Source organism: Arthrobacter sp. JUb115 (assembly GCF_004365035.1).
Lineage (GTDB): Bacteria > Actinomycetota > Actinomycetes > Actinomycetales > Micrococcaceae > Glutamicibacter.
The window spans coordinates 1-56249 of the sequence record NZ_SOBS01000003.1 but is presented as its reverse complement, the minus strand read 5'-3'; the positions used below and the strand labels follow the sequence as shown (position 1 = coordinate 56249).

General features: G+C 63.2%; 53 protein-coding genes (1 of these 53 running past the window's edge). 19 read left to right on the top strand and 34 right to left on the bottom strand.

Features of this window, described 5'->3' with window-relative positions; all coding sequences use genetic code 11:
• Positions 1 to 38 carry the end of a zinc ribbon domain-containing protein gene (locus tag EDF61_RS05745; protein ID WP_133833547.1) on the top strand. It extends 985 nt beyond the left edge of the window, so only the last 38 of its 1023 coding nucleotides appear in the window; the start codon falls outside the window, past its left edge; the stop codon is at positions 36 to 38.
• On the opposite strand, the gene EDF61_RS05740 is transcribed toward EDF61_RS05745, so the two are convergent.
• From EDF61_RS05740 to EDF61_RS05690, 11 genes are all read right to left on the bottom strand, one after another.
• Positions 35 to 1273 carry an MFS transporter gene (locus tag EDF61_RS05740; protein ID WP_133833546.1) on the bottom strand — a complete coding sequence of 413 codons (1239 nt, stop codon included), beginning with the start codon at positions 1271 to 1273 and terminating at the stop codon, positions 35 to 37. The genes EDF61_RS05745 and EDF61_RS05740 overlap by 4 nt on opposite strands.
• A gap of 181 nt (positions 1274 to 1454) precedes the next feature.
• Positions 1455 to 3362 (bottom strand): NHL domain-containing thioredoxin family protein, encoded by a 1908-nt coding sequence (locus EDF61_RS05735; RefSeq protein ID WP_133833545.1) that lies wholly within the window; start codon positions 3360 to 3362, stop codon positions 1455 to 1457.
• A gap of 172 nt (positions 3363 to 3534) precedes the next feature.
• A complete protein-coding gene (locus EDF61_RS05730; protein ID WP_133833544.1) occupies positions 3535 to 4299 on the bottom strand; it encodes a hypothetical protein in 765 nt (254 codons plus the stop codon).
• Positions 4292 to 6346: a bifunctional copper resistance protein CopD/cytochrome c oxidase assembly protein gene (locus EDF61_RS05725; protein WP_105657032.1), complete on the bottom strand. Its 2055-nt coding sequence runs from the start codon at positions 6344 to 6346 to the stop codon at positions 4292 to 4294. The genes EDF61_RS05730 and EDF61_RS05725 overlap by 8 nt, the downstream gene beginning before the upstream one ends.
• 65 nt (positions 6347 to 6411) lie before the next feature.
• On the bottom strand, positions 6412 to 7560 hold the full coding sequence (locus EDF61_RS05720) for a Dyp-type peroxidase (RefSeq protein ID WP_166650711.1): 1149 nt from the start codon (positions 7558 to 7560) through the stop codon (positions 6412 to 6414).
• Positions 7547 to 8080 carry a copper chaperone PCu(A)C gene (locus EDF61_RS05715; protein ID WP_133833542.1) on the bottom strand — a complete coding sequence of 178 codons (534 nt, stop codon included), beginning with the start codon at positions 8078 to 8080 and terminating at the stop codon, positions 7547 to 7549. Before EDF61_RS05715 ends, EDF61_RS05720 begins: the two co-directional genes overlap by 14 nt.
• Positions 8081 to 8156: 76 nt before the next feature.
• On the bottom strand, positions 8157 to 8747 hold the full coding sequence (locus EDF61_RS05710) for a copper resistance CopC family protein (RefSeq protein ID WP_105657035.1): 591 nt from the start codon (positions 8745 to 8747) through the stop codon (positions 8157 to 8159).
• 43 nt (positions 8748 to 8790) lie between these two features.
• Positions 8791 to 9399 carry a hypothetical protein gene (locus EDF61_RS05705; RefSeq protein WP_133833541.1) on the bottom strand — a complete coding sequence of 203 codons (609 nt, stop codon included), beginning with the start codon at positions 9397 to 9399 and terminating at the stop codon, positions 8791 to 8793.
• 158 nt (positions 9400 to 9557) lie between these two features.
• Positions 9558 to 9842, bottom strand: coding sequence for an HU family DNA-binding protein (locus tag EDF61_RS05700; protein ID WP_013349906.1), 285 nt, complete (start codon positions 9840 to 9842; stop codon positions 9558 to 9560).
• A gap of 275 nt (positions 9843 to 10117) precedes the next feature.
• Positions 10118 to 10402, bottom strand: coding sequence for an HU family DNA-binding protein (locus EDF61_RS05695; RefSeq protein WP_013349906.1), 285 nt, complete (start codon positions 10400 to 10402; stop codon positions 10118 to 10120).
• 174 nt (positions 10403 to 10576) lie between these two features.
• Positions 10577 to 11545 (bottom strand): SDR family NAD(P)-dependent oxidoreductase, encoded by a 969-nt coding sequence (locus tag EDF61_RS05690; protein ID WP_105657037.1) that lies wholly within the window; start codon positions 11543 to 11545, stop codon positions 10577 to 10579.
• A 219-nt stretch (positions 11546 to 11764) separates the two neighbouring features.
• On the opposite strand from EDF61_RS05690, the gene EDF61_RS18740 reads away from it, so the two are divergent.
• Positions 11765 to 12346, top strand: a complete 582-nt coding sequence (locus tag EDF61_RS18740) for a DnaJ family domain-containing protein (RefSeq protein WP_166650710.1) — start codon at positions 11765 to 11767, stop codon at positions 12344 to 12346.
• Between the two features lie 60 nt (positions 12347 to 12406).
• Here the strand turns inward: EDF61_RS18740 and rpsN are convergent, their stop codons facing one another.
• The 9 genes from rpsN to EDF61_RS05645 all read right to left on the bottom strand — a co-directional run bounded on the left by rpsN (position 12407) and on the right by EDF61_RS05645 (position 18563).
• Positions 12407 to 12712: a 30S ribosomal protein S14 gene (rpsN, locus tag EDF61_RS05680; protein ID WP_013349909.1), complete on the bottom strand. Its 306-nt coding sequence runs from the start codon at positions 12710 to 12712 to the stop codon at positions 12407 to 12409.
• A gap of 3 nt (positions 12713 to 12715) precedes the next feature.
• Positions 12716 to 12886: a 50S ribosomal protein L33 gene (gene rpmG / locus EDF61_RS05675; protein ID WP_013349910.1), complete on the bottom strand. Its 171-nt coding sequence runs from the start codon at positions 12884 to 12886 to the stop codon at positions 12716 to 12718.
• 2 nt (positions 12887 to 12888) lie between these two features.
• Positions 12889 to 13125, bottom strand: a complete 237-nt coding sequence (rpmB, locus tag EDF61_RS05670; RefSeq protein ID WP_013349911.1) for a 50S ribosomal protein L28 — start codon at positions 13123 to 13125, stop codon at positions 12889 to 12891.
• A 327-nt stretch (positions 13126 to 13452) separates the two neighbouring features.
• Positions 13453 to 13953, bottom strand: coding sequence for a MarR family winged helix-turn-helix transcriptional regulator (locus EDF61_RS05665; RefSeq protein WP_105657039.1), 501 nt, complete (start codon positions 13951 to 13953; stop codon positions 13453 to 13455).
• Positions 13954 to 14313: 360 nt separating this feature from the next.
• On the bottom strand, positions 14314 to 15111 hold the full coding sequence (locus EDF61_RS05660; protein WP_133833539.1) for an ABC transporter permease: 798 nt from the start codon (positions 15109 to 15111) through the stop codon (positions 14314 to 14316).
• 1 nt (position 15112) lies between these two features.
• Entirely contained in the window at positions 15113 to 16036 is a 924-nt protein-coding gene (locus EDF61_RS05655; protein ID WP_133833538.1) for an ABC transporter permease, read from the bottom strand.
• On the bottom strand, positions 16033 to 17166 hold the full coding sequence (locus EDF61_RS05650; protein WP_133833537.1) for an ABC transporter ATP-binding protein: 1134 nt from the start codon (positions 17164 to 17166) through the stop codon (positions 16033 to 16035). Before EDF61_RS05650 ends, EDF61_RS05655 begins: the two co-directional genes overlap by 4 nt.
• Complete coding sequence (locus tag EDF61_RS18735) at positions 17163 to 17324, bottom strand: hypothetical protein (RefSeq protein ID WP_166650709.1); 162 nt, start codon at positions 17322 to 17324, stop codon at positions 17163 to 17165. The genes EDF61_RS05650 and EDF61_RS18735 overlap by 4 nt, the downstream gene beginning before the upstream one ends.
• A 15-nt stretch (positions 17325 to 17339) precedes the next feature.
• Positions 17340 to 18563 carry an ABC transporter substrate-binding protein gene (locus EDF61_RS05645; protein WP_105657043.1) on the bottom strand — a complete coding sequence of 408 codons (1224 nt, stop codon included), beginning with the start codon at positions 18561 to 18563 and terminating at the stop codon, positions 17340 to 17342.
• 210 nt (positions 18564 to 18773) lie between these two features.
• On the opposite strand from EDF61_RS05645, the gene EDF61_RS05640 reads away from it, so the two are divergent.
• The 4 genes from EDF61_RS05640 to EDF61_RS05625 all read left to right on the top strand — a co-directional run bounded on the left by EDF61_RS05640 (position 18774) and on the right by EDF61_RS05625 (position 23834).
• Complete coding sequence (locus EDF61_RS05640; RefSeq protein WP_105657044.1) at positions 18774 to 19241, top strand: Lrp/AsnC family transcriptional regulator; 468 nt, start codon at positions 18774 to 18776, stop codon at positions 19239 to 19241.
• On the top strand, positions 19238 to 20617 hold the full coding sequence (locus EDF61_RS05635; protein ID WP_105657045.1) for an aspartate aminotransferase family protein: 1380 nt from the start codon (positions 19238 to 19240) through the stop codon (positions 20615 to 20617). The genes EDF61_RS05640 and EDF61_RS05635 overlap by 4 nt, the downstream gene beginning before the upstream one ends.
• A gap of 156 nt (positions 20618 to 20773) precedes the next feature.
• Complete coding sequence (locus tag EDF61_RS05630) at positions 20774 to 21832, top strand: ImmA/IrrE family metallo-endopeptidase (RefSeq protein WP_133833536.1); 1059 nt, start codon at positions 20774 to 20776, stop codon at positions 21830 to 21832.
• A 79-nt stretch (positions 21833 to 21911) separates the two neighbouring features.
• Positions 21912 to 23834, top strand: a complete 1923-nt coding sequence (locus EDF61_RS05625) for an acyl-CoA dehydrogenase family protein (protein ID WP_286172120.1) — start codon at positions 21912 to 21914, stop codon at positions 23832 to 23834.
• Here EDF61_RS05625 and EDF61_RS05620 read toward each other — a convergent pair.
• On the bottom strand, positions 23831 to 25564 hold the full coding sequence (locus EDF61_RS05620) for an HNH endonuclease signature motif containing protein (RefSeq protein ID WP_133833534.1): 1734 nt from the start codon (positions 25562 to 25564) through the stop codon (positions 23831 to 23833). The genes EDF61_RS05625 and EDF61_RS05620 overlap by 4 nt on opposite strands.
• 61 nt (positions 25565 to 25625) lie before the next feature.
• Positions 25626 to 27152: a PucR family transcriptional regulator gene (locus tag EDF61_RS05615; RefSeq protein WP_133833533.1), complete on the bottom strand. Its 1527-nt coding sequence runs from the start codon at positions 27150 to 27152 to the stop codon at positions 25626 to 25628.
• Positions 27153 to 27262: 110 nt separating this feature from the next.
• Between EDF61_RS05615 and EDF61_RS05610 the strand changes: the two genes are divergently transcribed.
• From EDF61_RS05610 to EDF61_RS05585, 6 genes are all read left to right on the top strand, one after another.
• Positions 27263 to 28765: a CoA-acylating methylmalonate-semialdehyde dehydrogenase gene (locus tag EDF61_RS05610; protein ID WP_133833532.1), complete on the top strand. Its 1503-nt coding sequence runs from the start codon at positions 27263 to 27265 to the stop codon at positions 28763 to 28765.
• A gap of 5 nt (positions 28766 to 28770) precedes the next feature.
• Positions 28771 to 30150 carry an aspartate aminotransferase family protein gene (locus EDF61_RS05605; protein ID WP_133833531.1) on the top strand — a complete coding sequence of 460 codons (1380 nt, stop codon included), beginning with the start codon at positions 28771 to 28773 and terminating at the stop codon, positions 30148 to 30150.
• A gap of 59 nt (positions 30151 to 30209) precedes the next feature.
• Positions 30210 to 31568 (top strand): FAD-binding oxidoreductase, encoded by a 1359-nt coding sequence (locus EDF61_RS05600; protein WP_133833530.1) that lies wholly within the window; start codon positions 30210 to 30212, stop codon positions 31566 to 31568.
• Positions 31569 to 31606: 38 nt separating this feature from the next.
• Positions 31607 to 32044, top strand: a complete 438-nt coding sequence (locus tag EDF61_RS05595) for a hypothetical protein (protein WP_133833529.1) — start codon at positions 31607 to 31609, stop codon at positions 32042 to 32044.
• A gap of 19 nt (positions 32045 to 32063) precedes the next feature.
• The gene (locus EDF61_RS05590) at positions 32064 to 32612 is read left to right on the top strand and encodes an HtaA domain-containing protein (RefSeq protein ID WP_105657053.1); all 549 of its coding nucleotides are present in this window, start codon (positions 32064 to 32066) and stop codon (positions 32610 to 32612) included.
• A 112-nt stretch (positions 32613 to 32724) separates the two neighbouring features.
• Positions 32725 to 33180 (top strand): hypothetical protein, encoded by a 456-nt coding sequence (locus tag EDF61_RS05585; protein ID WP_133833528.1) that lies wholly within the window; start codon positions 32725 to 32727, stop codon positions 33178 to 33180.
• A gap of 23 nt (positions 33181 to 33203) precedes the next feature.
• Here the strand turns inward: EDF61_RS05585 and EDF61_RS05580 are convergent, their stop codons facing one another.
• Positions 33204 to 34019 carry a shikimate 5-dehydrogenase gene (locus tag EDF61_RS05580; RefSeq protein WP_105662520.1) on the bottom strand — a complete coding sequence of 272 codons (816 nt, stop codon included), beginning with the start codon at positions 34017 to 34019 and terminating at the stop codon, positions 33204 to 33206.
• Positions 34020 to 34121: 102 nt separating this feature from the next.
• Between EDF61_RS05580 and arr the strand changes: the two genes are divergently transcribed.
• Positions 34122 to 34532: an NAD(+)--rifampin ADP-ribosyltransferase gene (arr, locus tag EDF61_RS05575; protein ID WP_133833527.1), complete on the top strand. Its 411-nt coding sequence runs from the start codon at positions 34122 to 34124 to the stop codon at positions 34530 to 34532.
• Positions 34533 to 34613: 81 nt separating this feature from the next.
• On the opposite strand, the gene EDF61_RS05570 is transcribed toward arr, so the two are convergent.
• The 4 genes from EDF61_RS05570 to EDF61_RS05555 all read right to left on the bottom strand — a co-directional run bounded on the left by EDF61_RS05570 (position 34614) and on the right by EDF61_RS05555 (position 39217).
• On the bottom strand, positions 34614 to 36026 hold the full coding sequence (locus EDF61_RS05570; protein ID WP_133833526.1) for an aldehyde dehydrogenase family protein: 1413 nt from the start codon (positions 36024 to 36026) through the stop codon (positions 34614 to 34616).
• A 25-nt stretch (positions 36027 to 36051) separates the two neighbouring features.
• Complete coding sequence (locus EDF61_RS05565) at positions 36052 to 37482, bottom strand: APC family permease (RefSeq protein ID WP_133833525.1); 1431 nt, start codon at positions 37480 to 37482, stop codon at positions 36052 to 36054.
• Positions 37483 to 37595: 113 nt separating this feature from the next.
• Positions 37596 to 38519 (bottom strand): AraC-like ligand-binding domain-containing protein, encoded by a 924-nt coding sequence (locus EDF61_RS05560; RefSeq protein ID WP_166650707.1) that lies wholly within the window; start codon positions 38517 to 38519, stop codon positions 37596 to 37598.
• A gap of 104 nt (positions 38520 to 38623) precedes the next feature.
• The gene (locus EDF61_RS05555) at positions 38624 to 39217 is read right to left on the bottom strand and encodes a TetR/AcrR family transcriptional regulator (RefSeq protein WP_133833523.1); all 594 of its coding nucleotides are present in this window, start codon (positions 39215 to 39217) and stop codon (positions 38624 to 38626) included.
• Between the two features lie 130 nt (positions 39218 to 39347).
• Here EDF61_RS05555 and EDF61_RS05550 point away from each other — a divergent pair, with 130 nt between their 5' ends.
• From EDF61_RS05550 to EDF61_RS05530, 5 genes are all read left to right on the top strand, one after another.
• Positions 39348 to 41270, top strand: a complete 1923-nt coding sequence (locus EDF61_RS05550; protein ID WP_133833522.1) for a primary-amine oxidase — start codon at positions 39348 to 39350, stop codon at positions 41268 to 41270.
• Positions 41254 to 41694 (top strand): hypothetical protein, encoded by a 441-nt coding sequence (locus EDF61_RS05545; protein ID WP_133833521.1) that lies wholly within the window; start codon positions 41254 to 41256, stop codon positions 41692 to 41694. Before EDF61_RS05550 ends, EDF61_RS05545 begins: the two co-directional genes overlap by 17 nt.
• A gap of 276 nt (positions 41695 to 41970) precedes the next feature.
• Complete coding sequence (locus tag EDF61_RS05540; protein WP_133833520.1) at positions 41971 to 43416, top strand: NAD(P)/FAD-dependent oxidoreductase; 1446 nt, start codon at positions 41971 to 41973, stop codon at positions 43414 to 43416.
• Positions 43416 to 43784 carry a cupin domain-containing protein gene (locus tag EDF61_RS05535; RefSeq protein WP_133833519.1) on the top strand — a complete coding sequence of 123 codons (369 nt, stop codon included), beginning with the start codon at positions 43416 to 43418 and terminating at the stop codon, positions 43782 to 43784. Before EDF61_RS05540 ends, EDF61_RS05535 begins: the two co-directional genes overlap by 1 nt.
• A 20-nt stretch (positions 43785 to 43804) precedes the next feature.
• Positions 43805 to 45295 (top strand): gamma-aminobutyraldehyde dehydrogenase, encoded by a 1491-nt coding sequence (locus tag EDF61_RS05530; RefSeq protein ID WP_133833518.1) that lies wholly within the window; start codon positions 43805 to 43807, stop codon positions 45293 to 45295.
• A 10-nt stretch (positions 45296 to 45305) separates the two neighbouring features.
• Here EDF61_RS05530 and EDF61_RS05525 read toward each other — a convergent pair whose 3' ends face one another.
• From EDF61_RS05525 to EDF61_RS05515, 3 genes are all read right to left on the bottom strand, one after another.
• On the bottom strand, positions 45306 to 46424 hold the full coding sequence (locus EDF61_RS05525) for a CDP-glycerol glycerophosphotransferase family protein (protein ID WP_133833517.1): 1119 nt from the start codon (positions 46422 to 46424) through the stop codon (positions 45306 to 45308).
• Positions 46425 to 46443: 19 nt separating this feature from the next.
• Positions 46444 to 47601: a metal ABC transporter solute-binding protein, Zn/Mn family gene (locus EDF61_RS05520; RefSeq protein WP_166650706.1), complete on the bottom strand. Its 1158-nt coding sequence runs from the start codon at positions 47599 to 47601 to the stop codon at positions 46444 to 46446.
• 68 nt (positions 47602 to 47669) lie between these two features.
• On the bottom strand, positions 47670 to 48923 hold the full coding sequence (locus tag EDF61_RS05515; protein WP_105657068.1) for a YibE/F family protein: 1254 nt from the start codon (positions 48921 to 48923) through the stop codon (positions 47670 to 47672).
• 259 nt (positions 48924 to 49182) lie between these two features.
• On the opposite strand from EDF61_RS05515, the gene EDF61_RS05510 reads away from it, so the two are divergent.
• The gene (locus tag EDF61_RS05510; protein WP_166650705.1) at positions 49183 to 50250 is read left to right on the top strand and encodes a CPBP family intramembrane glutamic endopeptidase; all 1068 of its coding nucleotides are present in this window, start codon (positions 49183 to 49185) and stop codon (positions 50248 to 50250) included.
• Positions 50251 to 50324: 74 nt separating this feature from the next.
• Here the strand turns inward: EDF61_RS05510 and EDF61_RS05505 are convergent, their stop codons facing one another.
• From EDF61_RS05505 to EDF61_RS05490, 4 genes are all read right to left on the bottom strand, one after another.
• Positions 50325 to 51455 (bottom strand): baeRF2 domain-containing protein, encoded by a 1131-nt coding sequence (locus EDF61_RS05505; protein ID WP_286134138.1) that lies wholly within the window; start codon positions 51453 to 51455, stop codon positions 50325 to 50327.
• Between the two features lie 140 nt (positions 51456 to 51595).
• Complete coding sequence (locus EDF61_RS05500; protein WP_133833515.1) at positions 51596 to 52705, bottom strand: oxidoreductase; 1110 nt, start codon at positions 52703 to 52705, stop codon at positions 51596 to 51598.
• 58 nt (positions 52706 to 52763) lie between these two features.
• Complete coding sequence (gene mgtE, locus EDF61_RS05495) at positions 52764 to 54119, bottom strand: magnesium transporter (protein ID WP_133833514.1); 1356 nt, start codon at positions 54117 to 54119, stop codon at positions 52764 to 52766.
• Between the two features lie 416 nt (positions 54120 to 54535).
• Positions 54536 to 55945, bottom strand: coding sequence for an L-serine ammonia-lyase (locus EDF61_RS05490; protein ID WP_105657073.1), 1410 nt, complete (start codon positions 55943 to 55945; stop codon positions 54536 to 54538).
• Positions 55946 to 56249 lie beyond the last annotated feature (304 nt).

The following is a 56249-nucleotide window of genomic DNA, read 5'->3' as shown; positions in this document are numbered from 1 at the left end:
TGGTTCCGGTGGCCGGCGGCGAACAGGTGGCCGGCTAGCGTCCGAGCAGTTCGCGGAACTGGCTGCGCAGCGGCACCGCGTTGGTCTTGAACTTCTGCCAGACCACCAGCGCTGCCAAGCTGGCGGCCAGCGACAACCCGGCGCCAATGGTCACGGCGATCTGGATCCCGAACAGTTCAGCGAACCAGCCGATCAGCGGCGAGCCGATGGGCGTACCGCCCATCACCACCATCAGGTACAGCGCCAGCACGCGCGCCCGGTACTCCGGGGGCACCGAGGTCTGCACCATGGTGTTGCAGCTGTTCAAGAAGGTCAGCGACCCCAGTCCCACCGGGATCAGCACCAGCGCGAATGCGATGTAGTTGGGCATCCACGCACTGGCAATCCCGGCGATGCCGAAGAACACGCCGCCGCCGATCAGGAAGCGCCAGCGCGGAGCCGAACGCCGGGCGGCGAACAGTGCCCCGCCAAAGGTGCCCACGGCCATGATCGAGCCCAGGATGCCGTACTCCCCTGCTCCTACCCCGTAGACCTCGGTGGCCATCAGCGCGTTGGTCATCTGGAAGTTCAGCCCGAAGGTGCCGATCACGCAGGCCAGGAAGAAGATCAGCACCAGATCCTTGCGGTTCTTCACGTAGGCCAAGCCCTCGCGCACCTGCCCCTTGGCGCGCGCGACCGGCTTAGAGGGGTTCAGTGCGTCCTTGCGCATGAACGCCAGCGAGAAAATCACCGCGAGGAATGAGGCGCCGTTGAGCAGGAACGCCGGTCCGGTGCCCACCAGCGCGATGACCGCACCGGCCACGCCGGGCCCGGCCAGCCGGGCCAGGTTGAAGTTGGCGCTGTTCAACGCCACCGCGTTGGCCAGGTGGGTGCCGGGAACCACCTCGGAGACGAACGCCTGGCGTGCCGGGGCGTCGAAGGAGGCGCCGATGCCCAGCATCGTGGCCAGCACGTAGACATGCCACAGCTGCGCCGTGCCGGTAACCACCAGCAGGCCCAGGACCAGGGCGCAGACTCCCATGAAGCTCTGCGTGAGGATCAGCAACCGGCGCTTGTCGAAGCGGTCGGCGATCAGTCCGGCATAGGGGCCCAGCAGCAGCACGGGCAGGAACTGCAGGCCGGTGGTGATGCCGGTGGCCACTGCATCGTGGTCGGTGAGCTCGGTGAGCACCAGCCAGTCCTGGGCCACACGCTGCATCCAGGTTCCGATATTGGAGACCAGCGCACCGATCACCCACAACCGGTAATTTGGTACTTCCAGTGCACGGAACATTTTCGACGCCATAGCTACCGCCAGATCCCTCCGGCTCCTCCCGCCCTCCAGTCTAGCCACCCGGGCAGGAAAATGCTGAGGTTTCCTCAGATTCTTGCTGTGGCGCTGCCCCGGCGTTCGCCGCCGGGCACGCAAAAGGCGCACCATCGCTGGTGCGCCTGATGCATGCTTCGGGCCGGGGCTAGTTCACGCCACGCAGGTCAAGGAGCAGTTCATCCTCGCCCTCTGCGTCCAGCACCACCGGGATGCCCCAGTCCTGCTGGTACAGGTGGCAGGCCGCGTGATCGGGAATCTCGCCGCCCGGTTCGCCATCGCAGGCCGCCGCGCGGGCGGTAATGTGCAGCACGCCCTCGGCCACCTCCGGGTTCAGTTCCAGGGTGCGGGACAGGCCCACCGAGGTGCCGGCGCCGTCGAGGATCAGTTCCTCAGGGCTGGCCGAGATCTTCAGCTGGGTCGGATCGCCCCAGCGGTCATCGAGCTTCTGCCCCTTGGGTGCGGCGAAGCGGACCAGGATCCCGTGCTTGCCGGCCTGCACCCGGGTCTTGGGGCGCTGGGTCTGGCTGGCGCCCTGGTCGACCACCAGTGCTTCGGCAGGGATCGGGATGCGCACCAGCTGGTGGGAGTTGGTCTCCACGACCAGCAGCACCGGATCGCCGTCCACGGTGGTGTCCACCAGCACGTCGGCCGGTTCTTTCAGTCCCTTGGCCAGGGTGGAGACAGTCTTGGTGGCCGGATCGAAGCGGCGCACCGCGCCATTGTAGGAGTCGGCGATGGCAATCGAGTGGTCCGGCAGCACGGCCACGCCCAGCGGGTGCTGCAGGCGCGCCTGCTGCGCATCGCCATCGCGGAAGCCGAAGTCGAACAGGCCGGTGCCCACCGCGGTGTTCACGCTCTTGGCCTTGCCTTCTTCAACCTCGATCCAGCGCAGGGCGCTGGTTTCCGAGTCGGCGATCCACACGTTTTCGCCATCCAGTGCCAGGCCCGAGGACTGGGCGAACCAGGCCTCATCCGGCGCGCCATCGGTTAGGCCTTCCAGCCCGGTGCCGGCGAAGACCGACACGGCGCCGGTGCGCGGATCGAAGGCGAAGATCTGGTGGGTTCCGGCCATCGCGACGATGACCTGCCCCGATGGGTGGTAGAGCACATCCCATGGGGACGAGAGCGAAATATTCAGCGCATCGGTGCCCAGCTCGGTGGGCTGGACTTCCTGGCGGGCGTTCTCCGAATCCAGCAGGCGCTGCACGCCGTTGCCGGCCAGGGTGCCCACGGCGCCGGTGGCCAGGTTCACCGAGCGCAGGCGGTGGTTGACGGTGTCGGCGACGATCACGTCGTAGCCGACTTCGGCGGCCAGTTCCGCCGGCAATGCGGCCAGCCCCTGCAGTTCGTTGAACTGCGCGGTGGCAGCGTCCCCGTCGGCATAGCCCTTGACCCCGGCGCCGATGGTGCGCACCACGGTGGACAGGTCGCCGGCCAGTTCGACCAGGCGGTGGTGGCCCGAATCGCCCACCAGGAAATTGCCGTTGGCCAGGGCGATCGCCTTGCCCGGGAAGCGCAGGTCGCCCTCGCGGGCTGCCGGTGCCACGTACGGACCGTTGCCGCGGTGCAGCGTGCCCTTGGCTTCGTGCTCGGCTACCAGATCCTCGACCAGCGAGCCCAGGCCCTGGGCGTGGCCCTCGCCGGACAGATGCGCGACGATGTAGCCTTCGGGATCCAATACCACCAGGGTAGGCCAGGCGCGGGCACCGTAGGCCTGCCAGGTGACCAATTCCGGGTCGTCGAGCACCGGGTGGTGGATTTCATAGCGCTCCACGGCGGCGGCCAGCGCATCCGGATCCGCTTCGTGCTCGAACTTCGGGGAGTGCACGCCGACGGTGACCAGCACGTCCTTGTACTGCTCCTCCAGCGGGCGCAGCTCGTCGAGCACGTGCAGGCAGTTGATGCAGCAGAAGGTCCAGAAGTCCAGGAGCACGATCTTGCCGCGCAATGCGTCCAGATCCAGTTGCTTGCCGCCGGTATTCAGCCAGTTGCGGCCCAGCAGTTCGCTGGCGCGCACCTTGTAATTGGCGCGGACGGATTCGGAAGTGCTCATGGTGATCCTTTCGCTGTCGCCGCGGCTGCGGCAATTCGAACCTCAATTATCTGCCACCGCGGCCCGCTGGGGCTAACGGTGTTAAGCAACATTGAGAAAAGTGTGAAACTCGCTCACGGTCTGCTGGTGTAACCGCAGGCCCACGCCTTCTATTCCCTGCCGGGGCGGCGAGCTAGGGCAGCTGCGCGAGCACGGTGTCCATGATGCCGGTGGCCACCTGGTTGAAGGCGGCATCCTGCAGCGAGGTCGCCGAGAGGAAGGAGACCATCACCGCATACTCCCCGGTGCTCTTGATCAGCACCAGCGAATCCTGCGCATACTGCCCATCACGGCTGTAGTACAGGGCCGAATCGGCATCCTGCACGCCCGGATCGGAGAATGCCAGGGTCTCGCGGTAGTCCAGCCCGTTGAGCTTCACGCTCTTGCATTCCTCCAGGATGGTGGCCACGTTCGCATTGTGCGCCGCCACCTTCGCCGCCCCGTCGCCGAGCTTGGCCACCTCCACCGACCCGGTGATCGACTGGTTCTCGTTGGTGAAGTCGGTGCGCGCCGCCTCGGTGCCCAGCTGCACCGGCGACCAGTTCAAGTCCTCGATCGGAGCCGAGCATTGGGACGGCAGGACCACCAGGTCCTTGAGCGTATCGGTGGGCGGCGTGGCCAGGGATTCGAGGTCCTCGCCCTGGATCTTGGCGCTGGAGGGGAAGCCGAGCTCGGCGGCCATCACTGCGCCGGCCGTGGTGGCCACCTGCGCGGTGGTCATTTCTTCCGGCTGGGCAGGCTCTTGCGGCTCTTGCGATGCGCTGGGCGTCGCGGTGCCCTGCACGGCAATCTTGTGCGTTTCGTCCTGCGGCATTTCGGACTGCGCGGAGCAGGCGCTTGCGGCCAGCAGCGCGCACACCGCCAGGGAGGCGGCGAGGATTTTCTTGGTGCTAGGCACGTGGGTCCCTTCGGTCGGCTTGCTTGAAGCGGGCGAACATTTCGTTGTAGGCAGCCAGCTCGGCGTCGTTGTCACGCTCGGCCTGGCGGTCGTAGCGCTTGGTGTCCTTCTTGTCCTGGCGCAGCCACGAGATGACCACGAAAATGGCCAGGACCAGGGTCGGCACTTCGCCGATCGCCCACATCGCCCCGGCACCCACCACCTGGTCTTCCAGTGCGGTGCCGCCCCAGGTGCGGCCCATGTTCCCGAAGTAGTCCGGGGCCAGCAGGGTTTCGGTGCTCATCAGCGCCACCCCGAAGAAAGCGTGGAAGGCGACGGTGGCCAGCAGCACCACCAGGCGCATCGGGTACGGGTAGCGCTTGGGGACCGGGTCGGCGTCCACCAGCGACAGCGCGAACAGGTATCCGGTGAGCAGGAAGTGCAGGTTCATCAGCTCGTGGCCCGCGTGGTAGCGCATGGCCGGTTCCAGCAACGGGGTGAAGTAGAAGACGACGATCGAGCCGGCGAAGTTCACCGCGGCGAAAATCGGGTGGGTGATGACCTTCGAGTAGCGCGAGTGCACCAGGTAGAGGATCCATTCGCGCGGGCCGCGGGTGCCGTCGACGCGCGATCCCAGCACCTTGAGCAGCAGCGTGACCGGGGTGCCCAGGACCAGGAAGATCGGCACGATCATGGTCAGCGACATGTGATCGACCATGTGGGTGGAGAACTGGATCTTGCCGTACACGGCCACCGCGCCGCTGGTCACGTAGAACAGCGCGAAAAGGCCCACGATCCAGCTGGCCAGGCGCAGCACGCTGGGCTTGTCGCCGCGGCGGGCCAGCTTGATGAAGGCCCACAGGTACACGGCCAGGCCGAACAGGCACACGGCCACCCAGATCCAGTCCATGCGCCAGGTGGTGAACCACGCGGCGGTATCCGGGGCCGGCGGCAGGTCGTAGCCGGTGAGCAGGCGGGCCGGGGTCGCTTGCACCGGAGGCTCATCGGAAGTCGGCGGAGCGGTGCGCGCCAGCACGGTGGCCACCGACATCACCGCAGCCATCAGGATGACCTCGCCGGCCACGACCTGCCAGGCCGCGCGCAGCGCCGTGAACTTGCCCTCCAGCAGCCGCGGGATCACCATGCGCCGATGCCACAGGCCCAGTGCGCCCAGCCCCAGGGTGATCAGGATCTTCACGATCACCAGGATGCCGTACGGGGTCAGCCACTGGTCCCAGCCGGTAATGCGGATCACCGCCGAAGCCAGGCCCGAGCCGATCATCAGGAACACCGCGAAGGTGGCCAGCGCGGAATAGCGCTTGAGCACCACCCCGGCCAGCACCTGCCCGCGTTTGCGTCCCGGCGCTTCGCCGGCCAGCGTCGGAGCGAGCAGGGCCAGCACCATGATGCCGCCAAACCAGAGCACCACGGCCAGCAGGTGCAGGCCGATGGAGTTCACCGCGGCGAAGTGGTCGTCTCCCCCGGCCGCGTGGCCGATGAAGGCCAGCGGCAGGATGCCGAACAGCGAGAAGAATGCGCTGAGCCCCACCGTGGTCCTGGAGCGCGCGGCCAGGGCCAGCGAACTGGTGATCGCGGCGATCACCACCATCCAGGCCCAGGCCCGCCCGCTGGTGATCGACAGGATGTAGTCCAGGATCGCGGCCGAATACTGCGGATCCAGGCTCATCGGGATGCCGGCCAAATCCCAGAAGGTCAGCAGCATGACGGTGGCCGCGGACAGGGTCCACACCACCGCGGCCCCGGCGGCGATATTCATCGTGCGGGCGAACGCCGGATGGGCCTGGCCTTCGGCATCGCCGGTCACCTTGGCGGCCCGCGGGATGATCGCCGCACCGAAAACCAGCGCGGCGATGCTCAGCGACATCGAGGCATGGTGGATGGCCCGGGAGATGGGCAGCGACCAGCGCACGAAAGCCCCGGGATCGGCCAAATCCGCCGGCCGGGCGATCCCGGTGAACAACACCGCCGCCAGGAAGGCCACCGCCGCAGCGAGGATTCCGGGCAGGATGAAGCGGGTGACTGAAACCGTGCGCTGTGCTGTATCCATAACCTTCTCATCATCTCATTTTTCGCCCGGCCGGTCACCGCGCGGCAGCCCGCTTTGGGCGCATCTCACACCTGGCCCAGCAACGCCTCCCCCAGGTAGCCGCCTTCGCGCACCCCGGGAAGGATCGCGTACAGGCCCGATCCCACCGGCTTCAGCCAGGTGTTCAGCGCATCTGCGGCCGCCAGCCGGTGCTGCACCGGGATGAAGCTGGTGGCCGGGTCGCGCTGGTAGCTGGCGAACAGCAACCCGGAAGCCGCTCCGTCGAAGTTGTAGCCCCGCCGGTGCATGGTTTCGTCCGCGCTGGCCGGCTTGGCCAGCGCCACGTGGGCGTTGGCCGCGATCGCCGGCAGCCCCAGCTCATTGGCCGCGGCCAGGTCCACCGGATCATCCACGCTGGCGCCCGACAGCGGCGCGCCGTCGGACTGCCGGCGGCCCAGGGCATGGTCCCGTCCGGCGCCGTCCACCTCGTCCCAGCCGTCCAGGTCCATCTCGAACCTGCGCAGCGCCAGGGTGGTCCCGTTCTCGATCCAGCCCGGCTGGCCGAACACCGCGCTCTCGCGCAGTTCTCCGCCGGGGTTGTTGATCCCGTCGAGCTGGCCGAACAGGTTGCGGAACCCGCGCCCGCCGGGGTTGATGAACCCGGTCTGGGCGAAGCGCCTGGCGCCCAGCCCGCGCAGGTTCTTGGACACCGCCCGCACCGCATGGTGCAGCACGGTCTGGTCCTGCGCGCAGAACTGGATCAGCAGATCGCACTGCCCGTACTGCTCATCGAGCTGGTCCCCGGCGAAGCGCGGCAGCGTGCCGATCTGCCCGCGCCCGGCCACATCCAGCAGGCTCTGGCCCAGCCCCACGGTCAGCGTCAGCTCGCATCCGGGCTGCGCCATTTCCGGTTCGGTGTCGGCCAGCACCCCGCGGCCACTGGCCAGCCGGGCCGCATCATCGGTGATCATCTGCAGCACCGCGCGCAGCTGCTCCTTCTTGGAGCCCTCGCGCCAGTGCAGATCCCACCCGGCGAAGACCGCGTGGGCCTGCTGGCCGTCGAGGATCCCCGACTGGTACTTCCCGTAGAACGGGCGGTACCCCTGCGGGTTGGCGGTGGCCGCTGGGGCTGGAGCGCTCAGCTTTCCGGTGCCGAACCCGGTGAGCATTCCGCCCAGCGCGGCGGCCGCGGTGGTGCCCAGCAGCAGCCGGCGGTCGACGCTAGTGCCCGGCATGCGCATCCCCGGCATGCTCGTCGTAGCTTTCGTTGGCCCCGTCGAAGTTGCGGATCGGGAAGTCCACCTCGGTGCTCGACCCGTCGGCGAATTCCAGCTTCAGCCTCGCCGTCTGGGCCGCCACCAGCGGTTCCTGCAGGTCCATGAACATCAGGTGGTGGCCGCCCGGTGCCAGCACCGCGTCCTTGCCGGGTTCGATCACCAGATCCCCTTCGAGCTGCGCCATCGTCATCCCGTCGCCGGTGCCGCGCATTTCGTGGATCTGGATCTGATCGCCCTGGGCATTGCTGATCTTGCGCAGCGCAATCGGGGTGCCAGAATTATTGTGCAGGATGCCGAAGGCCGCGCTCATGCCCGACTCGGCGGCCTTGGCCCAGGTTTCGCTGGTGGCCAGCGCTTCGGCTTGCCCGGCGGTTTTCTGTTCGGCCGGTGCGGGCTGCTGCCCGTCGGCGCTCTGCGCGCAGCCGGTGAGCAGCAGTCCAAGGCCCAGGGCCAGTGCAGTGGTTTTGCGGAAATTCATGTTCTCAAGCTTTCGGGTTCGGTGTGCAGGCGCGCCAAAGGCAGCGGTGGCCTCGGGCGCACCGGAAGGGTGGGGGCTACTTGGACTGGCGCATGAACTTGGCCAGCACGCCCAGCGCGCCGCCAAGGATGACTACGCCGATGATGACCCAGACCACCGGGCTCATCGAGCTGCCCAGGTCCTGGACCGGGTTAGCGCCTGGATCCAGGTCGGCGGACCCTGCGGAGTCGCTAGGCGCCGCTGGCGCGCTCGAGCTGACCAGGGTGGGGGCGGCCTGTGGCGCGTCGACGCTGAAGCCGATCTTGTTCTCGATCGGGTGGCCGTCAGACGAGACCACGCGGTAGGCCAGCTGGTACTCGCCGTTGCCCAGCTCCTTGGCCGGGGTGACGGTGACCTTGGTGCCCTTGGTCTTGGCCTCGGTGTCGATCTTTTCCCCATCGAGGGTCAGCGAGACCACCGTGGAGTCCACGCCGGATAGGCTCTGGAGCACGCCGGAGAATTCGAGGGTGATGTCCTCGGGCACTTCCTGGATGGTGGCCCCGGCCTCCGGGGTGGAGCCGATCAACTGGTCGTGCGCGTTGGCGGCACCGATCGAGCCGGCGAAAGCCAGCAAGGAGAATGCCAGTACTGCGACTAGTCGGGTGATGTTCTTGGTTACTACGCTCATGATGTTCCTTCCAAGCCCCTTGCGGGGCGCTTCAATTCTTTACTCAGGCAGCAAGAATGAAGCAGGGCGGACCGCGGCGCTCCGGCAGTCTTCCCAATTGCGCCAGCTTGAGTTGGAAACGCAAGGGGAAGTAGGCACGAAGCGGCCGGGCAGCAGGTACCTGCACGCGAATGCGCGAGAGGATCCGCCGGGCCGTTGAAAGGGTGAGCCAGCCGGCCATGGCCTTGAGCAGGCGTTCACCGCCGTAGAGCACCAGTACGCTGGCGATCGCGGCCAGCACGTGGGCGTAGAGCATCGATTCGGTATGCACGTTGGCGTACTGCGCGGTGATGTCCTGCGCCAGCGCTGGATTGCGCCCCGCATGGTGCGCGTGTTCCAGACCGGAAATGTCGCCGCCCTGGTGGCTCATCACCGACAAGCTCAGGTGGTAGAGCCCCTGGCTGAGCAGCACGACCAGGCTGGTCGCCCACAGGGAGAACTTCCGGCCCACCAGCACGACGCCGATAGCCGCAGAGACGCAGGTAATGAGCACCATGGCCACCACCGATAGCGCTGTAGGCGCACTGTGGGCGTGCGCGGCAAAGGCTGTCCAGGTGCACACGCTTGCCGCCAACCAGCCGCGGATAACGCGGGTTGCGGGTTTCTGTGACACGATGGGCAGCCATTCTTCGCGGAGTTCTACGATCGAAGCTGATTCTACGCGAAGTAGAAGAGCGCCTCAAACGGTGCTCCGATAAAGCAGAAGGCCCGACCCTGCCTCCTGGATTTCTCCGGAGCGGGTCGGGCCTTGCGCAAAGCTCTAGCGGAAGCTTACTTCTTGGCTACAGCAGCCTTCAGCTTCGACCCAGCGGTCAGCTTGACCGAGTGGCCAGCAGGAATCTGGATTGCTTCACCGGTCTGTGGGTTGCGGCCGGTGCGAGCTGCACGATCGGTGCGCTCTACAGCCAACCAACCTGGGATCGACACCTTCTCACCCTTGGAAATCTGGTCGACGAAAACCTCGAAGACTGCATCCAGAACACCATTAACGGCAACCTGGGAGTTTTCGGTCTTCGCTGCAACAGCAGCAACAAGTTCGCTACGGTTCATAGCCAATGTATGGTCCTCCTGGACTAGTGATCCAAAGCCCTCTTCCGGGCCCCGAACGCCGCACGGTCGCACGGTCTTACCAGTGAGAACATATCAAACGTTTCGCCCCAGAACTGCGGAAAACAGGCGGAAAACCGGGATTTTTTCAACTAATTGCAGATTTCTTGGCTCAACGGCAGCATTTTTGGGTTCAATGAAGGCTTTTGCAACGTTCCTTAACGCCGCAAGGCCCGCCAATCCGGGAACGGACAGCGGGCCTTGCGCAAAGCTCTAGCGGAAGCTTACTTCTTGGCTACAGCAGCCTTCAGCTTCGACCCAGCGGTCAGCTTGACCGAGTGGCCAGCAGGAATCTGGATTGCTTCACCGGTCTGTGGGTTGCGGCCGGTGCGAGCTGCACGATCGGTGCGCTCTACAGCCAACCAACCTGGGATCGACACCTTCTCACCCTTGGAAATCTGGTCGACGAAAACCTCGAAGACTGCATCCAGAACACCATTAACGGCAACCTGGGAGTTTTCGGTCTTCGCTGCAACAGCAGCAACAAGTTCGCTACGGTTCATAGCCAATGTATGGTCCTCCTGGACTAGTGATCCAAAGCCCTCTTCCGGGCCCCGAACGCCGCACGGTCGCACGGACTTATCAAGAGTTGAACTTACCAGCTGAAAGCGACAAAAAGTGCATCATCTTGCGGATTCTGCTGATTTTTCGCCAAATCAAGGGTGTGAAAGTTCACCCGGGACCTACAGCGCGAACGGATCGAGGCCTTCGTTTGCCTCCACGAAAAGTTCCCAGGCTTTGCTTTGCAGCTCCTTGCCGCGGGTCGCTTTCGCCGGGCTGGCCAGTGCCGTTGGACCCTTCGTGAGGTATTTCGGCCCCAAGTAGCTGCCTCGGGGCGCGTCTTCGAGTTCCGGCGCCAATGCCGCTTCGACCAATGCCACCGCACCTTCATGTTTGCCCTGCGCGAAACTGGACTGCAATTGGCCAATCAGCCGCTTGGCAAAGTCCGGTTCGTTGATGTTGGGCACCTGCGGGGTCAGCCCGGAAAGCGAATACCCCGGGTGGATGGCCAGCGCGCGAGCCGGCAGTTCCAGCTGGCGCAGCCGGTGGTCCAGGGCCAAGGTGAAGGCTTGCACTGCCGCCTTGGACTGCGCATAGGCACGGTATGGATGGTAGTCGCGGGTCAAGGCCAGGTTTTGCGGATCGGTAGCCAGCATCCGGGTGGACATCGATCCCAGCCCGATGAACCGCAGCGGCTGGGCGAAGCGTTCGGCCAGCTCGCCGACTAGCCGCGCATGCCCGATGAAATTCGTGCTCATGGTCAGCTCATGGCCCAGCAGGCCCTCGACGCGGCTCTGCGGCGCCCGGATGACCCCTGCATTGGCGATCAGCGCATCCAATGGCCGATTGCGCAGTTCAGCTGCCAGTCCCATTGCGGATTCCATGCGCGAGGAGTCGAACTGCATGAATTCCACGCTAGCCGCCGGTACGCGCAGCCGGATCTGCTCCATGGCATGCTCCGCACGGCTCTGGTTGCGGCAGGCCAGGATGACTTGCGCACCGGCTCGCGCCAAGCCGAGGCTCGCGAAGAAGCCAAGGCCGCTATTCGCGCCGGTCACCACAACGGTCTTGCCTTGGCCCAGCGGCGCCCACCGCTGCCGGTTCGCGTAGATGTCAGTTGCGGGTCTCGGATAGCGCGTCGCTGGCTTCATGGAATACACGCTACTACAGGGATAATGCTCGATTGCGGGTGGGACATGGCCGCTTATAGCGATCTCCAGCCACCTCGCAGCCGCTTGCTGGGCACTGAATCCTTGGCGAGGCGCCCGAACCCGAAGGGAATGATTTTATCTTCCCAGCTCCCCCATCAATTGCTTCGGAAAGTCCCAGTGCCGTTGCCGGGCTCAGGCGCACGGTGGGATCATTGGAAGATGGAGCACAGCGAGGATGCCGCACTGAATGCGGCCCGGTACAAGATGAAGCAGGACAGCGAGCCGTTGCCGGTGGACGAGTATGCGCAGGCCACCGGGATGGCTCCCGTCGAGAAGCAGAAGACGCCGCTGCAGCTGCATGCCGAGGACGAGGCATGGGAAGTGGCCAACTCCGTGCTCGATGAGGCTTTCGCCCGCGGGGACTTCGACAATCTTGCCCTCTCGGGCCAGAAGATCGACCATATCACCAGCAATGACGATCCCGACTGGTGGCTGAAGTCCATGATGCGCCGCGAGCAGCTTACCGGGCTGGGCCCACCAGCGCTGACCTTGCGGGTGGAAGATGAGCAGATGGAGCAGACCTTGGACCGCTTGCCCTCCGAGCGGGCCGTGCGTGAGCATATCGAGGATTTCAATGCCCGCATTATCGAGGCGCGGCGGCAGCTGCTTGGCGGCCCGCCGGTGATCACCGCTTTGCGCGATTCCACCGCAGAGGTGCTTGGTTGGCAGGAACGCCGGGCGGCAGAACCTGCACCGGTGGCAGAGAAAGCACCGGTGAAACGCCGGTGGTGGCGGCGTTAAAAGGCGAAGCCGCCTTCCCGAAAGGGAAGGCGGCTTGCTAAGTCAAAAGACTTGCAGGTCTTACCAGGAAGACTTGGTGATGCCCGGAAGCTCACCACGGTGCGCCATGTCGCGGAAGCGAACACGGGAGATACCGAACTTCTGGAAGGTGCCGCGTGGGCGACCGTCGATTGCGTCGCGGTTGCGAACGCGAATCGGGGAAGCATCGCGTGGAAGCTTCTGCAGGCCTACGCGTGCAGCTTCGCGAGCTTCGTCGGTTGCGTTTGGATCAACCAGGGTCTTCTTCAATTCGAGACGCTTTGCAGCGTAACGCTCGACAATGACCTTGCGCTGTTCGTTCTTTGCGATCTTGGACTTCTTGGCCATGTCTTAGCGCTCCTCTCGGAATTCAACGTGCTTACGGACGACTGGGTCGTACTTCTTCATGACCATGCGGTCAGGGTTGTTACGACGGTTCTTACGGGTTACGTAAGTGAAACCGGTTCCAGCGGTGGACTTCAGCTTGATGATCGGACGTACGTCCTTATCCTTCTTTGCCATTTTTAGAGCTTCACACCCTTCGCAATCAGGTCAGCAATTACAGCGTCGATACCGCGAGCATCGATGACCTTGATGCCCTTGACCGACAGGGTCAGGGTCACCTTACGGCGCAGGGAAGGCACGTAGTAGGTCTTCTTCTGGATGTTCGGATCGAAACGACGCTTGTTGCGACGGTGCGAGTGGGAGATGCTATGTCCGAAGGCCGGAGTAGTACCGGTTACCTGGCAAACAGCTGCCATGATCACTCCTCAGTTAGTTAGTAGTAAAATTCGGCGGTACTCGCGCACAGTGCCCATACCAAAATATCGACACCGCTTCTGCGTTATGAGTCCCGCCAACCAGTGAAACACCGTTAATACTGCACACTAGGAAGGTAACCAGGCTGGGTGAGAACCAACCGAAGAGCCTTAAAGTATGTAAGTCGGTGAACTTCGCAACCGGTCGAGCAATTTCCCCGTACTCAGTCGGCCACGATATTCGGTATTACGGGCAACGCGCAGTTGTTCTGCTGTTAGACGGCATAACAACACACGCGATTAACGCCTGATTAGCTTATCGAGAATTCCTCAGTGTTCCAAATCGAGGTTTTCCGAATTCAGGATCCAATGATCCGCATCAAGCGAAGTTGTAATTTTGCGTGCGATCCGCGTGAGATCGTTAACGTCCTTGTCATCAAGGGTATCGAAGAGAAGACCGCGCACCGAGGCAACGTGGTGAGGCGCCATCTGCTGCACGGCTTCCCATCCGGCCTGCGTTAATGAGGCGATTTTCACACGGGCATCTTCTGCGGACTGCTCGCGGGTGACCCAGCCGCGCTTCTCCAGCTTCTTGACCACATGCGACAGTCGCGAAAGCGAAGCACTGGTGTGCGAAGCCAGCGTCGTCATGGTCAGCTGATGGTCCTTGGCCTCGGAGAGCATGGCGAGCATGTGGTAGTCGAAAAGCGTGATGCCTTCCAGGCCCTGCAGATCGGAATCCAAGGCCGCCGGAAGCAAAGTCATGACAGCATGCAGTCCAAGCCAGGCGTCGCGTTCAGGCCCGGAGAGCCAAACTGGCTTATCGCTCATGAAGTTTCCAATCGTTCATAGACCTGCACCTACAGGCCAGCAAGGTATCAACCTGTAGACCATATATTGTAAAGCTAAGTATTTACTATATGTCAGATGCCCGCATTTCGGCTCTCTGCCAATATTTCGTTCCGCCAGCCACCCTAATGGCCTTTGGACTCGGCTGCATCCTGCAGGCAATGGTCCTGCAAATCACCGCAAGAGCAGCAAGCGGCCGGAGGCCTAGCGCCAGTCCAACAACGTGCAGGTCCCAGAGGGTGCAAGGAGCCAGCTGGGTACCGCTCACGCTAGTGACGATCCCTGCTTTTTGACCAGCTGGCAAGCCAAAGGCCCGCGCTGAAGAGCGCGGGCCTTTGGAACCTAGGAATTCTCCAGCTGTTTCTTCTTCCGGTAGCTGATCACCTGTCCGATGACCACCACGAGCAGGGCAAGGATGAACATCGCCGAACCAATGACATTCGCCTGGGCCGGGATGCCGCGGGTAGCTGCCACATAGATGAACTTCGGGAAGGTCTGGAAGGTGCCGGAGTTGAAATTCGTGATGATGAAATCATCAAAACTCATCGCGAAGGACAACAGCGCGGCGGCCACAATGCCTGGCAGCAGCAGCGGGAACGTCACCTTCCAGAAGGCCGCACGCGGCGAGGCGTAGAGATCGGCGGCCGCTTCTTCCAATCGCGGATCCAGCGAGGAGACACGAGCCCTGACGGTGACGATCACGAAGGACATGCAGAACACGATGTGGGCGATCACGATGGTGGCGTAGCCCAGTTCCCAACCGAGGTTCAGGAACTGTGCCAGCAGCGAAGCACCGAGCACGACCTCCGGCGTAGCCAACGGCAAAATGATCAGCACATCGGTGAGCTTGCGGAACCGGAACTTGTAGCGGACCAGGCCGATGGCGATCAGCGTGCCCAAGGCGGTAGCGGCAATCGTGGCCACCGTGCCGACCTGCAGCGAGTGCACCAGCGATTCGCAGACCGCCGGAGCGCCGCAGGGGTTCTGCCAGTTCTCCAGGGTGAAGCCGCGCCAGTCCAGGTTGGTGCGGCCGGCATCGTTGAAGGAGAACACGAAGATGTAAGCGATCGGTACCAGGAGGTAGATGAAAGCCAGCCCGCCGACAGCAGGGATGAACCAGCGTCCGATTTTCTGCTTCATGCTACATCAGCTCCTTGGTCCCGAAGCGGCGGATATAGATCGTGACCAGGACCAGGATCGAGACCATCAGCACGAAGCTCAACGCTGAGGCGCCCGGGTAATCGATGACCTTGAAGAATCTGGAATCGATGATCTGGCCGATCATCGTAGTATTGCGGTTATTGCCCAGCAGGGCCGCGTTCACGTAGTCGCCGGCGGCCGGGATGAACGTCAGCAGGGTGCCGGCGAAGACGCCCGGGGCGCTCATCGGCAGCGTCACCTTGAAGAAGGAGGTCACCGGGCTGGCATACAGATCCCCCGAGGCCTCGAGCAGGCGGGTGTCCAGCCGGCCCAGGTTAGCGTAGATCGGCAGCACCATGAACGGCAGGAAGTTATAGGTCAGGCCCGCGACGACCGCGAACGGCGTGGCAGTCAGGTGCCCGTCGGCTGGCAGGATCGCCAGGAATTTCAGCGTTTGGGCGATGAACCCCTCATCGGCCAGTATCTGCTTCCAGGCCTGGGTGCGCAGAATGAAGCTGGAGAAGAACGGGGCGATCAGCAGCACCAGCAAGATGCCCTGCAGCAGCGTCTTCTCGCGCAAGCGGACTGCCACCAGGTAGGCCATCGGGAAGCCGATGAGCAAGGCCAGGACGGTGGCGATCAGCGCGAACCCGAAGGAGCGCAGCAGCTCGGGCCAGTAGGCGGCGAGCACCGTGGCGTAGTTGCCGATTTCGAAACCCGGCACGAATTCGCCGATTTCCCCGCCCTCGGGTTTCACGTACAGGCTCATTGCCAGCAGGACTACCACCGGAAGCGCGAAGAACAGGGCGAGCACCAGCATGCCCGGGGCGATCAGGTAGACGCCGGTGCGGCCCTTGCGCCGCTCCGCCCGGATCTCCTCGGGGCTGCGCAGGTCGACGATGCCCTTCTTGGTCATGACCGTCATGGCTGGTCAACTCCGGCATCCTCGTGCTCGGCACCGGCCAGTCCGAAGGAATGCTGCGCTTCCCAGGACAGGTACACGGTGTCGCCTTCGGCAGCAGGCTGCTGGCCGCGATTCTGCGCGAAGGTCCCGAGCGTGCCGATCCCGTCCACCTCGACCAGGTACTCGGTGGTGGTGCCGGTGAAGGACACGTCGACCACGGTGCCGGACAAGCGGTTCTCTCCCGCATAGCCATCGCGCGAGATCGTGATCTTCTCCGGGCGCACCCCGACGACCACCTCCCCTGAGGCCTGCACGGCGCGGTCGGCCGGCAGCAAGATGGCTTGGCCGTTGACCATGACGCTGAGCATGCCGGCGTCATTGCCGGTGACCGTGCCGCGCATCAGGTTCGACTTGCCCAGGAAGTTCGCGACGAACGCGGTCTTGGGCAATTCGTAGAGTTCGCGCGGCGGGCCCATCTGCTCGATCCGTCCGCCGTTCATCACGGCGACCACGTCGGCCATGGTCATGGCCTCTTCCTGGTCGTGGGTGACGTGGATGAAGGTCAGGCCGACTTCGGTCTGGATGTTCTTCAGCTCCAGCTGCATTTGGCGGCGCAGCTTCATGTCAAGTGCCCCGAGGGGCTCATCGAGCAGCAGCACCTGCGGGCGATTGACCAGCGCCCGGGCCAGGGCCACGCGCTGCTGCTGCCCGCCGGAGAGCTGGATCGGCTTGCGATTGGCAAGGTGCCCGAGCTCCACCAGGTCCAGCCCGGCCCTGGCTTTCTCCATCGCCTGCTTGTCCTTCTTGCGCTTGAGCCCGAAGGCCACGTTTTCCAGCACGCTCATGTGCGGGAACAGCGCATAGGACTGGAACACGGTGTTCACCGGACGCTGGTGGCTGGCCAGCGCGGTCACGTCCTGGCCGCCGATCGAGATGCTGCCCTCACTGGGGACCTCAAGGCCCGCGATCATGCGCAGGGTGGTCGACTTGCCGCAACCGGAGGGTCCGAGCAGGGCGAAGAAGGTGCCCGAAGGGACCACCAAATCCAGGTCCTTGACCGCCACGAAGCTGGAAAAGCGCTTGGTGATGCCCGAGAGGTGCAGATCCGCGCCGGTGGCAGTGGTTTCGGTACGCGTTGCCAAGGTTGTCATGCCCCTATCACTTCCTGGAACTGGTTGTGGAAATCGGTTTCTGCTGCCGGTACAGCACGTGCGGAGGTTGCCCGGTTGACGACGTCCCTGGCGCGGGCCGGGCCCGAACCGTGGCCCTTGGGCAGGCGCTGGCAGTTGATGGCTCGTTGGCGAGTCATGGTGTTCCCCGCTTTCTAGGCGCCGATTGCACTCTGGAATTCAGAGTTCAACGCGGTCTCTTCATCCGCTTCCAGCGAGCGGAAGACATGTGCCTTGGCCAGATCCTCATCGGTCGGGAAGATCAGCGGGTTGCCGACCAGGTCAGGGTCGATCTTTTCCATTTCTTCCTGGGCGCCGACCACCGGGCAGATGAAGTTCACGTAGGCTGCGACCTGCGCGGCCACGGCCGGGTCGTAGTAGAAGTCCATGAGCTTCTCGGAGTTGGCCTTGCGTGGCGAGGCCACCGGGACCATCAGGTTGTCGCTCCACAGGGTGCCGCCGGCCTCGGGGATCACGAACTCCCACTGGTCATCGTTCTCGAAGTTCATCTGGACGATATCGCCGGACCAGACGATGCCGGCGATCGCATCGCCCGAGACGAAGTCCTCCTTGTAGGAGTTGCCCTTGACCTGGCGGATCTGGCCATTGCCGATGTTCTCGCGCAGCACGTCGGCAGCGGCGCCGAATTCGCTTTCGCCCCATTGGCCGGCGATGTCCACGCCGTTGTGCAGCATCAGCAGGCCGATGGTGTCGCGCATTTCATCGAGCACGGTGATACGGCCCTTGAGCTTTGGATCCCAGAGGTCCTCGACGGATTTCAGGCCCTTGGGGAATGCCTTCTTATTCCAGGCGATGCCGGCGTAGCCGGACTGCCAGGTCAGCGAGTGCTTGCGTCCCGGGTCGAAGTCCACGTCCTTCAGATTGGGCAGCAGGTTGGCCGAGTTGGGGATGTTCGCCAGGTCCAGCTCCTGGGCGTAGCCCTGGCGGATCATGCGGCCGGCCATCCAGTCGGTCATCGTGATGATGTCCTGGCCGATGTCCTGGCCTGCCTTGAGCTGGCCCTGCACCTTGCCGTAGTAGGTGTCGTTGCCGTCGATATCCTCGCGGTAGTTGACCTTGATGCCGGTCTGCTTGGTGAACGCATCCAGTGTCGGGTAGGTCTTCTTCTCGTCGTCGTAATCCAGGTACAGGGTCCAGTTGGCCCAGTTCACGGTGGGGTCATTTGCGGAAATGTCCTCGATCGACGGTGCGGCTTTGGTGCTGCTTCCTCCGGTGCCGCAGGCTGCGAGCAGCCCGGTCAGGCCCAATGCGCCGGCCGCGGAAAGCACGCTGCGGCGGGAGTAGCTGCGCTGGCTCATGGCTTGGACCAGTGCGCGGACTTGGGGGTCTTGCGGAAGTCGGCGTTGCGAGTGCGACATGGCTGGAATCCTAACGACGAATGTGATCGGCCACACATGAAAGTGTTGTCGTTCATCCTGCCAGCAATGCACAGGTCCAACAAGACCCGAACGCAAGTTTCCTTGTAAAAATTACGTTACGAAAACTGAAAACTTTCAAAAATACCCCTTTCGCAACTGAATCAGTGACGGTAGGGTCTGTGGAAAGTCCCTTAGACCTAGGAGGTCGATATGACGCTGCCCTCGCATACGGCACAGGCCATTGATGAAATTTCCAAGGAGATCATCGAGCAGCTGCAGGAAGATGGCCGGCGCTCCTATGCCGCCATCGGCAAGGCAGTGGGCCTGAGCGAAGCGGCTGTGCGCCAGCGCGTGCAGAAGCTGGTCGAGAGCCGCGTCGTGCAAATCGTCGCAGTCACCAACCCGCTGGAGTTGGGCTTCACCCGCCAGGCCATGATCGGCGTCGTCGCCGCCAGCGACATCAGCGGCACCGCCGACCGGATCGCCGAACTTCCGGAAGTCGACTACTGCGTGGTCACCGCCGGCAGCTCGGACATACTCGCGGAGGTCATCTGCTCGAACGATGAGGACCTGCTGCGCGTGATCGGAACGATCCGCGGGCTCGAAGGCGTGGTCAGCACCAATACGTACACCTACCTTTCACTCAAAAAACAGGAATACAACTGGGGAACACGATGAACACACCACGTGGTACCGATCGCCAGCAAGCCGCTCGCGATCACCTTTGGATGCACATGGCCCGGCACTCCGGAATTTCCAACGGCGCGCACGTTCCGATCATCTCGCGCGGCGAGGGGCACAAGATCTACGACGATGCCGGGCGCGAATACATCGACGGCCTGGCCGGGCTGTTCGTGGTCAACGCGGGGCACGGGCGCGCCGAACTGGCCGAAGCCATGGCCAAGCAGGCCGAGAAGCTGGCCTTCATGCCGCTGTGGTCCTACGCCCACGAACCGGCGATCGACCTGGCTGAGCGCCTGGCCAGCTATGCACCGGGCGACTTGAACCGCGTCTTCTTCACCACCGGCGGCGGCGAGGCGGTCGAATCCGCCTTCAAGCTGGCCAAGCAGCATTTCAAGATGAAGGGCAAGCCGGGCAAAACCAAGGTCATTTCACGCGCCCTGGCCTACCACGGCACCCCTCAGGGAGCCCTGGCCATCACCTCGCTGCCGGATATGAAGACCCCGTTCGAGCCTTTGGTCCCCGGCACCTTCCGCGTGCCGAACACCAACTTCTACCGCGCACCGCAGATGTTCGCGGACAACGAGAAGGACTTCGGGCTGTGGGCCGCGGAGCGCATCCGCGAAGCCATCGAATTCGAGGGCGCCGACACCGTGGCGGCGGTCTTCCTTGAACCGGTGCAGAACTCCGGCGGCTGCTTCCCGCCACCACCGGGGTACTTCGACCGGGTCCGCGAGATCTGCGACGAATACGATGTGCTGCTGGTTTCCGACGAAACCATCTGCGCGTTCGGCCGCATCGGCTCGATGTTCGCCTGCAACGACTTCGGCTACGTCCCGGACATCATCACCTCGGCAAAGGCGCTGACCAGTGGCTATGTCCCGCTGGGCGTGATGGTCGTTTCCGACAAGCTGTTCGAGCCTTTCACCAAGGGCGATACCACCTTCTACCACGGCTACACCTTTGGCGGGCATCCGGTGGCAGCCGCGGTGGCGATGGCGAACCTGGACATCTTCGAGCGGGAAGGATTGAACGAGAACGTCAAGAACAACGCCGACGCGTTCAAGTCCACGCTGTCCAAGCTCACCGATCTGGACATCGTCGGCGATGTGCGCGGCGCCGGCTACTTCTACGGGATCGAGCTGGTCAAGGACAAGGCGACCAAGGAGACCTTCAGCGACGCGGAGTCCGAACGCCTGCTGCGCGGGTACCTCTCCCCGGCCCTGTGGGAGGCGGGACTGTATTGCCGCGCCGACGATCGCGGCGACCCGGTCATCCAGCTGGCTCCGCCCATCACGATCGGGCAGCCGGAGTTCGACCAGATCGAATCCATCCTGCGCACCGTGCTGAAGGAAGCGGCCAGCAAGATCTAGCGCCACGAAGGCTCGCAGGCACCGCCTGCGAGCCTTTTCGCAAGTCAGAGCGTGTTACTTCACGAAGCTGCACGCAATTGGTGCTTTGTGGCATAGGCCACTAGTCTGAGGTCATTAGACGATCAAGATCGCCTTTTGGAAGATTGCAGGAACCTCATGACTTTGGAACCGACCAGAATCAGGTTGGCACGCGAACGTGCAGCGCTGAGCCGGTCCGCCTTGGCCGCCTCGCTGGGTATTTGCGAGCGCGAACTCGCCCATGCTCCCGAGGATCTTTCCCTTGCGCTGGCCGATGCGCTGGGCTGCGCGCCGCAGTTCTTCCGGCTTCCCGCGGCCCAGGGCATCGACACCGAGCGGATCTTCTTCCGCTCCCCGCGCCGCACCAGCACCGCGCAGAAAGTCGCCGCGGCCGCGCTGGGCCGCAACGGCGTGGAACTCTACAACCTGATCACGCGGAACTTCCGGCTCCCGCACACCGGGATCCCCGAGCTGTGCGGCTTCACCCCGGAAGATGCCGCCGCGCATCTGCGCACCGAATGGGATCTGGGATGCGGCGCGCTGCCCGATCTGCTGCATCTGCTCGAAGCCCGCGGGGTGCGGGTGCTGAGCCTGCCGGCCTCGCTCGAAGCGGTCAAGACCTTCAGCTTCTGGGAAGACGGGCAGGCCTTCATCTTCCTGGCCGCCGGCAGCCGCAATGCACAGCGCCTGGCGATGGCCCACGAGCTGGGGCATCTGCTGATGCACTCCTCGCTGGGCGAGAACCGCGAGCAGGTGGCCGCCGCGGAACGCGAGGCCGACGAATTCGCGGCACGCTTGCTCCTGCCCTCCCTGTCCCTGCAGGTGCGGGTCTCCGATTCCCTGCAGATCCCGCAGCTGCTGGCACTCGAAGAGCAGTTCGGTGCACCGGCCCAGGTGATCCTCGCGCATTCGCGTGCCCGCGGCTTGCTGGGCGAGGGCGCCTACCAGTGGTTGTCCCAGGAGCTGGCGCTGGAACCGGCCCAGGAGCACCAGCAGCTGGTCTCCCGGGTCTTCTCCCTGGTCTTCCCCTCCCTGCAGCGCGACCATCGGGCCAGCACCGCACGGATCGCCCGCGAATTAGGGCAAACCGCATCGCAGATCCATGAGCTGACCTTCGGGCAGGCGTTCGTGCTGCTCGAAGGAGAGAACCTGCACGACGCCGGCCAGGCGATCCGCGGCCACTTGCACGCGCTCTAGCAACCCCGGGGTTTGGCAGCTACGCTGGTGCCACCAGGCGATGGCGCCGCGGCCGATCGCCGAGCCAAAGGGGATCGCCATGCAAATCAACGCCGACAAATCCAGGCAAGTCGCCGAGGAGTCCCGCGAGCAGTTCGACCGGCCCAGCTTCGCCAAGGGCCTGTACATGGGGGCCGTGGACTTCTCCCTGATCGAACCATTGCCCAGCGCCCTGCATCCAGAACGCGGACAGGAATTCCTGCCGCAACTCGAAGCGGTCCTCGATGGCATCGACCCGGAGCGCATCGAAACCGAGGCGCGCATCCCCGGCGAATATATTGCCCAGCTGCGCCGCATCGGCGCCTTCGGCATGAAGATCCCGATTGAATACGGCGGACTGGGGCTGAGCCTGCTGGACTACGGCCGGGCGCTGATGCGCGTCGGCGTGGTTTCCCCGGCCATCGGCGCGCTGCTCTCGGCCCACCAGTCCATCGGCGTCCCCGAACCGGTGAAGTCCTTCGGCACCGAGGAGCAAAAACGCGAATACCTGCCGCGCTGCGCGGCAGGAGCCATCAGCGCCTTCCTGCTCACCGAGAACGATGTCGGTTCCGACCCTGCACGGTTGGGCACCGAAGCCCGGCTCAGTCACGACGGCAGCCACTACATGCTGGATGGCGCGAAGCTGTGGACCACCAACGGGGTGGTCGCCGAGCTGCTCGTGGTGATGGCCGCGGTGCAGCCGCATGAAGCCCTCGGCCAAGAGCCTGCAGGTCGCGGCGGAATCACCGCCTTCATCGTCGAGGCCGATACCGCGGGCATCACCGTCGAGAACCGCAACCAGTTCATGGGCCTGCGCGGAATCGAGAACGGGGTGACCCGGTTCCGCTCGGTGCGCGTGCCGGCGGCCAACCGCCTGGGCAAGGAAGGCTCGGGGCTGAAGATCGCGCTGAGCACCCTGAACACCGGGCGCTTGTCCATCCCGGCCATGTGCGCCGGGGCCGGCAAATGGTCCACGAAGATCGCCCGCGAATGGTCCGCGGCCCGCGTGCAGTGGGGCCACCCGGTCGGCAAGCACCAAGCCGTCGCCGGCAAGCTCGCCTGCATCGCGGCCAGCAGCTATGCGCTGGAAGCGGTGTTCGAGGTGTCCGCCCGGCTGGCCGATGCCGGCATGAAGGATATTCGCATCGAGGCGGCACTGGCCAAGCTCTGGGCTTCGGAGACCGCCTGCACGATCGCCGATGAGCTGCTGCAGATCCGCGGCGGGCGCGGATTCGAGACCGCGCAGTCGCAGGCAGCGCGCGGCGAGCGGGCGGTGCCGGTCGAACAGATGCTGCGCGACCTGCGGATCAACCGCATCTTCGAAGGCTCCACCGAAATCATGCACCTGCTGATTGCCCGCGAGGCCGTGGATGCGCACCTGCAGGCGGCCGGGGACTTGGCGCGCGCCGGGTCGAGCATCCAGGACAAGGCCCGAGCGGCGGTGGATGCCTCGGGGTTCTATGCCCGGTGGCTGCCCAAACTTGCGATGGGCGCAGGCTCGCTTCCGAACTCCTATGCCGAGCACGGCCCATTGGCCAAGCACCTGCGCTACGTGGAGCGGACCTCGCGGCGGCTGGCACGCCAGACGTTCGCCGGGATGGCGCGCTGGCAGGCCGGCCTGGAAAAGCAGCAGGTCTTCCTGGGCCATATCGTGGATATCGGCGCGGAGCTGTTCGCCATGTCCGCGGTGATCGCCAAGACCACTGCGCTGCCGCAGTCCCCGGCCGGCCAGCGCGACTCTGCGCAGGATCTTGCCCTGGCCTTCTGCGAACAGGCCGCGCAACGCTGCGAGGAGCATTTCGACAGGCTCTGGAAAAACACCACCCGTACCGATGGACGGATCGCCGCGGACCTGCTGGACGGGAAGTTCCAGTGGCTGGAGGCAGGGGTCCGCGATGTCTCCGAAGGCACCGGAGAGTGGATCGCCCAGTGGTCCGATGGAGTTAGCAAAGACGTGCGGTGGCCCTACCCGGAGGATGACTAGGGCTCCACGATCTCGATGTCCAGTTCCCCGGCACGCCACTTCGCGGTCATGCGCTCGGCGAGGGCATCGGCCGCCAGGGCTTCCTGCGGGGTCATCCAGTAGGTGTTCACCCGGAGTTTCTGCTGCGGGTCGAGTTCCTTGGACAGCAGGGCCATCGGCCGGCATCCAGGGATCTTCACCGCGTGGAACAACCCGCAATGCCTGCCGATATGGTGGATCGTGCATCCCAAGGCCGCGGACTCGATGTCCGTGTTGCCGCCCTTTTCCCACGCGTCGAGATGATCCAGTTCGCATCGTTCGGCGGGCATGCTGCATCCCGGATACAGGCACCCTCGATAGGCCGCCCGGATGGCGCGGCCCTGCGCCTTGCTATACAGCCGCTGGGTGCGGCCCAGATCCAGGGGAAGGCTCTGGCCGTTCAGCACCAGCGGATAGATTCCGGCCGTGCACAATGCCGCTCTGGTTTCGCCCGGGGATAGCTGGATCCCGGTGGAAGTGACCGCGAATTCCTTGCCGTCGCGTCTCATCTTCTCGTAATCCAGGATGATGCTCACCTGCGGTACCGCCAACCCGGGTTGTTTCCCTGGCGAACCGCTCTGGTTGCGGTCGGTCATCAGCAAGGCCAGGAATCCTACGAGCCGGCGTCGTTCTGGCTTGAGCTCCTCGAACTGGGTGGCGGCCGGGCCGGCAGGTTCCTCGGGCTCTTCAGGTTCTTCGGGTTCGTCAGGTTCCTCGGGTTCTCCAGGTTCGTCAGGTTTGTCAGGTTCTTCGGGTTCTTCAGGTTCGGCGGATCCCTCGGGTGCCGATCCGGCAGGTTCCCCGTCTTTGGCCCAGTCGGGCATCGATTCCTCGTCATCCCAGCCGCTGTCTTGGGCACCGGTGAACTGCGCCTCGGCGTGCGCCAGGGCGTCGCGGTTCCCGGCCACGGAGGCCGGGTTGTCCAGCGCGTTGAAATACGCTTCGATCATCGCCGCATGGGCGGGCAGGACGCGCAGGACGTATTCGACCAGGCCCTGGCGCATGCCCTTCTTGAAGATCCCGATCCCATCCAGCAGGGCCTGCAACGGGCGCTGGCCGGACTTCACCTGCGCCACCAGTGCGTTGATGTGCCTGCGGGCGGCCTTGGGTTCGCTGCGGATGAAGGCGGCCGATTCGGCTTGCAGCTGGTCCTTCTTGGCCTGCCCGGCCTGGCCTTCGCCGAAGTCCTTGCGGGCCGAATGCAGTTTCAGCGCGGCCGAGGACACCAGCCGGGGATCCACGGCGGGGTCGGCGAATTGCCCGGCCAGTTCCGGCAACCAGGCGGGCAGCGGTTGCCCTGCCGCGTCGGCACCGCCCAGCAAGCAATCCACCAGGGCCAGCCGGTCGCGGACCGTGCTGCGCGGGATGTCCAGCCAGCCGTGCAGCAGCCCGGCCGTGTTCTTGAAATGCGTGCGGGCAGTGGTGGTGCGCCCGGCGGCCACCTGGAATGCGGCGAGGCTCGGGTGCTCGCCTGCCTCGGTGACGGCCTGGAAGGATTCCTGGTCGAGCTTGTGGGCACCGGTGCGGCGCAGCGCATGGGCGGCGTGCAGCTGGGTGCGGCTCTGGCGGCGGGCGAGCTTGTCAGCAAGCTGCGCAAAGCAGGCCGCGTGGCCGGGGCTCAATGGCCCGCCGGCAAGGACCGCGGTGGCCGATGCGATGAGTTCTTCCGCGTCGGCCAGGTCCTTTAGCGCCTGTGCCTGTTCTGTGCTCATGCCCCCATGATGCCTGCGGCGTCCTGCGGGGTTTTCGGACCGGGAGCCAAGTGTGGATAGCTCAGCCGTGCATGCGGTACCAGAGCAGCGCCACCTGCAGCGAGGCGCGGGACTCGGCGGAGTCCAGGTGCACCCCGAGCTTGGCTTCGAGCTTGGCCAGCCGGGAGTAGAGGGTGGGCCGCGAGAGGTAGCCGGCCTTGGCCAGCGCGGTTTTGTTCCCGCCGTGGGCCAGGTAGAGATCGAGCAGGTCAAGGGCGGCCAGGTCGAGCGGGTTGAGCAGGCCGGAGAGCTCGGCCAGCGCGAAGGTGCGCAGCTTCGGGTCGCTGCCCATGGCCGAGAGCACCCCGCGCAGGCGCAGGTCGGCGAAGCGGTAGTAGGGCTGGGCGCGGGTGGGCAGGTGCGGGACGATCTGCGCGACCTGCGCGGCTTCCTCCAGCCCGGCGATGCTGGTGGCCAGGGTGCCTTCGGGCCCCACGCCGATGGCCACCGGCGCGGTGAGCTGCTCGGCCAGCCGGCGGGTGAAGCCCTGCAGGGTGGAGTCCAGCAGTTCGCGGGCGCGCAGCGGCAGGATCAGCCCCAGGTACCCGGGCTTGAGCGAGCCGGCCAGGATGCCCAGGTGCAGGGTGTCGGCCAGCTGGTCGAGCACTTCGAGCAGGGCGCGGTCGGCCAGCTGGGTTTCGGTCGGCGTGCCGGAACCGGCCAGGGAGATGACCACCGGGACATAGTAGGGGGCGGCGGCCAGGCCCAGGGCCTGGGTGCGGATGGCGATGTCCTTGTCGCTGTAGCTGTGCCCGGCCTGCAGTTCGTGCAGCGTGGAGGTGCGCGCCTGGTAGAGCAGCTCGCGCTGGTCGCGCCCGGACAGGCGGGCGATGGTCAGCGCCTGGCCGGCCCGTTCCAGCACCAGGGCCGCGCGGTCGTCGTCCTCCAGGACGGCCGGGACGATCAGCCGCCCCCAGCGGCTGCGGACCGCGCCGACCGGGGTCTGCAGCCAGTTCTCGGTGCCGGTGGCGCGTCCGGTGTGCTCCAGGAACCCGACGAAGCGCGAGCGGGTGATCCAGTGTTCCAGTTGCGCGCCGGACTGGGCGAGCACGTGGTGGCGGACATCTTCCAGGACCACGGGGGCCGAGAGCAGCTGCGCGGTGCGGTCCACGATCTGCGCTTCGTCGGCCTCGGTCAGCGAGAGCCCGGTGTAGATTTCGTGCACCGTGCGGGAGAACTGGACGGCCTCGAGCTGCTCGGCGACGAGTTTCTGGTGGATGACCTCGGTGATGGACACGAAGCGGGTAGTGGTGCGCAGGGCGATGACCGGCAGGCCCAGGTCGGCGACGTCCAGCGGTGCGCCGGAAAGGTCCTCGATGATGACCCCGACGGCCCCGGCCTCGCGCAGCGCGGTGATGAAGGCGCGCACGTCGCTCACGTTGCGCAGGGTCGTGAGGATCAGCTCGCGGCCCAGCAGCAGGTCGATGTTCTCGGTGGATTCGGTCACGTGCACCCAGCGAAGCGGCGCGTCCATCCCTGTTCCGCAGAGCACCTGGGGGTCGGCGGCCTGGACCACCGGCAGGTGCAGTACCTCGTCTACCGTCAGCATTTTTACACTCCGTCAGCACTAGTGCTTAAATCATGACACAGTGATGGTGTTGTCCCTCACATCCATGACCCATGATGAAGGCAGGCACCCAACTTCGAAAGGCCGATACGATGACCGCAACGCTGACCGGCACACTGCAGCACTGGATCAACAACGCCAATTACTCCGCCGATGACCGCACCGGCAAGATCTACAACCCCGCCACCGGCGAGGTCACCCGCCAGGTTGCGCTGGCCTCCAAGGCCACCACCGAGCATGCGATCGCCGCAGCCGCCGAGGCCTTCCCGAAGTGGCGCGACACCTCGCTGGCCCGCCGCACCGCGATCATGTTCAACTTCCGCCAGCTGCTGGCCGAGCGCAAGGGCGAGCTGGCCGCGATCATCACCGCCGAGCACGGCAAGGTGCTGGACGACGCGCTGGGCGAAGTGGCCCGCGGCCTGGAAGTCGTCGAGCTGTGCTGCAACGCGCCCTACCTGCTCAAGGGCGAGTTCTCGCAGAACGCCTCCACCGGCATCGACGTGCAGTCCATGCGCCAGCCGGTCGGCATCTCGGCCATCATCTCCCCCTTCAACTTCCCGGCCATGGTGCCGCTGTGGTTCTTCCCGGTAGCGATCGCCGCCGGCAACGCGGTGGTGCTCAAGCCATCGGAGAAGGACCCGTCGGCCGCCAACTGGCTGGCCGAGCTGTTCACCGAGGCCGGCCTGCCCGAGGGCGTGCTGAACGTGGTGCACGGCGACAAGGAGGCGGTGGACACCCTGCTGACCGATCCGCGCGTGAACTCCGTGTCCTTCGTGGGTTCCACCCCGATCGCGCAGTACGTCTACTCCACCGGCACCGCGCACAACAAGCGGGTGCAGGCCTTTGGCGGCGCGAAGAACCACATGCTGGTGCTTCCGGATGCCGACCTGGACCTGGCCGCCGACATGGCGGTCAACGCAGGCTTCGGCGCGGCCGGCGAGCGCTGCATGGCGATCTCCGTAGTCGTCGCGATCGACACCATCGCCGATGAGCTGGTGGCCAAGATCGCCGAACGCGCCAAGACGCTGCGCGTGGGCGATGGCACCCGCGGCTGCGACATGGGTCCGCTGATCACCGGCGAGCACAAGGCGAAGGTGGCCGGGTACATCGAGGCCGGCATCGCCGCCGGCGCCGAGCTGGTGCTCGATGGCCGCACCGGCACCGTGGATGCCGATGGCGAGGGCTTCTTCCTGCATCCGACGATGTTCGACCGCGTGGGCACGGACATGTCCATCTACACCGAGGAGATCTTCGGCCCGGTGCTCTCGGTAGTCCGCGTGGACACCTTCAACGAGGGCATCGAGCTGATCAACTCCTCGCCGTACGGCAATGGCACCGCGATCTTCACCAACGACGGCGGCGCTGCCCGCCGCTTCGAGGACGAGATCCAGGTGGGCATGGTCGGGGTCAACGTGCCGGTCCCGGTACCGGTGGGCTACCACTCCTTCGGCGGCTGGAAGGCCTCGCTGTTCGGCGACCAGCACGCCTACGGCCCGGAGGGCTTCAAGTTCTTCACCCGCAACAAGGTGATCACCAAACGCTGGCTCGACCCGAGCCACGGCGGTATCAACCTCGGCTTCCCGCAGAATGACTGATACCCATGACTGAACCACTGACACAGCCACTGACGCAGGGCGTTTCCGCAGCGGATATCGCCGCTGGCCAGCACGCCTACGAGCTGGACCGCAAGCACGTCTTCCACTCCTGGCAGGCCCAGGGGCCGTTCGCCCCGATGACCATCCTGAAGGCCGAAGGCTCCTGGGTATGGGACGGCGAGGGCAACGCGCTGATCGACCTATCCAGCCAGCTGGTGAACACGAACATCGGGCACCAGCACCCGAAGGTGATCGCCGCGATCCAGGAGCAGGCCGGCAGGCTGGCCACCATCGCCCCGCAGCATGTGAATGACGCGCGCTCTGAGGCGGCCCGGCTGATCGCCAAGCACACCCCCGGGCAGCTGGACAAGATCTTCTTCACCAATGGCGGTGCCGATGCAGTGGAGCATGCGGTGCGCATGGCGCGGCTGCATACCGGCAAGCACAAGGTGCTCTCCGCGTACCGTTCCTACCACGGCGGCACCCACCTGGCGGTGAACCTCACCGGGGATCCGCGGCGCTTCGCCTCGGACCACGGAACCGATGGGGTGGTGCGCTTCTTCCCGGCCTACCCGTACCGCTCCTACTTCAATTCGAGCACCCCCGAAGAGGAAACGCAGCGGGCGCTCAAGCACCTGGAAGACACGATCCTGCTCGAAGGCCCCGGCACCATTGCCGCGATCATCCTGGAGAGCATTCCGGGTACCGCCGGCATCTACCTGCCGCCCCCGGGGTATCTGCAGGGCGTGCGCGAACTGACTAAGAAGCACGGCATCGTGTACATCGCCGATGAGGTGATGGCCGGCTTCGGGCGCAGCGGGAAGTGGTTCGCGGTGGACCATGCCGGCGTGGTGCCGGACCTGCTGACCTTTGCCAAGGGCGTGAATTCCGGCTATGTGCCGCTGGGCGGGGTGGCGATCAGCCCGGAAATCTTCGAGACCTTCCGCGAGCGGGTCTACCCGGGCGGGTTGACCTATTCGGGCCACCCGCTGGCCTGCGCGGCGGCGGTAGCCACCATCACCGCGATGGAGGACGAGGCCATGGTGGAGAACGCCCAGCGCTTGGGCGAGGAAATCATCGGGCCGCGCCTGGCGCAGTTCGCCGCCGAGCACCCGAGCGTGGGCGAGGTGCGCGGAACCGGCGTGTTCTGGGCGATCGAGCTGGTGAAGAACCGGGAAACCCGCGAGCCGCTGGCCGCCTATGGAGGCAGCAGCCCGGAGATGAACCAGGTGGTTGCCGCCGCGAAGGCCGCAGGGCTGCTGCCCTTCGCGAACTTCAACCGGCTGCATGTGGTGCCGGCGATGAATATCGAGGACGACGTGCTGATCGAAGCACTGGATCGCCTCGAGCAGGCCTTGGCCGTCGCCGACACGTTCGTTCAATAGCACCGATCTGGCAGGACAGCTCAGCTGTCCTGCCAGTTCTGCATTCAAAGGAGATCGAGATGACTACCGTGGCGACCAGTCCAGTGCTATGCGCCCATCCCCGGGCCTCGCTCGATGAGCAGGACCGCAAGCAGGCCAGCGTGGACCGCTCCGGCTATGTGCCCCCGACCTTTGCCGACGGGGTGATCTTCGCGCAGGACATCGATGATGTGGTGCTGGCGATGCAGTTGGCCCACAAGCATGGCGCCACGATCGTCCCGCGCGGGGCCGGCACCGGGCTGGCGGCAGGGGCCAGCGCCGAGGCCGGGCAGATCGTGCTCGACTTGTCCCGGATGGACAAGATCCTGGAAATCGATCCGGTGGAAGCCACCGCGGTGGTGCAGCCCGGCGTGCTCAATGCGGCGGTGAACCAGGCCGCCGGCGAGCACGGGTTGTTCTACGCCCCGGATCCTGCCAGTACCGCGATCTGCTCGATCGGCGGCAATATTGCGACGAATGCCGGCGGCATGTGGTGCGCCAAGTACGGGGTGACCCGCGAGTCGGTGCTCAGCTTGCTGGTGGTGCTGCCCGACGGGCAGCTGCTGCGTACCGGGCGGCGGACCATCAAGGGCGTGGCCGGCTATGACATGAATGCGCTGATGATCGGTTCGGAAGGCACCTTGGGCATTGTGGTTGAAGCACTGCTGCGCCTGCGCCCGAAGCCCAAGCACACCTCCACCTTGGTCGCCTACTTCCCCGATGAGGATACCGCGGCAAAGGCCGCCTCGGCGGTGATCGCCGAACGGCTGGCCCCCTCGGTGCTGGAGCTGATGTGCGGCAAGACCCTGAAGGCAGTGGATGCGGCGCTCGGAACGGATCACGAAGCGCGCGGCGGCGCGTTGCTGCTCGCGCAGACCGACGGCTACGGCGCGCAGCTGGAAATGCAGGCCCTGCAGGATGCGATCGCCCCGCTGGCCGCGCACATCGAGATCGCCACGGACCAGGAGCAAGCACAGGCGCTGATCGAAGCCCGGCGCCAGGCGATCCCGAGCATGGAGCTGCTGGGCACGGCCTCGATCTGCGATATCGGCGTGCCGCGCAATCGCTTGGCCGAAGCCTTCGCCGGCCTGCAGCGCATCGAGGATGAACGCGGAGTATCGATCTTCACTATCGCCCATGCCGCCGATGGCAACCTGCATCCGATCATCGTGGTGCCTGAAGGCCAATCCATCACCAGCGGCGCACCGAAGGCCGCGCTGGGAGACATGTTCCACCTCGCCAAGTCCCTGGGCGGCACGCTCACCGGCGAGCACGGCATCGGTTTGCTCAAGCAGGATTGGCTGGCCCAAGAGCTGGGCGAAACCTCGCTTGCGCTGCAGCGACGGGTGCGCGCGGTGTTCGATCCACAGGGCATCTTGAACCCGGGCAAGGCGATTTAACCCTAGAAGTCATCCGCTGACATGGGTAGGGTAAATACATGGATGAGTATCTACCGGTGGAATTCAGTCTTCCTCTCGTGTCGCTGGCGGCTTCTGTGATCTTCTTGCTGATCGGGTTGCCCTTGATCATCCACGCCCTGATCCGACGCAAGGGCTTCACGCGCCTGCGTGACGGGGAGCAGACTTATGCGCGACGCGCATCCATCCGCACCGAGTTCATTTCTGCCGGAATTGCTGTGGTGGCAACGGCCATCTGCCTGGTCATGGGCATCACCGGCTACAACACCGCGATGAGCAACCTCGTGGCGAACGTCCAGAAGGAATATTCGCCGACCGAGTTGGAGATCAAGTACTGGAACGGGTCGTGGGCAACAGCAGATATCGCCTTTGCCGATGGCACCAGCTACGTGGATGCCCAGATCTCAATGCAGTCTGCCTACCGTCCACTAGTTGAACCGAAGATGACTCAGGATTAGCTGGCAGAGAACTGTCGCCATGATCCAACTCCAGTATGAAATACTGGCCACAGCATATTTTCACGCCGATATCCTGTGGAGGGAAAAGACAATGACCGGAAGTGGTGCGCCAGCAGGCGATCCGTTCCAGCCGCATCTTGAATGGGGTCTGAAAACCTCGTTCGTGAGCTATATTTCTTCCCTCGCCGACGGACGCATTGAAGCTGCCAACGGGGTATGGCAGGCAGGCAACGCGTTGGCGTTCCCCGTCTCCCCCGCTGCAGAGGTACCGGAAAACGAAATCTGGTTCAACGGGCGTGTGTCCTTCTCCGGGCACGGCGGCATGATGAAGCTGGATCTCTTTGAACCGCGCATCGTGAACCATGACGAGAACATCAGCCTCACGATCGACGAAGCCGGCGAACGCGTTGCCATTGCCGAGCTCACCGAAACCAGCGTTTCGAACGCTTTCGGCCTGGTCAAGACCCGCTTCTCGGCGGTGCTCACCGAGGCAGGTTCGAAACTGTTCAACGGCCAGTACCCTGCCGGCCAGCAGATGGAAGAAGTCGAGGTCGTGCTGCGCGGTTAGCAGCTCACCAGCAACAGGGCCCGGCACGAAAGTGCCGGGCCATTGGCATATCTATCACCCGTGTTCAGTTGCCGGGGCTGATTTTCTCCCTTTAGCAAGGTAGGTTCGGTTCATGTCTAGAACTTTCCTGTCGAAGATCAGAATCCTGACTGCGCTGAGTATTGCGATGATGGCTTTGTCTTTCGTCATGGCTCATTCGTGGTTATTGCAGATCCTCACGCTGGGTCTAGGCGCTTCGGCACTAATATCGGTCTTCGCCCGTATATGCCAAATAAGGCGCACAAGTGCCGACAACCAGTCACTTCTGCTTCCCTCGCTCGCCATCACCGCGGCAGGTGCATTCATCTTCCGGTCCTTCATCTTGTGGGCGACATCCAGGCCTGCAAGGTACGCCGACTACATGCCCGAGAACGGTGTACCGATCACGAATGGAATTGCATTGAACACGCAATTCTTCCAGTTGCTATCCATGGGATTGATCGTGCTCTTACCGATCTCGTTCTTCGTCCTGCTGATGGTATTTTTTCGTGCAAAGAACATCATAAGCCAAGTGAGTACCGCCAACTAGGGCGCGTACTGATATTCGGGGCTTCAGGATTCCCGGGAGAATTCTGAGGCACGCAATACCTGCTCTTCACTTAGTGCCTGGCCGGTGTACTTCTGAAACTGCGCCGCGGCTTGCAGGGCGATGACTTCTGCCCCGGTAATCACCTGCTTGCCAGCAGTTCGTGTTGCGCGGATCAATGGTGTTTCACTTGGGAAAGCCACCACGTCGAAGACGGTTCGTGCGGCTTCAATCTGCTGAGTGCTAAATGCGTGCTCCTCAGACTGGGCTCCGTCCATGCCCAGCGGCGTTACGTTCACAAGAATCTCGTGTCCTGGAGCCGGGTCAGCACTGGTAAATCGGTAACCGTATTTGTCAGCTAAGGCTTGGCCGGAAACTTCGTTACGTGCCAGCACCGTCAGGTCGTTGAATCCGGCTTCGCGGAAGGCGGCCACGACGGCCTTGGCCATTCCTCCGGAGCCTCGGACAAGCACGGAACTTTCAGGATCCAGCTGATGGCGTTCGATGAGCGTCGCGATCGCCTCGAAGTCGGTATTTGAAGCAACCAGTCGCCCGTTGGTATTCACGATGGTGTTCACCGAGTCGATTGCCTTGGCCGAAGGCTCAATCTCATCGACCATGTTCATCACGTCTTCCTTGAACGGCATGGATACCGAACAGCCACGAATGCCCAAGGCCCGGACACCAGCGATGGCACCAGCGAGGTCTTCGGTCGAGAAGGCCTTGTAGATGAAGTTCAGCCCGAGTTCTTCATACAGGTAATTATGGAACCGGGTGCCGATATTAGATGGTCGACCAGATAACGAAATGCATAGGGTCATGTCCTTGTTCAAAATAGGCACGCGTTACTCTCCAAATACTGTCGTCGGTTCACTTCCCAATATACGTGGCGATACCCGGCCGATCCTTTCATGAACCGGCAATGGCGACTATCGTCTTGGCCTATGAGCAACGAACTTGATGACGGCCCGTTCTTCCACGGCACCAAAGCCGCGCTGCACCCCGGGGATCTGCTGTCCCCCGGTTTTCCCTCGAACTATCGTCCCGAAATCATCATGAACCACATCTACTTCACCGCACTTGCCGATGGCGCGGGGTTGGCCGCCGAAATTGCGGCCCTGGAGGGGACCGCCCATGTCTATGAAGTGGAACCGACCGGGGCGTATGAAGATGACCCGAATGTCACCGACAAGAAATTCCCGGGCAATCCCACGCGTTCCTACCGCAGTGCGCATCCTGTACGGGTGATCCGTGAAGTCCACGATTGGACCCGGCTGTCGCCCGAAGCCTTGCAAAGCTGGCGTGAACGCATCGCAAGGATCACCGATGACCCCACTGCCGAGATCATCAACTAGCCTTCGCACGCAAATGGGCGGTGCCCGATGCCTGGATAGGCACCGGGCACCGCCGGGGAATGCTGGCGAACGCAGTCTCCGTCAGCCCTTGATGATCTGCGGCTGAGCCAGGGACTTCAAGCCGTCAATACCGAATTCCAGGCCGTAGCCGGACTGCTTGGCGCCGCCAAATGGAATGCGCGGGTCGATGGTGCCGTGCGAGTTGATCCACACGGTGCCTGCTTGGATCTGCGCCGCGACTTCTAGTGCCTTCTCGCGGTTGCTGCTCCATACCGAGGCTCCGAGCCCGACTTCCAGGGCATTGGCGTGCTTGATCGCTTCGGCCGTGTCCTTGACCTTGATGATCGGCAGGGCCGGGCCGAACTGCTCCTCGACCACCAGCGAGTTGCCCGGGTCGATGTCGGCAATGAGCGTGGTCGGGTAGAAGTAGCCGGCCGCGTTTTCATCGGGGTTGGCACCGAGCAGCACCTTGGCGCCGGAATCCACGGCATCCTTGACCAGGGAAGCGACGATGTCGTACTGGGCCTTGTTCTGCAGCGGACCCAGCACGTTGTTCTCGTCGAGGCCGACACCCATGGGCATCTGCGCGGCGACGCCGGCCAGTGCATCGCACACCGCGTCGTAGATCGATTCGGGCACGTACAGGCGCTTGAGCGCGGCACAGGTCTGGCCGGTGTTGATGAAGGCACCCCAGAACAGGTCTTCGGCGATGGCCTGCGGATCGGCGTCTTCGAGCACGATGCCGGCGTCGTTGCCGCCCAATTCCATGGTCAGGCGCTTCACGGTATCGGCCGAGGAGCGGATGATGGCCTTGCCGGTGCGGGTGGAGCCGGTGAACATGATCTTGGCGATATCCGGATGGCCCGAGAGCCTCTCGCCGACCTCGCGTCCGCCAGCCACGATCTTCAGCACGTCTGCTGGCAGCACTTCGTTGAGCACGTGGACCAGGGCCAGGACCGAGAGCGGGGTGTATTCGCTGGGCTTCATCACCACGGTGTTGCCCATGCGCAAGCTCGGGGCCAGCTGCCAGATGGAGATCATCATGGGCCAGTTCCACGGGCCGATGGCGCCCACTACGCCCAGTGCGCGGAAGTGCTTGGCTGCATAGGTTTCGCCGTCATCCACGACCACTTCCGGCTCGATTTCATAAGCGGTGGCGGCGCGCAGCCAGGCGGCTGCTCCCCCGACCTCGAAGCGCGCATTCGGCCCGTTCAGCGGCTTGCCCTGCTCACGGGAGAGCAGCTCGGCGAGCGCTTCCGCGTTGGCTTCGATATTGTCCGCGGCCGCATTGAGCACGCGGTTGCGCTCTTCGTGACCCAAGGCATCCCAGGCCGGCTGGGCGGACTTTGCGGCGGCAACGGCCGCGTCGAGATCGGCGGCAGTCTGCTCGGCAACACAGCCAACCAGTTCACCGGTTGCCGGGTCCAGGATTTCGGTGCCACCGGTTGCGGGCTGGATCGCATCCAGCAGTTCTTGGGCGTTTGCGTAAGCCATCTTTGAGCTCCTTGGTACTGAGTTGTTAGGTGACGGGAAGTTTTTCGGCCATCGGTGCACGCCGTTTGGACGAGCGGATGACCAGTGCCAGCACCCATGCGATGAGGCCAGGCAGGATCACGATGCCTTGCAGCACATAACCGAGCATTCCCGGTTCTGCCATGCCAAGCAAGATTTCGAAGTTGATGACGATTTGGGCGAAGACATAGACCAGGGCGATGCCCGAGACCAGCGGAGCGATCACCCGGGTTATCAGGGATTCTCCGCTGCGGTTCGCCTTGAAGTATCCGATGACGGCAAAAGAGGTCAGTGCCATGAGCAGCACCAGCCCGTAGGCCGCCGAGTTGGTCATCCAGGTGAACATCGTGAACACGACATACATCGGATCCTTGCCATGCGAGATCACCGCGAAGACGGCGATAACCGCCAGTCCGAGGGTGGACTGCGCCAGCGAGCCTGCAACGGGGGCGTGGGTGGTGCGCGAAGTTGCGGCAAGGAACTTCGGCAGCGCCCCGCCGCGGCCCATGGAGTAGAAGTAGCGGGCAATGACGTTGTGGAAGGCCAGCAGCGCGGCGAACAGGCTGGTGATGAACAGGATGTTGGCCAGATCGACGAACCAGGCTGGCGCGTTGGCGCCGAAGAACGCGAAAATCAGGTCGGGGCCGAATTGTGCCGAAGCGCCGATGACGTTCGAGGCGCCTTCGCCGACAGCTACGGCGAAGGCCGAAAACGCGTAGAAGCAGGCGATGATGACGACCGCGATCATCGTGGCACGCCGGGCGGTGCGTGCTGGATCCTTGACCTCTTCGTTGTAGATGGTTCCGGATTCGAAGCCCATGAAAGCGGCGATGGTGAAGGCCATGACGGCGCCCATGCCCGGTGCGATGGCGTCAGCCATGTTGAAGGATGCGGCCGGCTGCGGCGCTTCGGGAGCCAGCACGAAGGCCATGATGTTGTAGATGATGACCACGAGGAATTCTGCGGCCACGACGATGCCCAGGATCTTGACGGAGAAGTCGACCCGGTTCATGCCCAGGAAGCCGACAACTGCCCACGCGGCCAGGGCCATGGCCCACCATGGGATGGCGGTGCCGAAGGAGGCATTGGCAAAGGATGCCGCGGCGAATCCGAACATGCCGTAGATGCCGATCTGCATGAGGTTGTAGCTGACCAGGGCGACCATTGCCGCTCCCACGCCCAATGCCCGTCCCAGCCCCTGGGCAATGTAGGCGTAGAAGGCGCCGGCGTTCGGGATGTAGCGGCTCATCGCGGTGTAGCCGATGCTGAAAACCAGCAGGATGGCACCGACCATGAGGAAGGACAACGGCACGGATTCCATGCCGGTCACCGCGTAGTTGGTAGTCACGCCGCCAGCCACGGCGGTTAGCGGTGCGCTGGCGGCAATGATCATCACGACCAGAGCCGGCACCGTCAGTGTGCGTTGTTCGAGTCCCATTCGATCCCCCATTTGCCGAGTGCTTGGATATCAGCATCGCCCAAGTGCTCGGGCTTGTCCTTGGCATTGAGTGCAGGACCATTGGCTCCGCGTGCACAAGAGTGTCCTGCGCCTCAGCCGGCGCAGCGGTATTTGCCCGGGGTGGAACCGAATTCCTTGGAGAACATGCGGCTGAATCCGGCCGCATCGGCAATCCCGACCCGGGACCCGATGGCTTGGACGGGCAGTTCGGCCAGCAGCGGGTCGCGCAGCAGGCGCGCGGCCTCGCGCATCCGCAGATGGCGGATCAATGCGGCAACACTGAGCGGCTGGTTCTCGAAAAGCGCGTGCAGGCTGCGCACGGACATGAAGTGGGCGGCAGCGATGCGTGCAGGTCCCAGGTCGGGATCATCCAGGTGTGCGCCGATGTAGCTGGTGGCCAATTCGCGCTGCCGCTCCTTGGCATCGCCATGGCACTCGGCGCCAAGCGCCCCGCCCAGGGCAGTTGCCAGCAGGTCCACGGTATTGCGCGCCAGCTGGTAGCCGCCGAATTCATCCCATTGGGACAGATTGGCGCCAAGATGGCGCAGCAGCGGGGCGACGGTTCCCGATAGCGGGTGGGTTTGCCTCAGGGCGACGGCGGTGAGCTGGCCGACCTGTTGCTGGGACAGGCGGAACAGACCATGGGGAACCAATGCGACGAGCACCGACGCCGGCTTTTCAAAGGCCAGGGTGTAGGGGCGCTGCGTGTCATAGATCGCCAGGTCCCCTGGGGCCAGCAGGGTCTCGCGACCGTCTTGGATCAGCAGCCCGTAGCCATCGAGCTGGTAGGAGACCTTGTAGAAATCCCCGTCGCCGCTGGAGGTGAGGTTCTCGGTTCGTTGCACTGCGTGGGGTTTGGCATGTATGCGCATCAAACCGATATCGCCGAGCATATTGGCACCCAGTGTGGCGGTGAAATGGCCGCTGGAAATCTGCTCGCATTGCAGCCTGACGAAGGCGTCGGAAATGAGCCGCGACCACGCGGTGAACGAATCGACGTGCTGAAGTTGGTACATGCTTGCCTCCCCATTGAAGCCCATCAACTGTGTCGGGCATCACGAATGAGAGTACGCCGAGCGAAGCGAAAAGTCACTATTTTCTTCGCGCGGAGAATATCCGCCTAGCTCTGGGGGTGCAGGCGGCGCAAGGCATCCAGGCGGTATTGCAGCTGCGCTTCGAGCGACTCGGCGGTGTTGACAGCTTCATCGAGCACGCTGCTGGCCTGAGCGCCCATCAGGAAATTGATCATCGAGTCGCGGGCAACACGCGCCGCGGGATGTTCCGGACCCAGCAGCTGTCCAAGCCATTGGTCGATGAGCTCGCGCCACCGGTCCATAGTTTGCGCATTGACCGCAGCCAGCGCACGGTCCCCGAGGGCCAGATGCCAGAAGTGCACAGCAATGCGGGCTTCATTGCGCCGCAGCTCATCAAGCGGGAGCACTTCGCGCGCGAACGCCTCCAGCGCACCCAGCCCGGCTTGCCCCTGGCACATGCGGGCGATGCGCCGGTCGGTAGCCTCGGCCACGTAGCGGAACGTGGCAACCAGCAGCGAATCGCGCGTCGGGAAGTAGGGCTTGAAGGCGCCATTTGAATAGCCGGCCGCGGCCGCCAAATCACGCAGATTCAGCTTCTCGATGCCTTCGCGGGCAATGAACCTCCAAGTGACTTCGACAATCTCCCGGCGACGCTGATCATGGTCCACGATTTTCGGCATGGTTCAAGATTAGCGAAAAACAATTTATTTCAAGCAAGGGCTTGCGTCACATTGACCCCGTCCGTATTCTCTACAACTAGAGAATAATAAATGCCGCAGATCACACTTCAGTGCCGAAGGAGCCACTCCCATGCCAATCACCACCACCACGGATTTCACCCTGCTCAGCGAAGCAGAGATTGCCACCGCCAAGGAATTGCTGGTCAGCCACCAGCTTTTCACCGAGAACACCCGCATCGCCTACATGGGCCTGGAAGATCCACGCGCTGACCGCCCCGGACGTTTTGTCCGCGTCATGCTCATGGACAAGCTGGCCAACTCACCCAAGGACGTCGTCCTGGACTTGGGCGCGCAGGCCGTGCACTCCCGAATCGACCTGGATCCGGCCAAGGTGGGGCAGATGCCCGTGCTGCTGGAGGAATTCGAAATGGTGGAGGCCATCCTGATTGCCGATCCGCAGTGGGCGGCCGCTCTGGCCAAGCGCAATCTGACGCCAGAACAGGTGCGCGTTGCCCCGCTCTCCGCAGGTGTCTACGAGGACGAGTACCCGCAAGAAGCCGGGCGCCGCATCCTGCGCGGCCTGGCCTTCCGCCAGGATTTCGCCGAAGACTCCGCCTGGGCCCATCCCGTTGATGGACTGGTGGTTTACATTGACACCATCGCCGGAAAGATCGACCAGCTGCTGGACCTGGAAGTCATCCCTGTGCCCGAAACCCACGGCAACTACACGGATCCGGAACTCACTGGCCCGGTGCGCACCACCCAGAAGCCCATCGAGATCACCCAGCCTGAGGGCGCCAGCTTCACGGTCAGCGCAGGCAACCACGTCGAGTGGGAGAAATGGTCGCTGGATATCGGTTTCGACATGCGCGAAGGGCTGGTGCTCTACAACATCGCCTTCAACGATCGGGGCACCGAACGCCGCATCCTGGATCGTGCGTCCATCGCGGAAATGGTAGTCCCCTACGGGGACCCTTCCCCGGTGCGCAGCTGGCAGAACTACTTCGACACCGGCGAGTACCTGATCGGGCGCCTGGCCAACTCGCTGGAGCTGGGCTGCGACTGCCTGGGCGAAATCCACTACATCTCCCCTGTGGTCACCGACGCAGATGGCAATGCGCAGAAGATCACCAACGGCATCTGCATGCACGAGGAAGACGCCTCGATCCTCTCCAAGCACGCCGATGACTGGTCAGGCGTGAAGTACACGCGCCGCAACCGCCGCCTGGTGATCAGCTTCTTCACTACCGTGGGCAACTACGACTACGGCTTCTACTGGTACCTGTACCTGGACGGCACCATCGAATTCGAGGCCAAGGCCACCGGCATCGTGTTCACCTCGGCCATGCTCGACGAGCGCTACTCCTCGGAAATGGCGCCTGGCCTGGGCGCGCCCTTCCACCAGCACATCTTCGGCGCCCGGCTGGACTTCGCCCTGGACGGCGGACCCAGCCGCGTCATCGAAGAAGAAGCCGTGCGCCTGCCCATCAGCAAGGAGAACCCCCGGGGCAACGCCTTCACCCGCAGCCACACGGTGCTGGCTACCGAGAAGCAGGCGGTACGCGATAGCAATCCGACCGCCGGCCGCACTTGGGTGGTGACCAACCCGGATTCGAAGAACTACCTCGGCAAGCCGGTGGGCTACAAGCTGATGTCCCAGGGTCTGCCGACCCTGCTGGCCGCCGAAGGATCCTCCATCCATCGTCGCGCAGAATTCGCCTCCAAGGCCCTGTGGGTGACCAAGCGGGAGGACGGCCACCGCTATCCAACCGGTGACTTCGTGAACCAGAACCCGGGCGTTGACGGCATTGGCTCGTGGATCGAGGATGACAAGAACATCGACGGCGAGCAGATCAGCCTGTGGCACACCTTCGCGTTGACCCACTTCCCGCGGACTGAGGACTGGCCGATGATGCCTGTGGACACCGTTGGCTTCACCATCCGTCCCGAGGGCTTCTTCGACCGCTCCCCTGTCCTTGATGTTCCAGCCCCCATCCAGCACGGCTGCTGCGCCACCAAGGAATCAGACGGTTGCTGTGGCAGCGGCGACTAGCCACGCGGCCAGGGTGCCGGCCGGACACATTGCCCTGGGAGCCGCTTCGCTGGGCCTGGCCGCAACCCACCTGCTGGTTCTGGCACTGATGCCGCACTCCTTGTGGTGGAACCTGGCATTGCTTGCCATGACCTTGTGGTGCATCAAATGCTCCTGGTGCGTGCTGCGCGGCGGTTCTCCCCTGCGCCTGCTGGTGATGAGCGCGCTCATGGGCACCTCCCATGTGGCGATGGTGATCGGCATGCCGTGGTTTGGCGGCCATCACGCGTCCCACGCTGCGCATGGCGCCGGGCATGCACCGGTGATGCTGGGAGTTGCGGCCGCCGAATTCCTCCTGATGTTCGGCGCGGCTTGGCTCAGCCGCCATTTCCCGGGACGGGCGCATCAATTCACTAGCGGCAAACCGGTCGCGGTTCCCGCATGACCAGGCCCGGTCTTCGAAGCAGTGCTTTGCTGTTTCGAAGGCCGGGTTTCGGCTTGGCTTCGGGACCTTGACAACCCCGAGCGGCGCAGGCTTAGATGAGTAATGAATCACATTCAATTTGTATTCATCTTTCCGAGAAGAGGGATAGCCTTGGCCGCCGATTGGCACTCAACTGGCATCCCCGGTGCCCAGCAGACGGCAAAGCCGCACGGACCACTGGTCGTTCCCCTGCCTCGATAGCGCCTGCCGAACCCGCTACCTTCGAGGAAAGAACCAATGAACAGCACCAATGACCTGACTTTTGACAGGCATGAAGCCGAAGTCTCCCCCACCCTGATCTCCCGAGCATTGGCCGGCGCCAAGCGCACCAGCTACTGGCTGGATCATGAGCACCGCCCCGCACCCCACCCGGCGCTGCATGGCTCACTCACCACCGACTTGCTGATTATCGGCGGCGGCTACACCGGATTGTGGACCGCGCTCCAAGCCAAGGAGCAGAACCCCGGCCGAAGGGTCGTACTGATCGAGGGCCAGCGCTTGGGCTGGGCTGCTTCCGGGCGCAATGGCGGCTTCTGCGAAGCCTCCCTGGTCCATGGCGAGGCCAACGGAGAAAACCATCTGCCCAAGGAAAATGCGCTGCTTGCGGAGCTCGGCAGGAAGAACCTCGACGAGTTCGAAGCGACGGTGCGCCGCTATGCAATGGACGTGGACTTCGTCCGCGAGGGCGCGCTCAGCGTGGCCACCGAACAGCATCAGATTGCGTGGGTGGCCGAGGAAGCTGAGGCACCGGGTGTCGACTACCTCGATGCCGGCGCGGTAAGGCAACTGATCAATTCGCCAGACTTCTTGGCCGGCGCCCGTGACCATGACTCAACCGCGCTGGTCCACCCCGCCAAGCTGGTCTGGGAACTTGCCCGCGTCTGCAGCGAGCTAGGCGTCGAGTTCTACGAGCATACCCACGCCGTGGAGATGAACAATGCCGGCACGCAGGTCCAGGTGCTGACCGCCGACGGGCAGATCACCGCCAAGCATGTGGCCCTGGCAACCAATGTTTTCCCGTCTCTGCTCAAGCGCCACCGCTCCCGAATTGTGCCGGTATACGACTACGCGCTGATGACTGAGCCGCTCACTGCGCAGCAGCGCGCGGCCATCGGCTGGGAGAACATGGTGGGCTTGGCCGACCTGAACAACCGGTTCCACTATGCCCGCCCAACCATCGACGCCGAAGGGAACTTCCGCATTCTCTACGGCGGCTACGACGCGGTCTACCACTTCGGGGGCAAGGTCCGCTCCAGCTACGACACCAACCAGCAGACCTTCGAGAAGCTCGCCGCGCATTTCTTCGGCAGCTTCCCGGACCTCTCACAGGTGAAGTTCTCTCATGCGTGGGGTGGCGCCATTGATACCTGCTCCCGCTTCTTCTCCTTCTTCGATCTGGCCTACGGCGGCAAGGTCGCCTACTGTGCAGGCTTCACCGGCCTCGGTGTCGGCGCTACCCGTTTCGGTGCAAGGGTCATGCTGGATCTGCTCTCGGGCCAGAAGACCGAGCTGACCGAATTGGAACTGGTGCGTACCAAGCCGATCCCATTCCCGCCGGAACCTGCCGCATGGGTGGGCGTGAACCTGATGACAAGCCAGCTGGTCAAGGCCGATCGCAATCGAGGCGAGCGCTCGGCCTTCTTGAAGCTGATGGATAAGATCGGAATGGGGTTCGATTCCTGATGCCTGGAAGAATACTTCAAGCCGGCATCGTCCAAGCCGATGCCCTTGAGGTCAAGCATGTTGCCATCGGCGACGAGCAGGTGGTCGCCGGTCAGGCATCCGCAACCGCAGGCTACCGCGAGCTGGGCACCCTCGGGGATGCAGAAATCGGCGTCTGGGAGATGTCCCGCGGCGCCATGCAGGATATTGAAGCGGACGAGTACTTCGTGGTGCTTGCCGGGTGCGCGACGGTGCAGATTCTGGAAACCGAAGGTTTCGGTGCCCAAGAACTGGTGCTGGTTCCAGGCAGCGTTGTCCGGCTCCATGCGGGCATGAGAACCCGTTGGATCGTCACCGAAACCCTGCGCAAGATCTATATCACCCTCTGAATCCCCCTAGGAGAATTCACATGGCCTACTACGATAGTTCCCTTGGACACCAGTTCATCAATGGCCAGCAGGTCCGCGGGCACGGCCCGGTGCTGGAGCGCGCGAATCCAGCCACCGGAAAGAAGCTGCTGGACGTGGATACCGCGACCGGCGAGCAGGTTGACCAGGCGGTGCAGGCGGCCGCCGGTGCCTTCAAGACCTGGTCCCGGCTGACCCCGGGCGAACGGGCCGACCACCTGCTGGCATTCGCTCGCGAACTGGAAAAGCATGCCGATGAAATCGCCGCCCTGGAAACCGCTCAGACCGGCAAGAGCATCCGCATGTCGACCCAATTCGATGTGCCCGGTTCCATCGACAACGTGAATTTCTTTGCTGGCGCTGCACGCAATTTGCAGGGATTGGCCGCCGGGGACTACGCGGGCAACACCACCTCGATGGTTCGCCGTGAAGCTATCGGCGTGATCGGTTCGATCAGCCCGTGGAACTACCCGCTGCAGATGGCTGCGTGGAAGGTCCTGCCAGCGATTGCCGCCGGCAACACGATTGTACTCAAGCCCAGCGAGCTGACCCCGGGCACCTCGGTACTCTTTGCCCGGGCCGCCAAGGATGCCGGGTTGCCGGACGGCGTGATCAACATTGTCGTTGGCGACGGGCCCAGCGTTGGCTCGCCCTTGGTGCGCCACAAGCTGGTGAAGATGACATCGTTCACCGGTTCGACCGCCGTGGGCCTGAAGATCATGTCCATGGCGGCCGAGACCGGTACCCGGGTTCATCTTGAACTCGGCGGCAAGGCGCCGATGGTGGTCTTCGATGATGCCGATATCGAAGCTGCCGCACATGGTGCGGTGGCCGGCTCGACGATCAATTCCGGACAGGATTGCACCGCCGCCACGCGCGCGTACGTGCATTCCTCGGTCTTCGAGAAGTTCACCAGCAAGGTGGCCGAACTGATGGAGGCCATGGTGGTGGGAGATCCGACCGATCCCGATACCGACATGGGTTCGATGATCAGCGAAGCCCACCTGCAGAAGGTTTCCTCGATGGTTGAGCGTGCCAAGGATGCCGGAGCAACGGTGCTTGCCGGAGGCAAGCAGCTTCCGGGCGATGGCTGGTTCTACCGTCCTACCCTGGTGGTGGGAGCTGCGCAGGATTCAGAGATCGTGCAGCAGGAAGTCTTCGGTCCGGTCCTGGCGGCGTTGGCATTCGATACCGATGACGAAGCCATCGAATTGGCCAACGACACCCCGTATGGCCTGGCGGCGAGCGCATGGACCAAGAACGTTGACCGCGCGATGCGTGCCAGCGCCGAAATCCAGGCCGGTTGCGTGTGGATCAACGAGCATATCCTGATCGTTTCCGACATGCCGCATGGAGGCTACAAGGCTTCGGGGATGGGCAAGGACATGAGCCAGTATTCCTTCGATGAGTACACCAATGTCAAGCACGTAATGATCTCCCATGATCCCGCCGCCCATCGCGAATGGCAGGATACGGTCTTCAAGCAGCGCTAGGCCCAGAAGGCTAGAGGCTCGAAAGCAGCTGGCTCAGCTTCCTCGTAGCCACCCCGGGTTCTGTGGTGGCAAAGAAGTACTGTGCCAGCTGTTTTTGCGCCCCGGCAACCGAGGATGCGGCAAGATCCGCAACCCGCTGCGCCAGTCCGTTGGCGTTGCCCAGCCGCTGGTCCAATGGCAACCCTGAATGGAGCTTGCTTTGGGGGTCTCCGGCCAGCAGCAGCGGGATGTTGAGCGCTACCGCGTCATAGGCCATCGCCGAGGTGTCGCAGATGGCCACATCCGCCCACACCAAGGACTGCGCCGCGTCGCTGAGCGCATCCACGGTGGCAGCGTAGTTGCTTTTCAGGCTTACCACGGCCTTCTTTGCCTCTGCGGACACATCACCGGTCTTCGGATGAGGACGGAAACGTACTTCGAAACGCTCATCGTTGCTCAGCTGGGCCAGAATTCTCTCGCCCAAAGTAGCCACCGAGGAGTACGCCATGGCTTGCGAGTCGCCCTCCCAAGTCGGTGCGTAGAGAACCCGGATCTTCTCCGAAGGGCCGGGCAATTCCAGTTCATCGAGCTGCGGGCGTCCGATCTGCACCAGATGCGATGGGTCGAAACGGGAGATGTTCTCGGTGATGCGCTCTACCGCGGCAGCACCAGCCACGCAGGCGAAATCGTAGGCCTTGAGCTGGTTGGAGACCATGGAGGCCTTTTCGCTCTCACCGTGGTTCAAGTGAATATGCGCCGGTCCGTTGAAGCGCAGCATCGTGAAGTTCCGCTGGGCGTTGTTCACGTAATTGATGGATTTGGTATTCCACTCGCTCAGCTTATTCTCGATCTGCTCCATGGAACGCGAGAACAATATCGGCAGGTTCGACTCTGCCAGCGCGTGTCGTGCGCTTAATGCGTCCATGAGCACCACGCCGACGTTGAGACCCTGGGCAGCCAGTCGCTCGAAGGTACCCAGCCAGACTCCGAGCTGGTAGAACTGCCCGGGCCCCTCGGCGAAGAAAAGCACATGGTCGGCTTGCTCGATTCCCCGGTCCGAGTGAGCGATCTCCGCTCGAACAGACCGCTCCGCAATGAGGGAGCGTGCTTTACCTGTCGCTTGCGTTATCTGGGAAGAGAACAATGCCATGCATTTAGTTTACGTAGGTTTAGCCGTTGATTGCGGAAGCCAAGTCGGAAATGTTGGATTCCATCCATTCGAGGTAGCTGGAATCATCCTGAATGGTTTCTGCAAAGTCGACTACAGGTACCTGTCCCCGCTCAGCGTTCTTCTTCAGCGCCTTGGTTTCGCTGCCTTCGGTCTGCACGTTGTAGGCAAGCATGTCAGCGTCGCCAGCAACGAGCTTGTCTTCAGCCTTCTTCATGGTCATCGGCGCAATGCCCTCGCCCTCTTCGATGGCTTCGCTCAGCCCTTCAGGAGTGGTGTTCTCCATGCCGGCTGCTTCCAGCAAGTGGAATGGAACCGGCTCGGTCATCATGAAGCTCTTGCCATCCAGCTTGGCGGTTTCGAGCTGGGCTTCGAGTTTCCCGATCCCTTCGTTGAAGGCTGCTGCGTTCTGCTTGTACTGATCCGCGTTGGCGGTATCGGCCTTGGCGAAGGACTCGGCCAGTGCATCAGCAAGTTCACCCATGGAATCCAGGTCGTACCAGATGTGCTCGTTGTAGCCCGCGTGGTCGTGGCCCTCATGGCCGCCCTCTTCAGCGTGCTGCGCATGCTCCTCGGCGCTTTCGCCCTCATGGCCGCCCTCATCAGCGTGCTGCGCATGCTCCTCAGCGCTTTCGCCCTCATGGCCGCCCTCATCAGCGTGCTGCGCATGCTCCTCGACGCTTTCGCCCTCATGGCCGCCCTCATCAGCGTGCTGCGCATGCTCCTCGGCACTTTCGCCCTCATGCCCGGCCTCTTCGGATTCCGCAGCTACCGGCGAGGAGTCCACAGCGTGCATGAGCGTGATCTCTCCAGACTTGCCTTCCGGTAGCGAAGAAACGAGAGAGTCCATGAATTGGTCATATCCGCCACCATTGGCAAGGACCAGGTCCGCGCTGGATATCGCAAGCTTGTCGCGTGCGGTTGGCTCATAGGAGTGCGGATCCTGTGCGGCCGAAGTGATGATCTCGCTGACCTCCACGCTATCTCCACCAATGGCACGGGCGATCTGTCCGTAGACGTTCGTCGTGGCCACTACGCTGATCCCTGCAGATTCCGCGTCCTTCGATTCGCTTCCCGTGGCGCTACCGCATCCGGCAAGGATCAGTCCGGCAGCGGGCAGGGCGACGGCAGCTGCGAGCAGCGAGCGGTAGTTCTTCATGGTGGTCTCCATCTAAATCGGATCGCTATTGAGAACTATTCTACATTACATATGAGAATGGTTCGCACCTAGGAGTCGGAGGTTACACTCTGCAAAGCCCGCTTGCCGTGGGCACCACCGGTGCCGGTAGCTTTCACCACCATCACTGCAATGGCGGTGGTTACCGGGATCGCCAATACCAATCCGATGGAACCAATCAGGATTCGGATGACCTCTTCAGCCATGGCGCCGGAGCCGAGGGTGACCCCGAAACTCTGGTTGCTCAGCGCCGCAATGGCCAGCACCGGCAGGGCCGCACCGGCGTAGGCGAAGGCGATGGTGTATACGGTCGAAGCGATATGGTCCCGGCCGATGCGCATGCCGCGGAAGAACAGTTCCCTGGCCGAGGCCTTGGGCGTGCTCTCTGCCAGTTCCCAGACGGTTGCCGACTGGGTAATTGTCACGTCATTGAGCACACCCATGCCGCCAACCAGCACGCCGCAGATCAGCAAGCCGGGCAGGGAAATTTGCGGGGCCACCGTCGATAGGGTGATTGCCGATTCATCGTTGGCTCCAGTCAAAGCGGCCGCATCGGTCAACCAAAGCACCATCGCCGCGGTCACCGCCAGGCCAAAGAGCGTTCCCAGCAGCGCTGTGGATGTTTTCGCGTTCAGCCCATGGGCGAAATACAACGCGACAAACATGATGGCGGTAGAACCGGTGAGTCCCACCAGGACCGGATTGCCGCCTTCAAGCAAGGCCGGAACCATGAAGATGATCATGAAGGCGATGCCACCGACCAAGCCGATCATCGCCCGCGTGCCGCGCCATCCGGCGACCAGCACCACGACCACGCCATAGGCGATGGCCAGCAGTGCCATGGGCAAAGTGCGCACGAAGTCAACGAATACGTACGGGCTGCCGCTGGTGGTGTCCACCGCGGAGAGATCAAGGTATCGAATGCTGTCGCCCGCGCGCGCATCACGTGATTGCAGCATTTCCGGTGGGATTTCCAATTGGATCTCCGCGCCTCCGGATTCGGGCATCACGTAGGTGACTTGGCATTCGAGAACCTTGCCACCAACTTCTTCCAACCCCTGGGAAGACGGGCAGTCCTGGACTGTGCTGCGCGTGACAGTGCCCACTTCCATCGTTGCGCCACCGGTAGTGTCCATGGCTCCGTTCAGGGCAAACTTGTCGTAGTTGCCTTGCGGCCACAACAAGATGACCATGACCAGGGCCAGGGCGCCGATAGGCGCAAGCAGCGCCCATAAGATGATCGAGGCACGCCGCCGGCGCCGGGGATCCTGCAAAATCGGTTCGTCATGGTGATGATGGCCCACGTGGTGCTGCTCCAAATCAAAGAAGGCGAATCGTTCTTTCCCAGTGTAAGAGCTAGCCCATTGGAGTTTGCCTTGGATGCCGACCGCGTTGCGAAGAGCTGGTCCTGGATATTCAAAAGGATGACCCGATAAATCCTCCGTAAGGTTCATACCTTCAAACACTGCGGAACGGGAGAATTGAGCCATGAGCTTGCCAATGAACCAGCCACCCTTGCCGCAAGGCGCCGAGGTTGAGATGAACTATTCGTTCCATCGCCTAATGAGACGCAGTGAGAACTACCGCTGGTGGAGGCCGCTGGCGTTCACCGGCATCGGCATTGGCTTCTACGGCGCGGCATTGCTCATCGCCATACTGGCGATGTTCATTGCACTGATCATGAACCCGCTGACGTGGGCTGCGGAGAATCCAGATGAGGCTCCCGATCAGTTCCTCATGGATCCAACCCTGAACATGGCCACGGCAACGGACTTCTCGATGACCATGGTCTCCCTGATCATCATGATCCCGGCGGTCTACCTCGCCTACTTGCTCATCGGACCCAAGCCTGTCGGCTTGCTGATATCGGTCGCCGGCAAATTGCGCTGGCGCTGGTTCGGCCTGGTGTTGGGTGCCAGCGCCATCTTGTTCGCAGTGTATTTCGGGCTGAGTTTCGGGTTGGGCGCCTTGGGCATTGGCGAGTCCGAACCCGTGCCGGCGAGCAGCCTGCCGGCCGATCCGCTGTTCTATGCCCTGCTGGTGATCCTCTTGACGCCCTTCCAGTGCGCAGCTGAAGAGCTTGTTTTCCGTGGCGCGTTCATGCAGGTCATCGGCAGCTGGCTGAAGCATCCACTGTTCGCCATCCTGCTTCCAGTTCCCTTCTTCACCATCGGCCATCTCTACGATGTCTGGGGGCTTCTCGATGTGGCGGCGTTCGCTATCGCGGCAGGCTATCTGACCTGGCGCACCGGTGGCCTTGAAGCAGCGATGGCGATGCACATCATCAACAACACCTTCTTGTTCCTGCTCGGTGCAATGGGCGTAGTTGATCTGAACGCCACGGAATCCAACCCGGTCTCGCTGGTCTTCTCGGTGTGCTTCATGGCCCTATTGACCTTCGTGCTGGTGAAGCTGGCAGACAGGCAAGGCATTGCGCGTACGGCAGGCCCGATTCCAGCAGCAGAGCGCCGTCCGATGCTGCAGCCTTGGCAGATGAACCAGCCACCGGTTCACCCTAGCCAGGCCTACTGGGCTCCTCCGGCCTACCAGCCTGGACAGCAGCAGAACTCCGATCACGGTTCAGATGTTTCCCCACCGGCTCCCCCGGCAGCCGGCCCGTCAGATCGCTAGGCACCAGATAGCTGGAACGCAAAAAACGATCCGCGCAGGATTTCCTGTGCGGATCGTTTCTTCTAATGAACTGTTCAGGATTTGGCCCAGCGCAGCAAGGCTGCGATTCCTGCACCGCCAGGAATCACCGAATCCGGTACATAGCGAATGCTGGCATCGGTCAGCGCAGTGGCCCGCAGGAGCACTTCTGGCGCCGGCCATTCCCCGACGACCAACTCTGCATGGTCATCTCCGTCCTGATGGGCAATCCATGGTTCGGCGCTCAAGGCGCGAAGGGTATGCTCGCTTTGGTACTGTCCAACCAGCACCATTTCGGCTTGCGCCGATTGGAGCGCAGTGACAACTTCATCGAGACCGACAGCAAGCTGCGCTTTGCCGTTGCCGGACTGCGCAGCGATCTTCGATTCCAATTCAGCCAGGGACTTGGCTTTCACTTCCTCTACAAGCTTGGTGATTTGGGCATCGACTTGCTTGGTGTCCGCACCCCCGGTGCGCGTATGCGAGTCGATGACTTCTACATAGTCCTTGAGCGCCACGGGTACTGCCCCGAGCACTAGTTCACGAGCCTTGATGTCGCCCGAAAGAATGATCAGGCGGACGTAGTTCTCGTTGGACATTTCACTGATCAGCTCGGCAACTTCGTCAGCGTTTCGACGAGCCATCTCATCGGCGGCGGCCTGCGCCTTGGGCTGGTCGTATTCCCCGGGCACCTTGCGTGCATGGTGGATTTCCTCGGGCAACCCGACGATGCCACGGCTGCCCAGGCGTTCAGGTGACGCCGTATTGTAGAGGTGCACCTCGCCTCCGTCCTTGCTGACTTCAGCTACGAGGTAGGAGAACGATCCGCCACGGGCGCGGGCCAGCGCCGTGAAGTTCGGGAACGGACCCACATCAACCGATGAAGTTTGGACCTTGAGGCCTGGGATGACTTCGTTCAGGACGATTTCGCCGTCATGAACAGCTACGAACCGTGCTACTGGTGCTCGCAGTCCCTGGGCTGGCTCCAGTGCGCCGATCAGTGCTTGGACATCGCTGGGCTGCGCCTGCTGGCTCTTGAGCAGCTTGGCTACCTCGTCCGGAAGCCGGTCTGCTGCTTCCTGGGCGGCAGTGGTTCCCAACGATGCATCCACGAGAGCTGTGCTCCACGAGCCGTTTCTCCGATAGAGCGAAGCGTCGATTCCATTAGAATCCGCGCGTAGTGCCATGCTGACTCCCTTCCGCACGCGACCCTTGGCCGCGGTGCGACTAGATCCGTGGCACTAACCTAACATCACTATTCAGTGGCTGGAAGAGGTAACCAGAAACTATGTCGTTGTTTGGATGAAATCAGCATGGCAACTTGCGTTTACCAGCGGCCGCGCCAGTATTGGGCGGGGAATGCCATCGGTGCACCCAATTCCTGCGCCGAACGGTTAGCCCACTGCGGATCGCCCAGGGCAGCGCGCCCAACGCAGACGCCGTCCGCTTGCCCGGTCACGACGATCTGCTCTGCCTGCATCGGCTCGGTGATGACGCCGACCGCGGTAACGAAGGCATCCTGGGGCAGCGCTTCCTTCACTGCCTGAGCCAACGGCACTTGGTAGCCCGGACCAGACGGTCCGTTGAACTTGCCAATTCCTGCACTGGAGAGGTCGAAGTGGCGCACACCGTAGCCGTAGAGTTCCTTGGCGATCCGAACGGTGTCAGCAATGCTCCATCCATCGTCCACCCAGTCTTCTCCGGAGAAGCGAATGCCCAGGGCCTTGTTTTCCGGCCACACGGCAGCCACTGCCTCGATGACTTCACGCAGGTATCGAGTGCGATTCTCGAAACGGCCACCGTATTCGTCGGTGCGCTTATTGGTCAGCGGCGACAGGAATTGGTGCACCAGGTAGCCGTGCGCGGCATGGATCTGGATCAGGTCGAATCCGGCCGCGTCGGCACGCTTGGCCGCATCAGCCCAGTCCTGCACCGATGCCTGGATCTGTTCCACGCTCATCGCGGTAGCTGGCTTCAGCCCGTAGAGCTCGCTGGGCGAGGAAGTGAAGGTTTCCCAGCCGCCATCGTCCGCGCTGATGCTGCCGGATTTTCCAGCGTCTTCAAGATCCTTGAGCCAGCCATAGGTCGATGCCTTGGCTCCGGCGTGCGCCAGCTGCACGCCGGCGGCTGCCCCATGGGAGCGGATATATTGGGCAATCTGTTTCCAGGCTTCGGCCTGCTCGTCATTCCACAGGCCGGTATCGCGATCGGAGATCCTGCCTTCAGCTGCCACCGCAGTTGCTTCGGCGATCACCAAGGAGTATCCGCCATGGGCCATGGAACCCAGGTGAGCCAAGTGCCAGGTCGTTGGAACGCCGTCGCGTTTTTCCACGGAATACTGGCACATCGGCGGAAGCACGACGCGGTTGCGAAGCTTCAGGCCTTCTCCGCTTCTGGCCGGGACGGTAAATTCAGTAAAGAGCTTGCTATGAGGCATACCTGTTACGACACTGGGGTGCGCGAATTTATTCCGCGCACCCCAGTGCAGCTGCTGGCTATCCAAGAATCAGCACGGCCACCGACAGGTAGACGATCAGCCCGGCGGCATCCACGAAGGTTGAAATGAAGGGGTTGGAAAATACCGCAGGATCAACCTTGAAGAATTTTCCGATGATCGGCATCACCCCGCCGACAGCGGCAGCAATGCTGCACAGTGCCACCAGGCTGATGCCTATCACCAAACCTATGCGCAGTTCGAAAATGCTCCCGGCCACCACCAGCGCTATGGCGCCCAGGCACAGTCCCAGGACCGCTCCGATTCGCACCTCGCGCATCAGCACCCGCCAGAAGTCGCTTCCCCGCACATCCCCCATGGCCAGCGCACGGGTGACAGTGGTCGCCGCCTGGTTGCCGGTGTTCCCGCCAATGCCCACGATCAAGGGGATGAACAAGCTGAGCACCACCATCGACTCCAGTGTCTGCTCGAAACTGGACAGCACCTTGACCGTCAAGGTCGCGCCGATAGCCAGGACCAGCAGCCAGATGACGCGTGCCTTTACCAGGTGGCGCAATGGCGTCCCCAGGTAAGGGCGGAAGAGCGGATCCGTTCCGGAGCCGTACGCGGAGCGGCGCTCTTCGGCATCCTCGAGGATCCCGATCGCCATGGGCAAGGTCAGCACTCCCAGCAGGCGATCTTCCCGATCAAGCACCGGGAGCATCCCTGCCTTCCGATCCACCACCGCCCGTGCCGCGCTCGTCTCCGGCTCGCAAGCCTGGACGACCGGACTCTGGGTGCACAGTTCTCCGATCGTTGTCCCGGCCGGCTCGGTGAGCAGCTCGCTGAGCTTGATGGTGCCAAGCAGCCGGCGTTCATCATCGATCACCAGGATGAGCTGCGCGTTCTCGCAGTTCCCGAGGCGTGCGCTGATGCGTTCCAGGGTTTCGGCCACAGACAGCTGTGGGTGGGTGGCGATGAAATCCGGGGACATCGCCCTGCCGGCGCTTGATTCCGGATAGCCCAGCAGGATTCCGGTTTCCTGGCGCTTGGCCTTCGGCAGCCCTGCCAGCAGTTTCGTGGCCACGATCGCTGGCAGTTCATCGAGCAGCGCTACCCGTCCCGCGGCGGGGAGTTGGGCGAAGGCATCGATGACGGTCTGCGACTGCAGCGCCCGCACCAGGTCGGCTTGCACCGGGGCGTCGAGTTCCTGGAAGACCAGTACCGCGGCTTGCTTGTCCAGCAGCCGGTAGGCCAGGGCAGCCTCGGTGGCATCCAGTGCTTCGAGGTGCTCAATGGTCTGGGCGATGTGCAGACCGCCCAGCAGCCCTGCCGCGAGCTGGAATTCTGCGTGATTGAGATGGGAGCGCAAGGCTCGCGAAATAGTAGAGAAGTCTACCTTTTCTGGAGAAAACATGATTTTGGTCCAAATGGTTCATTTGGCGCGTGAATGCAAGCCTGCCAGCAACTTCTCACCGCTTGATCACCCCATGAATACAGGGAGATAAATCAGTCAGTATTTGCGTGCAGGACCAGGCGCCGGTGACATGTACAAGAGTCACGAACTCGTTGGGATCCCATGGCAGGATGCTGCCAGATTCGGCTGATTCGGCTACGAGCGTCCGGGTGAGTTCGTGTGCATAGATCGACTAGAACTGTCTTCCACGACACTCACCTCCTCGAAACTGGTTTGCGCTAGCGCGCATTGGGCCTAGTCCCAGTTCTATCAGCTATGGCTTGGAATTGCCGGACTTGGGGGCCAAGATCACATTTAAAAAGTTCGGGAGACCTGCAGTGCAGGCCTCCCGAACTGGGTCATGCGTTACTGGGAAATCAGCATTCCACCACGTTGACGGCCAGGCCGCCCATCGCAGTTTCCTTGTACTTGTCGCTCATGTCCTTGCCGGTTTCGCGCATGGTGATAATGACTTCATCCAAGGTGACGTGGTGTTCGCCGTCGCCCATCAGCGCCATCTTCGCCGCGTTCACTGCCTTGGAAGCAGCGATGGCGTTGCGTTCGATGCAAGGGATCTGGACCAGTCCGCCGATCGGGTCGCAGGTCAGGCCAAGGTTGTGTTCCATGGCGATTTCCGCTGCGTTCTCTACCTGTGCTGGTGTGCCGCCAAGGATTTCGGCCAGGCCGCCAGCAGCCATCGATGATGCTGAACCGACTTCGCCCTGGCAGCCGACCTCGGCGCCGGAGATCGATGCCTGCTCCTTGTACAGCACGCCCACGGCACCGGCGGTGAGCAGGAAGCGTACGACAGCGTCGTGCTTTTCCTCCTCATTCCAGTACTTTGCGCCCGGTGCGTAGTGGGTGGCGTAGAACAGCACGGCTGGGATGATGCCCGCTGCGCCGTTGGTCGGAGCGGTGACCACGCGTCCGCCGGAGGCGTTCTCCTCATTGACGGCCAGAGCAACGAGGTTGATCCATTCCTGCCAGTAGACCGGATCCCGGTCCTTGTCTTCCTTGCGCAGGCGTTCATGCCATTCCGGCGCACGGCGGCGAACTTTCAGGCCGCCTGGCAGCACTCCGGTGCGTTCCAGCGCGGAATCCTTGCAGTCTTCCATCACTTCGTAGATGTGGACCAAGCCGTTGCGGATCTCGTCGCGGGACCGGTAGGCCATTTCGTTGGCCATCATGATGTCGGCAATGGACAGGCCGGTTTCCTTCACATGTTCCAGCAGCTTGGCTGCCGTGGTGAATGGATAGGGCTGCTTGTTCAGCTTCTCTTCGAGGTTCTTCTCGATGCGGTCTTCGGCGCCTTCGCGCACGATGAAGCCGCCGCCTACGGAGAAGAAGGTCTCGTTGGCGATTTCGTTGCCGTCAGCGTCGAGGGCAATGAACTTCACGCCGTTGGTGTGGCGCGGCAGTACGGTGAGCGGATGCTGGATCATGTCTTCGACCTTGTAGTTCAGGTCCTTGCGCTGATCCAGCTGTTCGGCCAGGTGGAGGATTCCAGTGGCTTCCATGTCCGCCAGGCGGTCATCGACCTGTGATGGCAGCACGGTTTCAGGTTCGAAGCCTTCAAGCCCCAGCATGATGGCAGTGAAGGTGCCGTGGCCGCGTCCGGTAGCGGCCAGGGATCCGTAGACATCAACACGGATATTTTCCAGTGCGTCCAGTTGGCCTTCTCGGATTACTTGGGCAATGAATGCGTGTGCTGCACGCATTGGTCCCACGGTATGGCTGGAAGACGGTCCGATGCCAACCGAGAAAAGATCGAATACGCTAACCGCCATAGCGGGTCACATCCTTAGAACTTGGGTAATCCGAGAGCTTCTGCCCCGGATCTGTGGAGTGTGGTTCCAGAGGCTTGCGGCCACCGCACGTATCGTGCAGCGCCTGGACCTCTGGATGTTGAAAGACCGCGGGCCCGAAAAGCGAGTATTTCCACCTTCCGGGCCCACATCCTAATCAGATGATGCTACTCGGAAACCTTAGCCAGTTCCGGGTACAGCGGGTGGGCCGCGGCAAGCTTCAGAACACGATCCTTCAGCTCCGGCAACACCGCCGCATTACCCTCAGCACCAGCAATCAACGCCT

Excerpts from the sequence above, each read along its gene's own strand:
- EDF61_RS05740 (WP_133833546.1), bottom strand. The coding sequence starts at position 1,273 with ATGTTCCGTGCACTGGAAGTACCAAATTACCGGTTGTGGGTGATCGGT.
- EDF61_RS05735 (WP_133833545.1), bottom strand. The coding sequence starts at position 3,362 with ATGAGCACTTCCGAATCCGTCCGCGCCAATTACAAGGTGCGCGCCAGC.
- EDF61_RS05725 (WP_105657032.1), bottom strand. The coding sequence starts at position 6,346 with ATGGATACAGCACAGCGCACGGTTTCAGTCACCCGCTTCATCCTGCCC.
- EDF61_RS05720 (WP_166650711.1), bottom strand. The coding sequence starts at position 7,560 with ATGCCGGGCACTAGCGTCGACCGCCGGCTGCTGCTGGGCACCACCGCG.
- EDF61_RS05715 (WP_133833542.1), bottom strand. The coding sequence starts at position 8,080 with ATGAATTTCCGCAAAACCACTGCACTGGCCCTGGGCCTTGGACTGCTG.
- EDF61_RS05710 (WP_105657035.1), bottom strand. The coding sequence starts at position 8,747 with ATGAGCGTAGTAACCAAGAACATCACCCGACTAGTCGCAGTACTGGCA.
- EDF61_RS05690 (WP_105657037.1), bottom strand. The coding sequence starts at position 11,545 with ATGAAGCCAGCGACGCGCTATCCGAGACCCGCAACTGACATCTACGCG.
- EDF61_RS18740 (WP_166650710.1), top strand. The coding sequence starts at position 11,765 with ATGGAGCACAGCGAGGATGCCGCACTGAATGCGGCCCGGTACAAGATG.
- rpsN (WP_013349909.1), bottom strand. The coding sequence starts at position 12,712 with ATGGCCAAGAAGTCCAAGATCGCAAAGAACGAACAGCGCAAGGTCATT.
- rpmG (WP_013349910.1), bottom strand. The coding sequence starts at position 12,886 with ATGGCAAAGAAGGATAAGGACGTACGTCCGATCATCAAGCTGAAGTCC.
- rpmB (WP_013349911.1), bottom strand. The coding sequence starts at position 13,125 with ATGGCAGCTGTTTGCCAGGTAACCGGTACTACTCCGGCCTTCGGACAT.
- EDF61_RS05665 (WP_105657039.1), bottom strand. The coding sequence starts at position 13,953 with ATGAGCGATAAGCCAGTTTGGCTCTCCGGGCCTGAACGCGACGCCTGG.
- EDF61_RS05660 (WP_133833539.1), bottom strand. The coding sequence starts at position 15,111 with ATGAAGCAGAAAATCGGACGCTGGTTCATCCCTGCTGTCGGCGGGCTG.
- EDF61_RS05655 (WP_133833538.1), bottom strand. The coding sequence starts at position 16,036 with ATGACGGTCATGACCAAGAAGGGCATCGTCGACCTGCGCAGCCCCGAG.
- EDF61_RS05650 (WP_133833537.1), bottom strand. The coding sequence starts at position 17,166 with ATGACAACCTTGGCAACGCGTACCGAAACCACTGCCACCGGCGCGGAT.
- EDF61_RS18735 (WP_166650709.1), bottom strand. The coding sequence starts at position 17,324 with ATGACTCGCCAACGAGCCATCAACTGCCAGCGCCTGCCCAAGGGCCAC.
- EDF61_RS05645 (WP_105657043.1), bottom strand. The coding sequence starts at position 18,563 with ATGTCGCACTCGCAACGCCGACTTCCGCAAGACCCCCAAGTCCGCGCA.
- EDF61_RS05640 (WP_105657044.1), top strand. The coding sequence starts at position 18,774 with ATGACGCTGCCCTCGCATACGGCACAGGCCATTGATGAAATTTCCAAG.
- EDF61_RS05635 (WP_105657045.1), top strand. The coding sequence starts at position 19,238 with ATGAACACACCACGTGGTACCGATCGCCAGCAAGCCGCTCGCGATCAC.
- EDF61_RS05630 (WP_133833536.1), top strand. The coding sequence starts at position 20,774 with ATGACTTTGGAACCGACCAGAATCAGGTTGGCACGCGAACGTGCAGCG.
- EDF61_RS05625 (WP_286172120.1), top strand. The coding sequence starts at position 21,912 with ATGCAAATCAACGCCGACAAATCCAGGCAAGTCGCCGAGGAGTCCCGC.
- EDF61_RS05620 (WP_133833534.1), bottom strand. The coding sequence starts at position 25,564 with ATGAGCACAGAACAGGCACAGGCGCTAAAGGACCTGGCCGACGCGGAA.
- EDF61_RS05615 (WP_133833533.1), bottom strand. The coding sequence starts at position 27,152 with ATGCTGACGGTAGACGAGGTACTGCACCTGCCGGTGGTCCAGGCCGCC.
- EDF61_RS05610 (WP_133833532.1), top strand. The coding sequence starts at position 27,263 with ATGACCGCAACGCTGACCGGCACACTGCAGCACTGGATCAACAACGCC.
- EDF61_RS05605 (WP_133833531.1), top strand. The coding sequence starts at position 28,771 with ATGACTGAACCACTGACACAGCCACTGACGCAGGGCGTTTCCGCAGCG.
- EDF61_RS05600 (WP_133833530.1), top strand. The coding sequence starts at position 30,210 with ATGACTACCGTGGCGACCAGTCCAGTGCTATGCGCCCATCCCCGGGCC.
- EDF61_RS05595 (WP_133833529.1), top strand. The coding sequence starts at position 31,607 with ATGGATGAGTATCTACCGGTGGAATTCAGTCTTCCTCTCGTGTCGCTG.
- EDF61_RS05590 (WP_105657053.1), top strand. The coding sequence starts at position 32,064 with ATGATCCAACTCCAGTATGAAATACTGGCCACAGCATATTTTCACGCC.
- EDF61_RS05585 (WP_133833528.1), top strand. The coding sequence starts at position 32,725 with ATGTCTAGAACTTTCCTGTCGAAGATCAGAATCCTGACTGCGCTGAGT.
- arr (WP_133833527.1), top strand. The coding sequence starts at position 34,122 with ATGAGCAACGAACTTGATGACGGCCCGTTCTTCCACGGCACCAAAGCC.
- EDF61_RS05570 (WP_133833526.1), bottom strand. The coding sequence starts at position 36,026 with ATGGCTTACGCAAACGCCCAAGAACTGCTGGATGCGATCCAGCCCGCA.
- EDF61_RS05565 (WP_133833525.1), bottom strand. The coding sequence starts at position 37,482 with ATGGGACTCGAACAACGCACACTGACGGTGCCGGCTCTGGTCGTGATG.
- EDF61_RS05560 (WP_166650707.1), bottom strand. The coding sequence starts at position 38,519 with ATGTACCAACTTCAGCACGTCGATTCGTTCACCGCGTGGTCGCGGCTC.
- EDF61_RS05555 (WP_133833523.1), bottom strand. The coding sequence starts at position 39,217 with ATGCCGAAAATCGTGGACCATGATCAGCGTCGCCGGGAGATTGTCGAA.
- EDF61_RS05550 (WP_133833522.1), top strand. The coding sequence starts at position 39,348 with ATGCCAATCACCACCACCACGGATTTCACCCTGCTCAGCGAAGCAGAG.
- EDF61_RS05540 (WP_133833520.1), top strand. The coding sequence starts at position 41,971 with ATGAACAGCACCAATGACCTGACTTTTGACAGGCATGAAGCCGAAGTC.
- EDF61_RS05535 (WP_133833519.1), top strand. The coding sequence starts at position 43,416 with ATGCCTGGAAGAATACTTCAAGCCGGCATCGTCCAAGCCGATGCCCTT.
- EDF61_RS05530 (WP_133833518.1), top strand. The coding sequence starts at position 43,805 with ATGGCCTACTACGATAGTTCCCTTGGACACCAGTTCATCAATGGCCAG.
- EDF61_RS05525 (WP_133833517.1), bottom strand. The coding sequence starts at position 46,424 with ATGGCATTGTTCTCTTCCCAGATAACGCAAGCGACAGGTAAAGCACGC.
- EDF61_RS05520 (WP_166650706.1), bottom strand. The coding sequence starts at position 47,601 with ATGAAGAACTACCGCTCGCTGCTCGCAGCTGCCGTCGCCCTGCCCGCT.
- EDF61_RS05510 (WP_166650705.1), top strand. The coding sequence starts at position 49,183 with ATGAGACGCAGTGAGAACTACCGCTGGTGGAGGCCGCTGGCGTTCACC.
- EDF61_RS05505 (WP_286134138.1), bottom strand. The coding sequence starts at position 51,455 with ATGGCACTACGCGCGGATTCTAATGGAATCGACGCTTCGCTCTATCGG.
- EDF61_RS05500 (WP_133833515.1), bottom strand. The coding sequence starts at position 52,705 with ATGCCTCATAGCAAGCTCTTTACTGAATTTACCGTCCCGGCCAGAAGC.
- mgtE (WP_133833514.1), bottom strand. The coding sequence starts at position 54,119 with ATGTTTTCTCCAGAAAAGGTAGACTTCTCTACTATTTCGCGAGCCTTG.
- EDF61_RS05490 (WP_105657073.1), bottom strand. The coding sequence starts at position 55,945 with ATGGCGGTTAGCGTATTCGATCTTTTCTCGGTTGGCATCGGACCGTCT.